The 57,061-nt window shown below is 71.4% G+C and carries 41 protein-coding genes and 1 pseudogene; 24 read left to right on the top strand and 18 right to left on the bottom strand.

All coding sequences use genetic code 11. The features are described from left to right. Positions 1 to 218 precede the first annotated feature (218 nt). The gene (locus IEY73_RS18300; RefSeq protein ID WP_189080454.1) at positions 219 to 5,177 is read right to left on the bottom strand and encodes an NAD-glutamate dehydrogenase; all 4,959 of its coding nucleotides are present in this window, start codon (positions 5,175 to 5,177) and stop codon (positions 219 to 221) included. A gap of 224 nt (positions 5,178 to 5,401) precedes the next feature. Here IEY73_RS18300 and IEY73_RS18295 point away from each other — a divergent pair, with 224 nt between their 5' ends. Continuing rightward, a complete protein-coding gene (locus IEY73_RS18295) occupies positions 5,402 to 7,303 on the top strand; it encodes a penicillin-binding transpeptidase domain-containing protein (RefSeq protein ID WP_189080453.1) in 1,902 nt (633 codons plus the stop codon). 1,285 nt (positions 7,304 to 8,588) lie between these two features. On the opposite strand, the pseudogene IEY73_RS33650 reads toward IEY73_RS18295, so the two are convergent. From IEY73_RS33650 to IEY73_RS18270, 5 genes and pseudogenes are all read right to left on the bottom strand, one after another. Then, positions 8,589 to 9,564, bottom strand: a pseudogene (locus IEY73_RS33650) (arginase family protein); the annotation flags it as partial. An 18-nt stretch (positions 9,565 to 9,582) separates the two neighbouring features. Continuing rightward, positions 9,583 to 10,497 (bottom strand): tetratricopeptide repeat protein, encoded by a 915-nt coding sequence (locus IEY73_RS18285; RefSeq protein ID WP_189080451.1) that lies wholly within the window; start codon positions 10,495 to 10,497, stop codon positions 9,583 to 9,585. Between the two features lie 78 nt (positions 10,498 to 10,575). Then, positions 10,576 to 12,246 (bottom strand): coenzyme B12-dependent isobutyryl-CoA mutase large subunit, encoded by a 1,671-nt coding sequence (gene icmA, locus IEY73_RS18280; protein WP_189080450.1) that lies wholly within the window; start codon positions 12,244 to 12,246, stop codon positions 10,576 to 10,578. Between the two features lie 289 nt (positions 12,247 to 12,535). Beyond that, positions 12,536 to 13,240: a TetR/AcrR family transcriptional regulator gene (locus IEY73_RS18275; protein WP_189080449.1), complete on the bottom strand. Its 705-nt coding sequence runs from the start codon at positions 13,238 to 13,240 to the stop codon at positions 12,536 to 12,538. 66 nt (positions 13,241 to 13,306) lie between these two features. Then, positions 13,307 to 14,773, bottom strand: a complete 1,467-nt coding sequence (locus tag IEY73_RS18270) for a glycoside hydrolase family 3 N-terminal domain-containing protein (RefSeq protein WP_189080448.1) — start codon at positions 14,771 to 14,773, stop codon at positions 13,307 to 13,309. A 172-nt stretch (positions 14,774 to 14,945) separates the two neighbouring features. On the opposite strand from IEY73_RS18270, the gene IEY73_RS18265 reads away from it, so the two are divergent. From IEY73_RS18265 to IEY73_RS18255, 3 genes are all read left to right on the top strand, one after another. Further along, positions 14,946 to 16,124, top strand: coding sequence for an ROK family transcriptional regulator (locus tag IEY73_RS18265; protein WP_189080447.1), 1,179 nt, complete (start codon positions 14,946 to 14,948; stop codon positions 16,122 to 16,124). 104 nt (positions 16,125 to 16,228) lie between these two features. Then, positions 16,229 to 17,023: an ABC transporter ATP-binding protein gene (locus tag IEY73_RS18260; RefSeq protein WP_189080518.1), complete on the top strand. Its 795-nt coding sequence runs from the start codon at positions 16,229 to 16,231 to the stop codon at positions 17,021 to 17,023. 6 nt (positions 17,024 to 17,029) lie between these two features. Continuing rightward, complete coding sequence (locus tag IEY73_RS18255; RefSeq protein WP_189080446.1) at positions 17,030 to 17,920, top strand: ribokinase; 891 nt, start codon at positions 17,030 to 17,032, stop codon at positions 17,918 to 17,920. A gap of 9 nt (positions 17,921 to 17,929) precedes the next feature. On the opposite strand, the gene IEY73_RS18250 is transcribed toward IEY73_RS18255, so the two are convergent. Genes IEY73_RS18250 through IEY73_RS18235 form a run of 4 tightly spaced genes read right to left on the bottom strand, consistent with a single transcriptional unit; the run spans position 17,930 to position 20,254 of the window. After that, a complete protein-coding gene (locus tag IEY73_RS18250) occupies positions 17,930 to 18,850 on the bottom strand; it encodes a methyl-accepting chemotaxis protein (RefSeq protein WP_189080445.1) in 921 nt (306 codons plus the stop codon). Then, entirely contained in the window at positions 18,847 to 19,389 is a 543-nt protein-coding gene (locus tag IEY73_RS18245; protein WP_189080444.1) for a PAS domain-containing protein, read from the bottom strand. Before IEY73_RS18245 ends, IEY73_RS18250 begins: the two co-directional genes overlap by 4 nt. A gap of 32 nt (positions 19,390 to 19,421) precedes the next feature. Next, a complete protein-coding gene (locus IEY73_RS18240) occupies positions 19,422 to 19,778 on the bottom strand; it encodes a DoxX family protein (protein ID WP_189080443.1) in 357 nt (118 codons plus the stop codon). Beyond that, a complete protein-coding gene (locus tag IEY73_RS18235; RefSeq protein ID WP_189080442.1) occupies positions 19,775 to 20,254 on the bottom strand; it encodes a DUF6232 family protein in 480 nt (159 codons plus the stop codon). Before IEY73_RS18235 ends, IEY73_RS18240 begins: the two co-directional genes overlap by 4 nt. A 92-nt stretch (positions 20,255 to 20,346) precedes the next feature. Between IEY73_RS18235 and IEY73_RS18230 the strand changes: the two genes are divergently transcribed. From IEY73_RS18230 to IEY73_RS18215, 4 genes are all read left to right on the top strand, one after another. After that, the gene (locus IEY73_RS18230) at positions 20,347 to 21,120 is read left to right on the top strand and encodes an enoyl-CoA hydratase/isomerase family protein (protein ID WP_189080441.1); all 774 of its coding nucleotides are present in this window, start codon (positions 20,347 to 20,349) and stop codon (positions 21,118 to 21,120) included. Between the two features lie 61 nt (positions 21,121 to 21,181). Next, positions 21,182 to 21,823 carry a hypothetical protein gene (locus tag IEY73_RS18225; protein WP_189080440.1) on the top strand — a complete coding sequence of 214 codons (642 nt, stop codon included), beginning with the start codon at positions 21,182 to 21,184 and terminating at the stop codon, positions 21,821 to 21,823. Between the two features lie 72 nt (positions 21,824 to 21,895). Next, positions 21,896 to 23,851 (top strand): Hsp70 family protein, encoded by a 1,956-nt coding sequence (locus tag IEY73_RS33645; RefSeq protein ID WP_229715935.1) that lies wholly within the window; start codon positions 21,896 to 21,898, stop codon positions 23,849 to 23,851. 124 nt (positions 23,852 to 23,975) lie between these two features. Continuing rightward, complete coding sequence (locus IEY73_RS18215) at positions 23,976 to 25,598, top strand: acetolactate synthase (RefSeq protein ID WP_189080439.1); 1,623 nt, start codon at positions 23,976 to 23,978, stop codon at positions 25,596 to 25,598. 17 nt (positions 25,599 to 25,615) lie between these two features. Here the strand turns inward: IEY73_RS18215 and IEY73_RS18210 are convergent, their stop codons facing one another. Genes IEY73_RS18210 through IEY73_RS18200 form a run of 3 tightly spaced genes read right to left on the bottom strand, consistent with a single transcriptional unit; the run spans position 25,616 to position 26,698 of the window. Further along, positions 25,616 to 25,948: a PLD nuclease N-terminal domain-containing protein gene (locus tag IEY73_RS18210; RefSeq protein WP_189080438.1), complete on the bottom strand. Its 333-nt coding sequence runs from the start codon at positions 25,946 to 25,948 to the stop codon at positions 25,616 to 25,618. Between the two features lie 38 nt (positions 25,949 to 25,986). Further along, the gene (locus tag IEY73_RS18205) at positions 25,987 to 26,328 is read right to left on the bottom strand and encodes a DUF202 domain-containing protein (protein ID WP_189080437.1); all 342 of its coding nucleotides are present in this window, start codon (positions 26,326 to 26,328) and stop codon (positions 25,987 to 25,989) included. Next, a complete protein-coding gene (locus tag IEY73_RS18200; protein ID WP_189080436.1) occupies positions 26,321 to 26,698 on the bottom strand; it encodes a YidH family protein in 378 nt (125 codons plus the stop codon). Before IEY73_RS18200 ends, IEY73_RS18205 begins: the two co-directional genes overlap by 8 nt. 214 nt (positions 26,699 to 26,912) lie before the next feature. Here IEY73_RS18200 and IEY73_RS18195 point away from each other — a divergent pair, with 214 nt between their 5' ends. The 10 genes from IEY73_RS18195 (at position 26,913) to gatB (ending at position 40,186) form a co-directional block, all read left to right on the top strand. Further along, a complete protein-coding gene (locus IEY73_RS18195; protein ID WP_189080435.1) occupies positions 26,913 to 27,692 on the top strand; it encodes an electron transfer flavoprotein subunit beta/FixA family protein in 780 nt (259 codons plus the stop codon). A gap of 20 nt (positions 27,693 to 27,712) precedes the next feature. Next, the gene (locus IEY73_RS18190; protein WP_189080434.1) at positions 27,713 to 28,672 is read left to right on the top strand and encodes an electron transfer flavoprotein subunit alpha/FixB family protein; all 960 of its coding nucleotides are present in this window, start codon (positions 27,713 to 27,715) and stop codon (positions 28,670 to 28,672) included. Positions 28,673 to 28,766: 94 nt separating this feature from the next. Then, positions 28,767 to 29,927, top strand: coding sequence for a cysteine desulfurase family protein (locus IEY73_RS18185; RefSeq protein ID WP_189080433.1), 1,161 nt, complete (start codon positions 28,767 to 28,769; stop codon positions 29,925 to 29,927). Between the two features lie 63 nt (positions 29,928 to 29,990). After that, complete coding sequence (mnmA, locus tag IEY73_RS18180) at positions 29,991 to 31,070, top strand: tRNA 2-thiouridine(34) synthase MnmA (protein ID WP_189080432.1); 1,080 nt, start codon at positions 29,991 to 29,993, stop codon at positions 31,068 to 31,070. After that, on the top strand, positions 31,063 to 32,049 hold the full coding sequence (locus IEY73_RS18175) for a uroporphyrinogen decarboxylase/cobalamine-independent methonine synthase family protein (protein ID WP_189080431.1): 987 nt from the start codon (positions 31,063 to 31,065) through the stop codon (positions 32,047 to 32,049). The genes mnmA and IEY73_RS18175 overlap by 8 nt, the downstream gene beginning before the upstream one ends. A gap of 270 nt (positions 32,050 to 32,319) precedes the next feature. Continuing rightward, the gene (gene ligA / locus IEY73_RS18170; protein ID WP_229715934.1) at positions 32,320 to 34,515 is read left to right on the top strand and encodes an NAD-dependent DNA ligase LigA; all 2,196 of its coding nucleotides are present in this window, start codon (positions 32,320 to 32,322) and stop codon (positions 34,513 to 34,515) included. A gap of 200 nt (positions 34,516 to 34,715) precedes the next feature. Then, positions 34,716 to 36,722: a putative bifunctional diguanylate cyclase/phosphodiesterase gene (locus tag IEY73_RS18165; protein ID WP_229715933.1), complete on the top strand. Its 2,007-nt coding sequence runs from the start codon at positions 34,716 to 34,718 to the stop codon at positions 36,720 to 36,722. A gap of 183 nt (positions 36,723 to 36,905) precedes the next feature. Then, a complete protein-coding gene (gene gatC, locus IEY73_RS18160; protein ID WP_189080429.1) occupies positions 36,906 to 37,205 on the top strand; it encodes an Asp-tRNA(Asn)/Glu-tRNA(Gln) amidotransferase subunit GatC in 300 nt (99 codons plus the stop codon). Positions 37,206 to 37,227: 22 nt separating this feature from the next. Continuing rightward, positions 37,228 to 38,673, top strand: a complete 1,446-nt coding sequence (gatA, locus tag IEY73_RS18155; RefSeq protein ID WP_373292819.1) for an Asp-tRNA(Asn)/Glu-tRNA(Gln) amidotransferase subunit GatA — start codon at positions 37,228 to 37,230, stop codon at positions 38,671 to 38,673. Between the two features lie 16 nt (positions 38,674 to 38,689). Continuing rightward, positions 38,690 to 40,186 carry an Asp-tRNA(Asn)/Glu-tRNA(Gln) amidotransferase subunit GatB gene (gene gatB / locus IEY73_RS18150; RefSeq protein WP_189080427.1) on the top strand — a complete coding sequence of 499 codons (1,497 nt, stop codon included), beginning with the start codon at positions 38,690 to 38,692 and terminating at the stop codon, positions 40,184 to 40,186. 40 nt (positions 40,187 to 40,226) lie between these two features. Here gatB and IEY73_RS18145 read toward each other — a convergent pair whose 3' ends face one another. After that, positions 40,227 to 41,846 carry a metallophosphoesterase family protein gene (locus IEY73_RS18145; RefSeq protein ID WP_189080426.1) on the bottom strand — a complete coding sequence of 540 codons (1,620 nt, stop codon included), beginning with the start codon at positions 41,844 to 41,846 and terminating at the stop codon, positions 40,227 to 40,229. Positions 41,847 to 41,891: 45 nt separating this feature from the next. Then, positions 41,892 to 43,076, bottom strand: coding sequence for a PQQ-dependent sugar dehydrogenase (locus IEY73_RS18140; protein WP_373292815.1), 1,185 nt, complete (start codon positions 43,074 to 43,076; stop codon positions 41,892 to 41,894). 201 nt (positions 43,077 to 43,277) lie between these two features. Here IEY73_RS18140 and IEY73_RS18135 point away from each other — a divergent pair, with 201 nt between their 5' ends. After that, the gene (locus tag IEY73_RS18135; protein ID WP_189080424.1) at positions 43,278 to 44,204 is read left to right on the top strand and encodes a 2-hydroxyacid dehydrogenase; all 927 of its coding nucleotides are present in this window, start codon (positions 43,278 to 43,280) and stop codon (positions 44,202 to 44,204) included. Positions 44,205 to 44,696: 492 nt separating this feature from the next. On the opposite strand, the gene IEY73_RS18130 is transcribed toward IEY73_RS18135, so the two are convergent. Further along, complete coding sequence (locus IEY73_RS18130) at positions 44,697 to 45,092, bottom strand: PH domain-containing protein (RefSeq protein ID WP_229715932.1); 396 nt, start codon at positions 45,090 to 45,092, stop codon at positions 44,697 to 44,699. Positions 45,093 to 45,288: 196 nt separating this feature from the next. On the opposite strand from IEY73_RS18130, the gene IEY73_RS18125 reads away from it, so the two are divergent. Next, complete coding sequence (locus IEY73_RS18125) at positions 45,289 to 47,988, top strand: putative bifunctional diguanylate cyclase/phosphodiesterase (protein WP_229715931.1); 2,700 nt, start codon at positions 45,289 to 45,291, stop codon at positions 47,986 to 47,988. Positions 47,989 to 48,019: 31 nt separating this feature from the next. On the opposite strand, the gene IEY73_RS18120 is transcribed toward IEY73_RS18125, so the two are convergent. Continuing rightward, a complete protein-coding gene (locus IEY73_RS18120; protein ID WP_189080422.1) occupies positions 48,020 to 49,039 on the bottom strand; it encodes a LacI family DNA-binding transcriptional regulator in 1,020 nt (339 codons plus the stop codon). A gap of 332 nt (positions 49,040 to 49,371) precedes the next feature. Here IEY73_RS18120 and IEY73_RS18115 point away from each other — a divergent pair, with 332 nt between their 5' ends. From IEY73_RS18115 to IEY73_RS18100, 4 genes are all read left to right on the top strand, one after another. After that, positions 49,372 to 50,655, top strand: a complete 1,284-nt coding sequence (locus tag IEY73_RS18115) for an ABC transporter substrate-binding protein (protein WP_189080421.1) — start codon at positions 49,372 to 49,374, stop codon at positions 50,653 to 50,655. A 79-nt stretch (positions 50,656 to 50,734) separates the two neighbouring features. Further along, positions 50,735 to 51,718, top strand: a complete 984-nt coding sequence (locus IEY73_RS18110) for a carbohydrate ABC transporter permease (protein WP_189080420.1) — start codon at positions 50,735 to 50,737, stop codon at positions 51,716 to 51,718. Further along, positions 51,715 to 52,569 (top strand): carbohydrate ABC transporter permease, encoded by an 855-nt coding sequence (locus IEY73_RS18105; RefSeq protein ID WP_189080419.1) that lies wholly within the window; start codon positions 51,715 to 51,717, stop codon positions 52,567 to 52,569. Before IEY73_RS18110 ends, IEY73_RS18105 begins: the two co-directional genes overlap by 4 nt. After that, the gene (locus tag IEY73_RS18100) at positions 52,569 to 54,986 is read left to right on the top strand and encodes a glycosyl hydrolase 2 galactose-binding domain-containing protein (protein ID WP_189080418.1); all 2,418 of its coding nucleotides are present in this window, start codon (positions 52,569 to 52,571) and stop codon (positions 54,984 to 54,986) included. The genes IEY73_RS18105 and IEY73_RS18100 overlap by 1 nt, the downstream gene beginning before the upstream one ends. Positions 54,987 to 55,044: 58 nt before the next feature. Here IEY73_RS18100 and ilvD read toward each other — a convergent pair whose 3' ends face one another. Then, on the bottom strand, positions 55,045 to 56,895 hold the full coding sequence (gene ilvD / locus IEY73_RS18095; RefSeq protein ID WP_189080417.1) for a dihydroxy-acid dehydratase: 1,851 nt from the start codon (positions 56,893 to 56,895) through the stop codon (positions 55,045 to 55,047). Positions 56,896 to 57,061 lie beyond the last annotated feature (166 nt).

Below are 57,061 nucleotides of genomic sequence, written 5' to 3'. Positions count from 1 at the left end.
CGCCGCGACGGCGGGACGCCGCGACGGCGGGACGGGACGGGGCGACGGGGCGCCACGCGACGCGACGGGACGCCGCCGCGACCGGGCGACCGGGCGGGACGGGACGGGGCGACGGGGCGGACGGGACCGGGCGACCGGGCGGGACGGGACGCGGCGACGCGAGGGGGCGGGACGCGACGGGGCGGGACGCGACGGGGCGGGGCCGGGTGGGGTGGCTGTCAGTCGGCTCCGGACGTCTTCACCAGGGTGCGGATCTGGCGCAGCAGCACCGACAATGCTGCCAAGTCCACCGGTGACTCTTCCACGTTGCCCATCGCGTTGCCCGCCCGAGCGATCGACGCCGCGTTCACCTGCTCCCACTCTGCCACCCGGTCCGCCGGCTCCGCCGTGGACGGTGTCGAGTGCAGGACCTGCGTGGTCAGACCGGACAGGGCCGAGTACAAGTCGTACCGCAACGCCATCCGCGCCAGTGTCTGCCACCTGTCGTTGCGCGGCAGCCGGGAGATGTGCGACAGCAGCACGTCGATCTGGAAACGCTCGGAGATCTCGAAGTAGATCCGGGCCACCTCCAGCGGCGGGAAGTCCCGGTTCTCCAGGATGTCCAGCAGCCCGAAGCCGTACACCAGGCGGCCCACGGTCGACGCCAGTTCCTTGGGTACCGACTCGTCCATCAGCGATGCCATGTTGGCTTCCATGGAGTCGCGTTCCGCGCCCACCAGCACGGACGACAACTGCGGCAGCAACTCTCGCACGCCCGGACCCAGGCGGTCGATCTCGGCCGCCACGTCGATCGGGGAACGCCGATTGCTCACCAGCCACCGGACCGCGCGGTCGAGCAACCGCCGGATCTCCAGGTAGACGGCCGTCTGCGCGGTCGTCGGCACCTCATTGTCCAGGCGCTCGGTGGCCTCCCACAGCTCGCGCAGGCCGTAGACCTCACGCACCACGACGTACGCCCGGATCACGTCCGCCGGCGACGCGCCGCTCTCCTCCATGGCGCGGAAGACGAACGTGGTGCCGCCCCGGTTGACCACCTCGTTGACCAGCGACGTGGTGATGATCTCGCGCCGCAGCCGGTGCCCGGCCATCCGGTCGGCGAAGCGGGTGCGCAGCGGCGTCGGGAAGTAGTTCTCCAGCACCTGCGTGGTCCATGGTTCGTCGACCAGTTGGTCGCGCAGGACCTCGCCCTCCAGCCAGATCTTCACGTACGCGAGGAGCACGCTGAACTCCGGCGCGGACAGCCCGCCGCCCTGTTCGCCCCGCACGGACAGTTCCTTGTCGGTGGGCAGCGCCTCCAGTTCCCGGTTGAGGTGGCCGGCCGTCTCCAGATGGGCGAGCAGGCGGCGGTGCACGGGCAGCAGGGAGCGCGCCTGCGTCACCGCGTTGCCCAGGGCCATCGCCTGCTCGTAGTTGTCCCGCAACACCAGGTCGGCCACTTCGGCGGTCATGGCGGCAAGCAACTCGTCGCGCTCGGGCGTGGTCATCTCGCCGTCGGCGACCGCGCCGCCCAGCAGGATCTTGATGTTGACCTCGTGGTCGGAGCAGTCCACGCCGGCCGCGTTGTCGATGAAGTCGGTGAAGATCCGGCCGCCCGTCGCGGTGCCGTCCGGGCCGGGGCGTCCGCCGCCTCGGGCGTACTCGATCCGGCCGCGCTGGGTCAGGCCCAGGTTGCCGCCTTCGCCGACGACTCGGGCCCGCACGTCGCGACCGTTCACCCGGATCGCGTCGTTGGACTTGTCGCCGACGTCGGCGTGGGTCTCGCCGGCCGCCTTCACATAGGTGCCGATGCCGCCGTTGAACAGCAGGTCGACCGGCGCGGTCAGGATGGCCCGCATGATCTCCGCGGGGCTCACCGCGGACGCGTCGCCCAGGTGCAGCGCGGCGCGCGCCTGCGGGGAGACCGGGATGGACTTCGCGGTACGCGGATAGACGCCGCCGCCCTCGCTGACCAGCGACGTGTCGTAGTCCGCCCAGGAGGAGCGCGGCAGGTCGAACAGGCGCCGCCGTTCGGCGTACGAAACGGCGGGGTCGGGGTCCGGGTCGATGAAGATGTGCCGGTGGTCGAAGGCCGCGATCAGCCTGATGTGCTCGGACAGCAGCATGCCGTTGCCGAACACGTCACCGGACATGTCACCCACGCCGACCACGGTGAAGTTCGCGGACTGGGTGTCCACGCCGATGTCCCGGAAGTGCTTCTTGACGCTCTCCCACGCGCCCCGTGCGGTGATGCCCATCCGCTTGTGGTCGTAGCCCGCGGAGCCGCCGGAGGCGAACGCGTCGGCCATCCAGAAGCCCTTGCTCACCGAGATCTCGTTGGCGATGTCGGAGAACGTGGCGGTGCCCTTGTCCGCCGCCACCACCAGGTAGGGGTCGTCGCCGTCGTGCCGGACCACGTCGGCGGGCGGCACGATGTCGCCGCCGACGATGTTGTCGGTGACGTCCAGCATCGCGGTGATGAACCGGCGGTAGCAGGCCACCGCCTCGTCCCGGTCGCCGGGCTTGCGCTTGAGCACGAAGCCGCCCTTCGCGCCCACCGGGACGATCACCGCGTTCTTCACCATCTGCGCCTTGACCAGGCCGAGGACCTCGGTGCGGAAGTCTTCCCGACGGTCCGACCAGCGCAGGCCGCCGCGGGCGACGGCGCCGAACCGCAGGTGTACGCCCTCGAACCGGGGCGAGTAGACGAAGATCTCGTATTTGGGCCGCGGTTGCGGCAGGTCCGGGATCGCCTGCGGATCCAGCTTGAACGCCACGTACGACTTGGGCCGCTGGTCCGGACCGCGCTGGAAGAAGCTGGTTCGCAGGGTGGCCTGGATCAGCGTCAGGTAGGAACGCAGAATGCGGTCCTGGTCGAGGCTGTCCACCCCGTCGAGCAGTGCGGTGATCCGCTCCACCAGCGCGCCGGAGCGCTGCTCGCGTTCCTGCGCGCGCAGTCGCAGGCGCGGCGAGAAGCGAGTCTCGAACAACGTCACCATCAGCCGGGCGATGTCCGGATAGGCGATGAAGGTGGACTGCACGTACCGCTGGGAGAACACGTTTCCGGCTTGCCGCAGGTATTTCGCGTACGCCCGGAGCACCACCACCTGACGCCACGTCAGCCCGGCCCGCAGCACCAGCTCGTTGAAGTTGTCCACCTCGGCCTCGCCCCGCCACGCGGCGGCGAAGGCGTTCTCCACCTGCGGTCGCACCTCGGCCAGTTCCCGGTGCACCTCGGGTGGCTGCAGGCCGAAGTCGTACAGGAACGCGGTGTCGTCGTCGCGGTGCACCTCGTGCGGGCGCTCGTCCACCACGCGCACGCCGAGCGAATGCAGCACCGGCAGCACGGCCGACAGCATCATCGGCTCACCCAGCCGGAACACCTTGAAACGCACATCCGCGTCGTCCGGTTCGGCGACGCCCGCCGCGGTGAGGCGACGCTTGCGATACAGGTGCATCTCCAACTGGCCCGGTTCCTCCAGCAGCTCCAGCTTGGCCAGATCCTGCACCGCCTCGTACGGCGTGTGCCCGTCCTTGTAGCTGTCCGGGAACGCGGAGGCGTACCGCTGGAAGAGGGTCTTGGCCTGCTCCTCGCCGAGCTTGCGTTCCAGCACCACGGAGAAGTCGTCGTCCCACATGCGGGTGGCGTCGGCGAGCATCTCGGCCAGCGCGTTCGGATCCACCGTGCCGGGCGGGTCGGCCGGGTCGGTGCGCACCACGAAGTGGACCCGGGCGAGCATCCGCTCGGTGACGCGGGTGGTGTGGTCCACCCCGATGCCGTTCAGCTCGCGCAGCAGGATCTGCTGCATGCACAGCCGGTTCGCGGTGGTGAACCGGTCCCGGGGCAGATAGATCAGGCAGGAGATGAACCGCCCGTACCCGTCACGCCGCAGGAACAGCCGCAACTGTCGGCGCCCGGCCATGCGCAGCACGCCGATCACGGCTTCGTACAGGTCGTCGGTCTTGATCTGGAAGAGCTCGTCGCGCGGATAGGTCTCCAGGACCTGCAGGAGGTCCTTGCCGGAGTGGCCGCGCGGCGACAGCCCGGAGCGGTCCAGCACCTCCATCACCTTGCGCCGCACCACCGGCAGCTCACGCACGCTCGTGCGGTACGCCGAGGAGCTGAACAGGCCGAGGAAACGGCGCTCGCCGACCACCTCGCCGTCGGCGTCGAACATCTTGACGCCGATGTAGTCCAGGTACGCCGAGCGGTGCACCGTGGCGCGGGAATTGGCCTTGGTGATCACCAGTAGCCGCTTCTGCATCGCCCGGTCGTACGCCTCGGGGGGCAGCGAGGACAGCGTGCGGGGCGTGCTGGCGCCGCGCAGGATGCCTAGCCCGCTGCCGTCGACGGCGGTCAGCACGCCGTCGGTGAGCACGTATTCGCGGTAGCCGAGGAACGTGAAGTGGTCGTGCGCGAGCCACTGGAGCAGCTCGATCGAGTCGGTGACGTCCTTGTCCGGCACCGGCAGGCGATGCTCGGAACCCCGCGCCGCGGCGAGCTCGTCGGCGATCACCAGGGCCCGCTGTCGCATCCGCGGCCAGTCCTCCACCGCGTCCCGTACGTCGGTGAGCACCCGCCGGATCTCGTTGTGCAGTTGTTCGCGGGCCTCCGCGTCGCGCACCGGGTCGATCTCGATCCGGATCCAGCTCTCCACCACGTCGCCGTCGATCGCGTCGTCCGGCTCCACGTCCGCTTCGACCTGCTGCAGCGCGCCCAGCGGTTCGCGCCGCACCACGATCAGCGGGTGCACCAGCAGGTGCACCTCCAGTTGGTGCGCGGCGAACAGCGCGGTGACCGAGTCCACCAGGAACGGCATGTCGTCGGTGATGATCGACACCACCGAGTGCGGCTCGTCGCGGTCCGGCGCGCTGATCGACAGTTGGAGCTGGCCGGGCAGCCGCTGCTGGGCCAGCTCGCGGTGCGCGAGCGCCGCGGCGTACATCTCCTCCGGGGTGTATCCGACCAGTTCCTCGTCCGGGGCGAAACGCCAGAAACGGTCCACCAGCGTCGCGGTGATGTGGTCCGGTCCGGCCAGCGCGACCGCGTCGGCCACCAGGCGCTCCGCGTTCGGCAGCGGCTCGTCCAGCTCGGCGTCGTCACCGGACGATCCCAGACGGCCGGTCAGCGCCAGCCCGGGCCCGGGAACGAAGTCGATCTCCGGATCAGATTCGGTCACACCCTGGTCGGTGCCTGCCATACCTGGCGCTCCTCTCGCCCACCACTCTGTGGGTTCGACGTGTCCGGACCAGCCTAGAACGAGCGCGGCCGGTCACCGGCAGCCACGTCCGATCCGGCCGTCGTTCGGCAACGACTTCGCTACATCTCACGCCGCCCGGGACCCCGGTCCGTGCGCGCTTCGCTTACCGTTCCTGTCAGCCCGCGTGGTTTCGTAGCGGATCATTTCCCAGCGAGGAGGACGACATGCGCCGTACGGCCGCATTGCTGTCTTCGGTCGTGGTGTTGCTCGGCGCGATGACCGGGTGCGGCAAGGACGGGCCCGCCGACGTGCTGGCCGACTTCCTCACCGGGTGGCGCAGCGGCAACTTGCAGAAGGTCGGCTTCGTCACCGCGGCCGGGTCGGGCATCTCCGCAGACCAGGTCGTCACGGAGATCCGCGGTCTCTCGGGCGACCTCGCCTCGGCGCCGCTGGTGCTCACTCGGCAGACCGAGCCGAAGATCACCGGGGACGTGGCCACCAGCCGGGTGAAGCTGGACTGGACGTTGCCGGGCGGCGAGCCGTGGTCCTATCAGAGCACCGTGCGGCTGACCGACCGGGACAGCGACGGCTGGCGGGTGATCTGGGAACCGGTCATCGTGCACAGTGAGCTGACCGGCGGTGACAAGCTGCAACTGCGCCGGGTCGCCGCCGAGCGGGCCGGCATCCTGGACCGGGACGGCAAGCCGATCGTGACGCCGCGTCCGGTGGTCACCATCGGCGTCACGCCGCAGAAGGTCACCGACCTGCCGAAGCTCGCCGCCGATCTCACCGCGGCGTTCCAGAAGGTCGGCGTCACGCTGGACCTTTCCGACCTGCGCAAGCGCGTCGACCAGGCGGACCCGGGCGCGTTCATCGACCTGATCACCCTGCGGCGGCCGGACTACGACAAGATCCGGGACGACGTGCGGCCGTTGGCCGGCACCGTCTTCCGCGAGGAGAACCGCGACCTCGCGCCCACCCGCGAGTTCGCCCGTGCTCTGCTCGGCACCGCCGACCCGGCCACCGCCGAGGACATGGACGCCAACCCGGACCGGTTCGTGCAGGGCGACATCGTCGGGCACGGCGGACTGCAGGGCCGGTACGACACGACGCTGCGCGGCACACCCGGCCAGTCCGTGGTGATCGCCCGCCGCACCCCCGACGACCAGGTGGAGGACGCCCAACTGTTCAGCGTGGATCCGGTGGCCGGCACCGGTGTGCGGACCACCCTGGATCAAAAGGTGCAGCAGGCGGCCGACGCGGCGCTCGGCTCGGAGAAGCGGCCCAGCTCGATGGTGGCGATCCGGATCAGCGACTCGTCGGTGCTCGCGGTGGCCAACGGCCCGGACGGCGGCACCGTGAACAACGCGCTGACCGCCAAGGTGCCGCCCGGCTCCACCTTCAAGATGGTGTCCGCGCTGGGACTGCTGCAGAAGAAGGCGGTCACCGCGGACACCGCGGTGAACTGTCCGAAGGAGGCCACCGTCTCCGGCCGGACGTTCACCAACGCGCACGACATGGAACTCGGCAAGGTGCCCTTCCACACCGACTTCGCCGAGTCGTGCAACACCGCCTTCGTCTCTCTCGCGCCCAAGCTGGGCGCCGACGGCATGGCGGCCGCGTCCACCGCCGTCGGCCTGGGCGGAAAATGGGACCTGGGCATCGAGGCGTTCAGCGGCACCGTGTCGACCGGCAACACCCCGGTCGAGCTGGCCGCGGCGAGCTTCGGGCAGGGCACCACGGTGGTCAGCCCGCTGGCCATGGCGGGCGCCACCGCGGCGGTCGCCCGCGGCCGGTTCGAACAGCCGAAGCTGGTGACCGCGCCCGCCCCGGCGAACCCGGCCGGCCCCGGCGCGCCCCTGAACGACGCGGCGGTGAAGCCGTTGCGCGACATGATGCGTGAGGTGGTCACCGACGGCACCGGCACCGCGCTCAAGCGCGTACCGGGAAAGCCGGTGTTCGGCAAGACCGGCACCGCCGAGTTCCAGACCGGCTCGACGGACACCCACGCGTGGTTCATCGGCTGGCAGGGCGATGTGGCGTTCGCGGTGATGGTGCAGCAGGGCGGCGCGGGAGCGGAGAGCGCGATCCCGATCGTGGCGAGGTTCCTCACCGCGCTCAACTGATCCGCGCGGCGCCCGTCCGGTCCGCACCGGGCCGGATTTCGCCCATCCGCGACGGTAGACAGGGGCTTTCGGCGGCCCGACCAGCCGGCGAGTCGGGGTCGGCTGGCGGGTCGGGGTCGGCTCGAGGTCGGGGTTGGCCGGAGGTCGGGGTCGGTCGGGGGTAGGGCCGACCGGGGTCGGGTGGGCCGACGCGAATGTCACCGCCGACTGGTTCAGCCGTAGCGGATGGATGTCACCGCCGGCCGGTTTAGCCGTAGCGGATGGCTGTCACCGCCTGTTCAGCCGTGACAGACGGCTGTCACGGCGGGCGCATGACGTACATGACGGACGGCCGATCGTGCGGTGACAGCCACCAGCGACGGCTGGCACTCGCCCCGGGCCCTCGGTGCGAGCAACATTCCCAGGTCTGCGAGTCCGGCGGGTGTATCGGGGTGGCGGCTTCGCCGATCGGCCGACCAGCACGCTTCGGCAAGCCCCGCGATGGACGCCGCACCCGGTCACGCGAGGTCGGCCGGTTCTTCGTCCGGGCCGATGTCGAACGCGGGCCGCTGAGCGGGCAGCGAGAAGCTGTCGGTGCTGCGCGGCCGCAGCATGCCGGGCCGGGTCGCGGGAAGCGGCTCGGAGTCGAGCGTCGGAGCCAGGCCGAGCGGCCGTGCGTGACGGTGCGTCTCGGTGCGGCCCGTTTCCGCCGCGACGGCCGGGTCGTCCCCGGAGCCGTCGCTCGTCGCGCCAACCTCGGCCACGACGAGGTCTGCGGCGACATCGTCGGCCGGGACATCGTCGGCCGGGACATCGTCGGTCGTGACGTCGATGTCGGCTGCCACGTCGTCGGTCGCCCCAGGCCCCTCGGCCGCGCTGTCGTCGGTGACCGTGCTGTCGTCGGTGGTGATCGGCTCGTGCGCGGCGATCTCGTCGTCTGCGGCCATCGGCTCGCGCGCGGAGATCTCGTCCGCCGCGTCACCGTGGTCCGGCGCTTCCTCAAGGCCCGCGGCTGGCTCGTTGGCTGCCGCGGCGCCGTCGTCCGCGGCGCCGTCGTCCGCGGCGCCGTCGTCCGCGGCGCCGTCGTCCGCGGCGCCGTCGTCCGCGGCTGCCTCATTGTCCGCGGTGATGTCGTCATTGTCCGCGGTGATGTCGTCGTCGTGCGCGACGACTCCGAGGGCGGGCGCCGCGGGCGCGGTGGTCTCGTCCGGCGTGCCGGGAGACTCGCTGCCGTCCGCGGGCATCGCGTCGGCGAGCATCGCATCCGCATCCGCGTCCGGGTCGGTGGCCTCCGGCGTCTCCGCCACCGCGGGTTGCGGGTCGGGCTCCGCCAGCTCCCGGCGGGCGGCCACCAGGTCGGGGCGGGCGTCGACGGTGCGTACCGGTGCCAGGCCGGCCACCACCGTCGAGGCGATCTCCTCCGCGTACCCGCCGTCCGGGTCGTAGTCCGGATCGAACACGGTGACCTCCACGCCCAGGCAATGCGGCGTGTCGACCAGCCCGGCGAGCAGAAGCTCCAGCTCGGGGAAGGCGATCCCGCCCGGATCCGGGGCGTCCACCGCCGGCATCACCGCGGGATCCAGCACGTCGACGTCGACATGCACCCAATAGCCGGCGCAGTCCGCGAGCTGGTCGCGTGCCCATTGGGCGCTACGCGCGGCGCCCTCCACGCGCAGCGTCGGCACCGGACGGGTGACGATGCCGGCCGCCTGCAGGTCGAGGCGGTACTCGTCCTGTGCACGGATGCCCAGCACCACCACGTCGATGTCGCGGAAATACGGGCGGCGGCCCTCGATCGCGGCCAGGTCCGACTGGCCACGCCCGGTGGCCAGGGCAAGATCCTCGCCGGCCGCGGCGCCCACGTACGACGCGTTGCCCGGATGCCGGAAATCGGAGTGACCGTCCACGAAGACCAGCCCGATCCGGCCGCCGATCTCATCACCCAGGCGGTTCATCGCCAGGCCGGAGCCCAGAAGGACGGAACAGTCGCCGCCGAGCACCACCGGGAACTCGCCGGCGTCGATGATCGCCGCGATCCGGCCGGCCAGCGCGCGCGAATACGCCGCGATCTCCGCCGCATGGCACACGCCGTCGCCGGGACGCCAGTCGCCGGGGTCGTACCGCGGCGGCGTCAGGCATCCCGCGTCCCGGGCCTGAAGCCGTTGCAGCAGCCCGTGATCGCGCAACGCTCCGGGCGCCTTGGCACACCCCGGCACCGACGTCGCGGTCGGCGGTCGCAGGCCGAGGTTGGTCGGTGCGTCCAGGATGGCGATGCGGCGCATGCGGTCGGTTACCCCTGCCTAGAAGAGCGCTCGGGCAAGTGCGCGGCGGGCATCGGCGACCGCGGGGTCGTCCGGCCCGGCCACCGTGAACAACGACAGCAGGTGCTTGCGGGCCTCGTCCCGGTCCTCGCCGGAGGAGCGGCGCACGGCGGCGACCAGGCGGGCGTACGCCTGCTCCGCCTGCCCGCTGACCACCTCGATGTCGGCGGCGAGACGCTGCGCGGCCAGATCGTCCGGGTCCGCTTCGGCCTTCGCCACCGCGGCCTGCGGGTCCGCGCCGGCAATCCGGCGGAAGAGCTCCACCTGGGCGAGCCCGGCCTCGGCGGCACGCTCGGCGGGTGACTCGGCCAGGATCTTGCGGTACGCCTCCTCGGCGGTGTCCAGGTCGCCACTCATCAGGGCGTCGTCGGCGGCACCGAGCCGCGGATCCTCGGTCGGCGCCACGGAAACCCCGCCGGCCTTGAGCACCGCATCCACGTACTGCCGGATCTGGTTCTCCGGGAGCACGCCGGTGAACCCCTCGACGAGCTGCCCGCCGACCACCGCGACCACCATCGGGATGCCCTGCACCCGCAGTGCCTGGGCGAGTCGTGGGTTGGCGTCCACATCGACCTTGCCGAGCAGCCAACTGCCGCCGCCCTCGGCGGCCAGCTTCTCCAGCACGGGGGAGAGCTGCTTGCACGGCTCACACCAGTCCGCCCAGAAATCCAGGATCACCGGGGTGGACATGGACCGTTCCAGCACCGACTGGAAGTTGGCCTCGGTGACGTCCAGAATCGTTTCCGGCGCGGCACCCGGAGTCGGCGACGGGGCGCCACCGGCGGCGGCCGGCGCCGCGTCCGGGGCCGGGCGGCTGGGCGTCGGTGCCTTCAGCGAGCTGAGGTCGACCGCGCCGCGGGTGAAGATCGACGGAGTGCTCCGTGGGTCGCTCATGGTTACCTAGTCTCGCACGCTCGATCGTCCGTACGTGGGGTCGCCGGGCGGGGGATATCGGAAGTCACAGCGCGGGCGTCAGAAGCGCGCGGGTTCGCGATAGGTGCCCCATTCCTCCTTGAGCGCACCGCAGATCTCGCCCAGCGTCGCCTCCGCGCGTGCCGCGTCCAGCATCGCCGGAATCATGTTCTGCTCCGTGCGGGCCGTCTCGGTCAGCCGGCCCAGCGCCGCCCGTACGTCCTCGGCGTTTCGTTGCTGCTTGCGCGCGCCCAGCTCGGCACGCTGCGTGCGTTCCACCTCATGCGAGACGCGGAGGATCTCCAGCTCGCGTGCCACCGTGCCGGTGTGCGCGTTCACCCCGACGATGGTCTTGTCGCCCTTCTCCACGGCCTGCTGATAGACGAAGGCCGCCTCCGCGATGTTGGCGGTGAACCAGCCGTCCTCGATGCCCCGCAGGATGCCCGCGGTCATGCTTGCGTCGTGTCCCAGATCGCGGATGCGGGCGAAGATCTCCTCGGCTTCCGCTTCGATGCGGTCGGTCAGCGCTTCCACGTACCACGAACCGCCCAGCGGGTCGGCCACGTTGACCACGCCGGTCTCCTCCATCAGCACCTGCTGGGTGCGCAGGGCGATCTCGGCTGATTCGTCGGTGGGCAGCGCCAGCGTCTCGTCCAGGGCGTTGGTGTGCAGGGAGTTGGTGCCGCCGAGCACCGCGGCGAGGGCTTCCACCGCCGTGCGCACCACGTTGTTGACCGGTTGCTGCGCGGTCAGGCTGACCCCCGCGGTCTGCGTGTGGAACCGCAGCCAGAGCGCCTTTTCGCTGGTCGCCCCGTAGTCGTCGCGCAGGTGCCGGGCCCAGATCCGGCGAGCGGCGCGGAACTTGGCGATCTCCTCGAAGAAGTCCACATGCGCGTCGAAGAAGAAGCTCAGTCCGGGCGCGAACCGGTTCACGTCGAGTCCGCGGGACAGCCCGAGTTCCACATACCCGAAACCGTCCGCGAGGGTGTAGGCGAGTTCCTGCGCGGCGGTCGAGCCGGCCTCGCGGATGTGATAGCCGGAGACGGACAGCGGCTTGTAGCGGGGGATGTGCCTGTCGCAGTACGCCATCAGGTCGCCGATCAACCGCAGGTGCGGTTCCGGAGCGAACAGCCACTCCTTCTGGGCGATGTACTCCTTGAAGATGTCGGTCTGCAGGGTGCCGTCGAGCTTGCCGAGATCGGCGCCCTGGCGCTCGGCGGCGACCAGGTACATGGTGAAGATCGGCACCGCCGGGCCGGAGATGGTCATGCTGGTGGTGACCTGTTGCAGGTCGATCCCGTCGAACAGCACGTCCATGTCGGCCGCGGAGTCGATGGCCACCCCGCAGTGGCCGACCTCGCCGACGGCCAGCGGCTCGTCCGAGTCGCGGCCCATCAGGGTCGGCATGTCGAACGCGACGGAGAGCCCGCCGCCGCCGGCCGCGAGGATCATCTTGTAGCGCTCGTTGGTCTGCCGGGCGTTGCCGAAGCCGGCGAACTGCCGGATGGTCCAGGCCCGTCCGCGGTATCCGGTGGGGTACAGGCCACGCGTGTACGGGTATTCGCCCGGCCAGCCGATGCGGTCGAACCCGGGGTAGTCGCCGGCCGGTGGCCCGTAGACGGGCTCGACCTCGGACCCGGACAGGGTGGTGAAGTCGGCGTCTCGTTTGCGTGCGGCGTCGTAACGCTTCTGCCAGCGTTCCCGGCCGGCGGCGATCTCGGCGGCGTCCATGCTCAGATCCTAGATGGTTGGCTGAACGATCGCTAAGGGGCGGCGGCCGACGGGGTGGGCCGCGTGAGCCGGGCGCGATGGCGGCTGCTCCCGAAACCGCCGGCGCCCGACCCACCCTCCGTCGGCGCGAGTTCGAACTGGTCCCGAACGAAGGCCGAACTCACGCCCCGGATTTACCCGGCGGTGATTACCGTACGTGTTACCCCACTTTGTCGGGAAGGGGCCGTTCGGGCAGCTCCGCCCGGCATGACGGCCACGCGCGGGCCGACCACTTCGTCACTGCAAGTGATCAGTCGTCCCGCCGAATGGTGTCCAGGAGGGCGAGGACCTGGCGCAGGGCGGGACGGAGCACCCGGAGACGGGACAATCCGACCAGCCGGTCCACGAGCGGAACCGCGCCGTCGATGAGCCGACGGGTGCGCCGCTGGCCGGGCGAGGAGTCGTGCACCCAGAACAGCACCACGCCCATCCAGCCGAGCCAGAGCAGCTCCGGCAGCTCGCGGCGCAGCTCCGGGTCGAGCTTGGCGGCGGAGCCCTCGACCACCTCGCGGAAGATGCCGATCGCGGCCTGGCGCGCCGGCGAGGATTCCGCGGAGAACGGGCTCAGCGGCGACGACGGCTCGGCCGCGGTCTTGAAGAAGGTGGCCGCGAACGAGTGGTACGGCTCGTTCACGTCGATGCCGGCATGCAGCACCCCGCGCAGGCGTGCCGCCAGGTCCCGTTCGGCGCTCAGGGTCGCCTCGGCGGCGGCCCGGTGTGCCGCCTGATTGCGGTCGTAGAACCCCTGGATCAGGTGTTCCTTGGAGTCGAAGTAGTAGTACGCGTTGCCGACCGCGACCCCGGCCTCCTTGGCGATCGCGCGCATGGTCGTCTCGGCGTATCCCCGCTCGCGGAACAGCCGCAGCGCGGTGTCCAGGATGAGCTGCCGCGTCTGCTCGCCCCGCCCGCTGCGCGGCCGTCCGGCCCCGGCGGGTGTCTCGGCGGCGCTCGTCACATCCGCCACCGTAGCCGTCGGCCGCCGCCGCGAGACGTACGGGCGAGCCGCGACGCGAGGGTGGATTCAGACCGCCAGGCCGAGCGCCTCCGCGGCGGCGTAGCCGTTGGCCCGGCTCGCCCCGTGCGTGGTGAGAAACGCCCGCACCCCGGCCGGACGCCATGCCGACGGCCAGCCCATCTCGACCACGACGACCGGGTGTGTCGCGGCCAGGGCGCCGACCAGTGCGCGAGCCCGTGGCGACCGGTGCAGGTGCCGGCCCACCACCACGATCGGCCGCGTCCCGGCGCGGACGAGGATGCTGTCGGGCGTCGGGTCCGCCGCCCCTCCCACGTCGAGCTGTTCGGTGCCGTTGAGGTGTGGCCGCAACCCCCACGGGACGCGGCCCTCGGCGATCGACGGGTCAGACGTCAGGCGTACCACCAGGGGGTCGGTGATGTCGTGCAGCGAGCCTTCCACCCGTACCGCGCGCCGGGCGGCCGGATAGCCGAGCCGTGCGGGGTCCCGCGTGCCGGAGCCGACCGGTCCGGCGGCGGGTGGCGCGCTCGCCGCCAGGGCAGCGGTGCGCTCGGCGGCGTCCTCCACCCGCGCGAGCGGCAAACGGCCGTCGCGGGTGGCCGCGGCGATCTCCGCCGCGACGCTCTCCACCAGCGTCCGGTCCACGCGGGCGCCGAGGCAGAGCAGGTCCGCGCCGGCGGCCAGCGCGTGGACGGCGGCCGGCCCGATGCCGCCGGCGGTGTCCGCGGCGCCCCGCATCTCCAGTGCGTCGGTGACGATCGCGCCGCCGAAGCCGCATTCGCGACGCAGCAGGCCGGTCAGCGTCGCCCGGCTGAACGTGGCGGGGTCCGCGCCGGTCAGCGCCGGAACCCGGATGTGCGCGGTCATGATCGCCTTGGTCCCGGCCGTCACCGCGGCGGCGAACGGCGGCAGGTCGCGTACGCGCAGGGTGGCGAGCGGAGCGTGCACGGTCGGCAGGCCGACGTGCGAGTCGGCGACCGTCGCCCCGTGCCCGGGGAAGTGTTTCGCGCAGGCGGCCACGCCGGTGGACTGCAGCCCGTCGACCGCGGCGGCCACGTGCCGGGCGACCAGGGCCGGATCGGCGCCGAACGAGCGGGTGCCGATGATCGGATTGTCGTCCGCGGTGTTCACGTCCACGGTCGGCGCCAGGTTCAGGTTGACGCCCGCCTCGACCAGGTCGGCGCCGATCGCGGCGTGCACCGTACGGGTGAGGTCGACGTCGTCCACCGCGCCCAGCGCGGCGTTGCCCGGATAGGGGCTGCCGGTGCGATGGGCCAGCCGGGTGACGTCCCCGCCCTCCTCGTCGATGGCGATCAGCGTGTCCGCGCGCGCCGCGCGCAACTCGGCGGTGAGCCGGGCCACTTGGGCGGGCTCGGCGACGTTCGACCCGAACAGGGTGTGCCCGGCCAGCCCGTCGTCGAGCAGGCGCAGCGCCCACGGCGGGGCGGCCGGGCCGTCGAAGGCCGCCAGCAGGGTGCGCAGCGCCAGGCGGCGCAGCCCGGTATCGATCGGCATGCTGTCCCTTTCGTGGCGACGCTGGAAATGGCGTCCGCGTACTGCCATGATCGTCCGACGTCGATTGGCCACACGCTGCAGTCGCACCGGAGGCTGACCGTTACGCTGCGGCTACCCAACCTGCATCGCAGACAATAATAGGAAACTAACTTAAGTACTAGGGGACGTCGTCATGGCCGCTGCCCGCCTCCCGGGAACGCCCCGGCTGTTGCGTGCGCTGAACGACCGCGCCGCGCTGGAACTCCTGCTCAACCGTGGCCCGCTCACCCGGGCGCAGCTCGGCGAGCTGACCGGCCTCAGCAAGGTCACCGCGTCCCAGCTCGTGGAGCGGCTGGAGGAACGCGGCCTGGTGCGGCGGGTCGGGGAGCAGGCCGGCGGCCGGGGACCGAACGCTCAGCTTTACGCCGTCACGCCCGGCAGCGCCCACGTCATCGGCGTTGACGTGGGCCCCGACCTGGTCGTGGCGGCCTGTGCGGACATCACCGGCGCGGTGATCGGGCGGGTCGAGCAGTCCACGAAGGACACCGACGACCCGGTCGGCGTGGTGCACAACGCGGTGGTCCAGGCCGCGAGCCGGGCGGGCACCGAGATGACGTCGGTACGCCGGGTCGTGCTGGGCACCCCCGGTCTGGTGGACCCCGCGAGCGGCGAGATCCAGTTCGCGTACGACCTGCCGCGCTGGCACCGCGGGCTGCTCGACGATCTGCGGCGCGACCTGAGCACCCCGGTGATGTTCGGTAACGACGTGAACCTGGCAGCGGTGGCCGAGGCGCACGGCGGCGCCGCCGCGGGCGTGGACGACTACGTGCTGATCTGGATCGGCCGTGGTGTCGGCTTGGCCACCGTCATCGACGGTCGCCTGCACCAGGGCCACTCCGGCGCGGCCGGCGAGATCGGCTGGCTTCCGGTGCCCGGCGCCGACATCCCGCGCAACGTGGCCCGCCGTGGCGTCAAGGGCGCCTTTCAGAGCCTGGCCGGTGGTGACGCGGCCAAGGCCATCGGCAAGGAGCACGGATTCCACGGCGCCGAGGCGGCCGACGTGGTGCGCGCCGCGGTGGCCGCCGGCGCGGCCGGCGAACCGGTGCTGGACGAGCTGGCCGGCCGGCTGGCGCTGGGCGTGGCGGCCACCTGCGTGGTGCTCGACCCGCCGCTGGTGGTGTTGGCCGGGGAGGTGGGACAGGCCGGCGGTCCGATCCTGGCCGACAAGGTGCAACGGGAGGTGGCCGCGATCACCCTGGTCGCCCCGAAGGTGGTGGTCAGCGAGGTGGCGGTGGAGCCGGTGCTGCACGGCGCGCTGCGGATGGCGCTGGACGCGGCCCGCGACGAGGTGTTCGGGTCCACCGTCGCGTGACGACGGTCCCCGGTGCGTGGCGCGGCCACGGCTGCGTGATCGGGTCCCCGGTGCGTGGTGGAGCGGTCGCTGCGTGATTGGATAAGGGCGTGCTCGAGTCGCCCATGCCGCCCGACGAGGACACCGTCATCTCGTTCGACCGTCTCAGCGTGATCCGCGGCGGAAATCATCTGCTCCGCGGTCTGAGCTGGCAGGTCGAGCTGGACGAGCGCTGGGTGGTGCTCGGGCCGAACGGCGCCGGCAAGACCACCGTGCTCAACCTCGCGGCGGCGCGGATGCACCCGTCCCGCGGTGTCGCCTGGGTGCTCGGCGAGCAGTTGGGCCGCACCGACGTCACCGAGCTGCGCACCCGGATCGGGCTCACCACCGGTCAGCTCGCCGAGCGCGTGCCGCCGAACGAGCGTGTGCTGGACGTGGTGGTGACCGCCGCGTGGTCGGTGGTCGGCCGCTGGCGGGAGAGCTACGACCCGCAGGACGAGGCCCGTGCCCGTGCCCTGCTGGGCCAGCTCGGCATGGGCGCGCTGATCGACCGCGAGTTCGGCACCCTGTCCGAGGGGGAGCGCAAGCGCACCCAGATCGCGCGCGCGTTGATGACCGATCCGGAACTGATGCTGCTCGACGAGCCGACCGCCGGGCTGGACCTGGGCGGCCGGGAGGATCTGCTGGTCCGTCTCACCGCGCTGGCCGAGGACCCGGAAGCGCCCGCCATGGTGCTGGTCACCCACCACGTGGAGGAGATCCCGCCCGGCTTCACCCACGCCATGCTGCTGCGCGAGGGCACGGTGGTCGCCGCCGGGCTGCTCGGCGAGACCCTGACCGGGGAGAATCTGTCCAAGACCTTCGGGCTGCCGCTGACCGTGCAGCGTTTCGGCGACCGGTACACGGCACGGGCGGCCTGATCCGTCGTGGCGCCCAGGATCGTCGTCGCGGGCAGCGCCAACATGGACCTGGTCGGCCTGGCCGACCGTCTGCCCCGACCGGGGGAGACGGTGCTCGGCGAGGACTTCGTGATGATGCCCGGCGGCAAGGGTGCCAATCAGGCCATCGCCGCGGCGCGTGCGGGTGGCGACTGCGTGATGCTCGGCGCCATCGGCTCCGACTCCTTCGGAGTGACCATCAGCGCCCGGCTCGCCGCCTCCGGGGTGGACACCGGCCACCTGCGGACCAGTTACGGCACGTCCGGCGTGGCGGTGATCATGGTGGACCGGACCGGGGAGAACTCGATCCTGGTCAGCCCCGGCGCCAACCGGACGTTCGTGGCGCTCACCGACGCGGAGGAAGCCGTGATCGGCGGCGGTGACGTGCTGCTCTGCCAGCAGGAGATCCCGTCCGAGACGGTGACCGCGGCGGCGATCGCGGCGAAACGCGGCGGGGCGCGGGTGGTGCTGAACGCGGCACCCGCCCGCGAGATGCCGTCCGACCTGCTGGACCACGTGGACCTGCTGGTGGTCAACCAGAGCGAGGCCGAGGCGATCGCCGGCACCGACGCCGACATGGCACGGCTGCTCGCCCTGGTCCCGCGCGTGGTGCTGACGCTGAGTGGCGAGGGTTCCTGGTACGCCGACCGGGACGGCCGGGACGAGCGGGTCCCGGCCTACCGGGTGGAGGTGGCCGACACCACCGCAGCCGGCGACGCCTTCACCGGGGCGTTGGCCGTCGCCTGGGGTGAGGGACGCGACCTGGTCGAGGCGGTCCGCTGGGCCAACGCGGCCGGCGCCGCCTGCGTGCGCAAGGTCGGCGCGTCCAGCGCCCTGCCCACGCGTGCCGAGATCGACGCCGTCCACCACGGCGGCTGACCGGCGCGCTCAGGCCTGGCGTGCCGACTCCACGAAGCGGTTCACCTCGTTGCGCAACACCTCGGCGAGCTGGGACAGCCCGGTCGTACCCGACTCGTGGCCGCCGTCGACCGCGCTGGCGATCCCGTTGACCAGGCCGCTCATCTCCCGGATGCTCGCGGTCACCGCCTCCAACACGCCGACCGCGTCGCCGGCCGCCTGCTGCACCGTGTTGACCTGTCCGAGGATCTCGTCGCTGGAACTGCTTGTCTCGTTGGCCAGCGTCTTCACCTCGTTGGCCACCACGCTGAACCCGCGCCCGGCGTCACCGGCCCGAGCCGCCTCGATGGTGGCGTTCAGGGCGAGCAGCCGGGTCTGCGAGGCCACCTGGTTGATCAGGTCCACCGCATGCCGGATCTGATCGGATGCGGTGCGCAGCGAGGTCACCGTCTCCAGGCCGCGCTCCGCGTCGCCGACCGCGTTGCGGGCGAAGTCGGCCAGCCCGTTGGCCGAGGCGCCCATCTCGGTGGCCGCCGTGGCCACCTGCTCGGACACCGTGAGCACGGCCGATTCGAGTTCGTCGGCGAGCGCCAGCCGGCCGCGCGCGGCCGCCTCGACCTGGTCCGCGGAATGGTGCATGGCCTCGCTGGACTGCGAGATCTGCAGCGCCGCGGTGCGGAAGGCGCCGTTCATCCCGCGGGTCAGGAACTGCCGGTGGAAGCGGCCCTCGGCGGCAGCGGCGGACGCGGCGCCGGCCTCCCGGACGAAGCCGTCGGCGCTGTCCAGCAGGCTGTTGATCGCGGTACGCGCGGCCACCGCCTGCTCCGAGCCGCCCAGCGGCGGCACCCGTGTCTCCATGTCCCCGGCGGCGGCCCGGCGGCACGTCTCGGCGATCAGACGCAGGGCGTCGACCTGCGCACCCGGCGGCGGCGTGGTGGTGGTTCGACTCATCGCCGGCTCCCGTTCGTCAGCTCCCACACGAACTGGTCATAGGTCTGTCCCCGCTCGGCGAGCACGTCCTGCAGCATCCGCCACGAGGCGTCCAGCGCTTCCGGGGCGCGCGAATGCCGGCGCTCCTCGGCGCGCAGCTTGCCGTACAGCTCGCTGGCCGCGGACACCGCCTGCGCATCCGGCTTGCGCCGGTTGGAGTGGTACCCCACGACCTGCCCGCCGGGATCCAGCGACGGCGTGACATGGGCCAGCACCCAGTAGTGCGCCCCGTCGGCGGCCAGATTCACCACGTACGCGAAGATCTCCTGGCGCTGCTTGATGGTCTCCCAGAGCAGCTTGAAGATGGCGCGCGGCATGTCCGGGTGCCGGATCAGGCTGTGCGGCTTGCCGACGGCCTCCTCCTCGGCCAGGGCCGAGATGCGCAGGAAGACGTCGTTGGCGTACGTGATGATGCCGCGGGTGTCCGTCTTGGTGACGATGATCTCGTTCTCGCCGAATGTCCGGTCGATGCCGGTCGGGCGGACCTGAGTGGCCTTCATAGTGCTTTGATTCTGGTCGTTCCGGGCCTCGTTCAGCGGGCGTTTCGAGAAACCCGCAGCGCCCAGATCACCAACGGCACCTGCAGTGGCAACCGGCCATAGGCGATCGCCCGCCGGCCGGGAGACGCATCGCGCCAGTCCACGGCCATCTGCACGTTCGCCGGGAAGACCGCGGCGAACAGGCCGGCCGCGGCCAGGGCACCGGCCCGGCGGCTGCGCGGATGTGCCACCGCGGCCGCCACCACCAGCTCGGCGGCCCCGCTGACCAGCGTCCACGCCCGCGGCGACCCGGGCAGCGCCCGGGGCACGATGCCGTCGAACGGGCCGGGCGTGACGAAATGCAGGATGCCGGTCGTGGTCAGCAAGCCGGCCAGGGCGCGCGCGCTCACCGGCGTGCCCGGGCATCGCGGTGCGCCTCGCGCTCGGTGGCGCGTTGCACCGCGCGGTAGATCTGACCGAACCGCCGCCGGTCGCGCGTGCGCACCAGCAACACGTCCCGGCCGCGCCGCCGGCCCCAGATCTCCAGGGTGCGGCTGCCCCGGTCGTACGACCGGTCGACGAGTTCCAGGATCACGTCCGCCAGAGGCATCGCGGCGAGCCCGGCCAGCACTCCGCCCACGATCAACGCGACGGTGACCGCGGCCGAGGCGTGCAAGCTGAGCGCGATCGCGATGCCGACCCCACCGACCAGCACCGGGACGAGGATGATCATGCCGAGCGCACCCCGCCCGGCGACCCGCCGCCAGGAGCGCCGGCCACGGGCGTGCCAGACCTGGTCCAGCTCGCTCAGCCGGTAGTCACCGCCGTCGGTGCGGATCCGCTCCGACGTGACGAGCACATCGCCGTCCCGGTAGTACGTGGTCATCTCGCCTCCCGTCCGGACCCTACCGATACCCGTCGTAGGCTGAACCGAATCGAATTTCAGAATTGCGTCGGGTCAGGAGAAGGGTGCGGACAGTGGGCGAATTCGTCAATCTGGAGACCGACAGCGGCATCGGCACCATCCGGCTCGAACGGCCTCCGATGAACGCCCTGAACCGCCAGGTGCAGGAGGAACTGCGGGCCGCGGCGGCGGCCGCCGCGCAGGATCCGGCCATCCGCGGGGTGATCGTGTACGGCGGGGCGAAGGTGTTCGCCGCGGGCGCCGACATCAAGGAGTTCACCACCGCGACGTACCAGGACATGAGCCTCCGGGCGACGGCGCTGTCCGGCGCGTTCGACGCGGTCGCGCGGATTCCCAAGCCGACCGTGGCGGCGGTGACCGGCTATGCCCTGGGCGGCGGATGCGAACTGGCGCTGGCCTGTGACTGGCGCGTGGTCGCCACCGACGCGAAGCTCGGCCAGCCGGAGATCAGGCTGGGGCTCATCCCGGGCGCCGGCGGCACCCAGCGGTTGCCCCGGCTGATCGGGCCGGCCCGCGCCAAGGACCTGATCTTCTCCGGGCGGATGGTGGAAGCCGAGGAGGCGCTGCGGATCGGGCTCGCCGACCGGGTTGCCGCCCCGGACGAGGTGTACGCGACCGCGCAGGAGATGCTCCGGCCGTACCTGGACGGACCGGCGATGGCTTTGCGCGCCGCGAAGCTCGCCATCGACGACGGCCTGGACCGCGACATGCAGGGCGCGCTGGCATGGGAGAGCCAGTTGTTCGCCGGGCTGTTCGCCACCGACGACCGGGTGGAGGGGACCGACGCCTTCGTGGCCAAGCGCAAGCCGTCGTTCACCGGTCACTGAGCGACCGCTACCGCATTGAGGGACTCGCGCAGGTCGATGCGGGTGCCCTAGGGTTCCGGACGTGGCGGAACCGGTTGCGCGCGTCATCGCCGCGCGCCGAACGGTACGTGTGGCCGCGGCCCTGCTGATCGGCCAGTTCGTGCTGTGCGTCGTCATCGGCTGGCTCACCCTCGGCGCCGCGCGCTCCGGACCCGGCGGTCGGCCGCCCGGCACGGATGCGCTGGCCGGTCCCCCGGTCGCGGCGCCGTCCACGGGTGCCGGGCACGCCCCGGCGCCGTCGTCGACGACGAGCCCCGCGACGACGTCTCGCACCGCGCCCGCGAGCGGGCCCTCCCGCGAGGCACGGCAGGCGCCGGCCGCAGCATCCGATGCCGGTCGTCGACCACCGGCCTCGGCCACGCCGCTGCTGGCCGGCGAACCGCCGGTCGACTCGGTGGCACCCCGGTCCCCGGCCCCGCCGGCGCCGGACGCCGGGCCGTCGACGCTGGACCCGACGGCCCGGTCCGGAATCGCCGCTCCGCCGCCCGCATCGGTCCCCGTCCCCGCGTCGCCGAGCGCCGGTCCGTCCGCGCCGGTCACCGACGGCCCGGTGCGTCCCGGTGGGCGCTGCGGCGTCGAGGGCGCGGATGCCGAGACCGACGACGGCGTGGCCGTCCGCTGCCTGCCCGCCGGGGACGGCACACTGCGCTGGCGGATCGTCTGACGCCTGCCGCCGAGGACGGCGCGGCGCGCTGGTCGGATCATGCGACGAGAGGCACCGCCTACACTCCACGGCATGTCTTCCGGAGGCCCGCCGAACCGCCATGCGCTGGGTGTGGACTTCGGCACGTCGAACACGGTCGCGGTGGCTCGCTGGCCGAACGGTCGCGCGCGGCCGATCCTCATCGACGGGTCGCCGTTGCTGCCGTCCGCGGTCTACGCCGAGCCGGACGGCTCACTGGCCGTCGGACGTGACGCAGTGCACAGCGCGCGCATCGACCCGGGCCGTTTCGAGCCGAACCCGAAACGGCGCATCGACGACGGCCTGGTGCTGCTCGGCGACGACGAGCTGCCGGTGGCGGAGCTGATCGCCGCGGTGCTGGCCCGGATCGTCGAGGAATGGCGGCGTGCGGCCGGCCCGGTGCCCACCGATGTGACCCTGACATGCCCGGCCACCTGGGGTGCGGCCCGGCGCGGGCTGCTCGCCGAGGCGGCGGCGCGGGCCGGCCTGGACGGCGCCCGGCTGGTCGCCGAACCGGTCGCCGCGGCCACCTACTTCGCCGAGGTGCTCGGGCGGGACGTGCCGATCGGGTCGGTGGTGATGGTGCACGACTTCGGCGCCGGCACCTTCGACACGAGCGTGGTGGCGCGGACCGCGGAAGGTTTCGAAGTGCTGGCCGTGGACGGCCGGGACGACCTCGGCGGCTTGGACATCGATGCGGCGATCGTCGCGCATCTGTCCGAGACCTCGGGAGATCCGGCCTGGCAGCGGCTGATCGAACCGGCCACCCTGGAGGAACGCCGGGCCCAGCGGCAACTGTGGGACGAGGCGCGGATCGCCAAGGAACGGCTGTCCCGGGCCCAGTCCACGGACCTGGTCGTGCCGCTGGTGGGAGAGCCGGCGCACGTGACCCGGGACGAGCTGGAAGAGTTGGCCAGGCCGGTGCTGGATCAGACCGTGCAGGTGACGCAAGACTTGCTGCGCTGGGCGAACCTCCCGGCTGGCCGGCTGGCCGGTGTGTTCCTGGTCGGCGGGGCGAGCCGGATCCCGTTGATGGCCACCTTGCTGCACCGGGCGCTGGGCGAGGCACCGGTGGTGATCGAGCAGCCCGAACTGGTGGTGGCCGAGGGCAGCATCCTGGCCGACGCCGCGCTGCTGGCCTCCGAACCGGCGGCGCCGGGCCCGACGGCGGAGCTGCGGTTGGTCTCGACGCGTCGGCGCGGGGGCGGGCAGTCCCCGGCCGCCGGGTCGTCGTCCGGCGGCGACGCTGCGGCCGGTGGCGAGTCGGGTGCCGGTGGCGAGTCGGGTGCCGGTGGCGAGTCGGGTGCCGGTGGCGCGGCGGGGGCTGTGGGGGACTCGGCGGGCGGCGGCGATTCGTGGGTCGGCCGCGACGAGGCGACGGTGCGTAACTCGGCATCGCTCGGCTCGATGCCGCCGGCTGTCGACCCGTGGCCGGACGCGCCGCCGCCGGAATGGCACCCCGATCCGGACGCCACCATCCTGTCCGACCCGCCGTTGCCCCGGCAGGGCGTCTCCCCGGAAACCGGTCAGGGATCGGCCGCGCACCGGCACTCACCCCGTGAACCCGCGCCTCAGGGACGCGCGCCGGTCTCGCCCCCGCCGTTGTCGGTCTCGCCGTCGCCGGTCTCGCCCTCGTGGGGAACGCCGTCGCCGGCTGCGGGTCCGTCGGCCTCCGGTCCGCCGGCGTCGAAGCCACCTCGGCGACAACCGGCCACGGCATCCCGGCGGTCCGCGCCCGCGCAACCCGGGCCTCCGCGACCGGCGCCGCGCCAGCCCGCGGCCCGGCCCTCGGGGCCGTCGGCCCCGCGCCCGGCGTCGCAACGGCAGCGAAGGCGGCGCGTGGGGGGCTTTGTCCGCTTGCTCCAGGTTCTACTCAGCGCCGCGGTGCTGGTCCTGGTGCCGCTCGGTGCCATGATCATCACCTTCGGGTACGGCAACGGCCGGCCGATGGAGGAAGACGCCTACCAGGTGTTCGAGGAGATCGGCCGCTTGCTGGGACGGTGGCTCTGAAACGTGCGCCCCGGTACCCGTCGCGGTCCCGTGCGGCCGGCAGCCGTCCGGCCGGTGAATGATATTCATCTTTTTCTGGGGACCCGGTAGCGTGCGAACGAGAAGTCGAGCGGCGGGAGCGGGAATGGCGGAGACCATCGAAGGGCACGGCGGCGACCTGGCGCTTGCCGCGTTGCGGGCGTACGGGGTGACCGAGATGTTCACGCTGTCCGGCGGGCATGTGTTTCCGCTCTACGATGCCGCGCATCGCGCCGGCTTCGGCATTTTCGACGTGCGGCACGAGCAGTCGGCCGTGTTCGCCGCCGAGGCGGTCGCCAAGTTGCAGCGTCGCCCCGGCCTCGCCGTGCTCACCGCCGGTCCCGGCGTCACCAACGGAGTCTCGGCCCTGACCAGTGCCCATTTCAACGGTTCGCCGATGCTGGTCCTCGGTGGCCGGGCGCCGGCCTTCCGCTGGGGGGCGGGCAGCCTGCAGGAGATCGACCATGTTCCGCTCGTCGCGCCGGTGACCAAGCATGCGGCAACGGTGGCGGACACCGCCGCCGTGCCCGCCGAGGTGGCCGCCGCGCTGACCGCCGCCCTGACGCCGCATCGGGGGCCCGCGTTCCTCGATCTGCCGCTGGAGGTGCTGTTCTCCAGCGTTGACGCGAGCGTGCCGGACGCCGCACCGGTGCCGCGCATCGAGGCGGATCCGGACGAGGTGTCCCGGGCCGCCGCCCTGATCGCGCAGGCGCAACGACCGGTGATGATCGCCGGGTCGGACGTGTGGGCGGGCGACGCCGTGGAGGCGTTGCGGGCCGCCGCGGAGGCGTTGCAGGTTCCGGTCTTCACCAACGGCATGGGCCGCGGCGCGCTGCCGCCCGGGCATCCGCTCGCCTTCGCCCGGGCGCGCCGGGCCGCGTTCGACGAGGCCGACGTGGTGGTCGTGGTGGGTACGCCACTGGACTTCCGCCTGGGGTTCGGCGAGTTCGGTGCGGCGCAGGTGGTGCACATCGTGGATGCACCGGGTCAGCGGGCCACGCACGTGGCGGCGGCCGTGTCGCCGGCCGGTGATCCGCGCGCGATCCTCACCGCGCTGGCCGGCCACACCGGACCGGCCGCGGACCACGGTGACTGGATCGCCGGCCTGCGGTCGGCCGAGGACGCCGCCAAGGCCCGTGACCGGGAGGCGATGGCGGCCGACACCGACCCCATCAAGCCCGCACGGGTGTACGGCGAGCTGCGCCGGATCCTCGCCCCGGACGCGGTCACCATCGGCGACGGCGGCGACTTCGTGTCGTACGCGGGGCGCTATCTGGAACCGGCGCAACCGGGCACGTGGCTGGACCCCGGCCCGTACGGCTGCCTCGGCACCGGCATGGGTTACGCGATGGGCGCCCGGGTCACCTACCCGGACCGGCAGATCTGTGTGCTGATGGGCGACGGAGCCGCCGGGTTCTCGCTGATGGATGTGGAATCGCTGGTCCGGCAGAAGCTGCCGGTGGTGATCGTGGTCGGCAACAACGGCATCTGGGGCTTGGAGAAGCACCCGATGCGTGCCATGTACGGCTATGACGTGGCGGCCGATCTGCAGCCGGGGTTGCGTTACGACGACGTGGTCCGCGCCCTGGGCGGGGCCGGGGAGACCGTCGAGAAGGCCGCGGATCTCGGCCCCGCGCTGGCGCGGGGCTTCGACGCCGGCGCGCCGTACCTGGTCAACGTGCTGACCGACCCGACCGACGCGTACCCGAGGTCGTCCAACCTGGCCTGAGCGACCGCGCACGCCCCTCACTGGTCCTCGTTCAGCTCGCGTTCCCACTGCGCGAGCTGCTCGCGCTCGCGGCGGATCTGATCGGTGTTCATGCCTCGCAGGAAGTCCGGATCGTCGTCGGGGCTGCTGGGGCGCGGCTGCGCGCGGCGCACCGGACCCTCCCGCGGGGCCGGCAGCGGGCGGCCGAAAAGGAAGTAGCAGATCGGACCGATCAGCGGGACGACCAGGATGACCAGCACCCAGAGTGCCCGCGGCATCGCCCGCACCCGATCAGCCGACAGGCTGCTGATCAGGGCGAGCACCAGAAGCACTAGCTGCGCCGCAGCGAGAAAGACGAACATCCGGACCATGCAGTAATGATGCCGCGCCACGCGAGCAACGGCATGGGTCAGTGGGTGACAACCAGACCGTCAATGACGACGAAGCCGCCGACGATCGCGAGGAGGACGGTGACCACCGCGTACGCGATGATCGTCCGTTGGTCGGCGAGCGGCGGCCGGGTGGTCAGACCGCGGTGGCGCCGGTACGTGAGTGCCACCAGCGTCACCCAGATGATCATCGCGGCCGCGGCGGCCAGCACCGCGCTGGTACGGGCGTGCGGGGTGAACGCCGGGCGGGCCAGGAGCAGTCCCACCGCGGCGGCGCTCAGGCTGGTGCGCCGCCACGACAGGCGCGTCCGTTCGGCGGCCGCGCCCGGGTCACGCGGCGGATCCCCGCCGGGCTCAGTCATGGAAGGCGCGGATCAGCACCGCCGCGGTCAGCAGCAGCGCGCCCAGCGCCACCACGATCGCCAGCATTGCGGGAAAGTGGGAGGCCGGCAGGTCGCGTCCGAGGCGCATGGCCCGTTCGGTACGTGCCCAGTGGTCCACGGCCCGCAGCGCCACCACCGCCCCGAGCACCAGCAGCGCGATCGCGATGATCTCCCGTAGGTACACGATCGGCAGCGGCGGGAGGAACTGGGCGCAGGCCAGGCCGCCCGCGATCAGCGCCAGCCCGGTGCGTATCCAGGCCAGGAAGGTGCGCTCGTTGGCCAGCGAGAACCGGTAGTCCGGGGTTTCGCCGACCCGCGAGGTCTTGTGCGGTTGGAACCAGCCGAGCACGCCACGATTATCGGTCCTGTGACGGGTATGGAGATCACGGACCCCGGAACTGCGGGCGACAGTGCCCGCCGGGTCAGGGAAGATGAGCGGAGGCGGCGTCGGTGAGGTGTGTCACTCACAGTGGCGAAGCCGGGAAAACTACTGGCGGGTAACATCGGAGCGATGCAGTCCGGCCGCAACGGTGGGTTCACTACAGGAGGGTCGTCGAAGCGCGATGAACATCGTCGTACTGGTGAAGCAAGTGCCCGACTCCGGGGCCGAGCGCGCCCTGAATTCGAGTGACAACACCGTCGAGCGCGGCTCGGCGAACAACGTCATCAACGAGATGGACGAGTACGCCATCGAGGAAGCGCTGAAGATCAAGGAAGCGCACGGTGGCGAGGTGACCATCCTGACGATGGGCCCCGAGCGTGCCTCCGAGTCCATTCGCAAGGCCCTGTCGATGGGTCCGGACAAGGCCGTGCACGTGCAGGATGAGGCGCTGCACGGCTCCTGCGCGGTGGCCACCTCCAAGGTGCTCGCCGCCGCACTCGGCACCCTGAACGCCGACCTGATCATCTGCGGCGCGGAGTCCACCGACGGGCGGGTGCAGGTCATGCCGCACATGCTCGCCGAGCGGCTCGGTGTGGCGGCGCTCACCGGCGCCCGCAAGCTCACCGTGGACGGCGACACGCTCACCGCCGAACGGCAGACCGACGAGGGGTACGAGGTGGTCACCGCGGCTACCCCGGCCATCGTCAGTGTCTGGGACACCATCAACGAGCCGCGGTACCCCTCGTTCAAGGGCATCATGGCGGCCAAGAAGAAGCCGGTGCAGGGCCTCGCCCTGGCCGACCTGGGCGTAGCCGCCGATGAGGTGGGGTCCGCGGGCGCGACAAGCGCCGTGGTGGAGTTCGCCAAGCGGCCGCCGCGGTCGGCCGGCACCAAGGTCGTCGACGAGGGCGAGGGCGGCACGCAACTGGTCGCGTTCCTGGCCACCGAGAAATTCGTCTGAGCCGTCGGAGGGAGACACGCATGGCTGAGGTATTGGTCGTCGTCGAGGCTTCGAAGGCCGCCGGCGTCAAGAAGGTCACGCTGGAGATGCTGACCCTGGCACGCGGGCTCGGCTCGGTGAGCGCCGTCGTGCTGGGCGGTCCGGGCGCCGCGGCGGAACTGACGGACAAACTCGGCGAGTACGGCGCGGAGAAGGTCTACGCGGCGGAGAGCGACGACATCGACGGCTATCTGGTGGCGCCCAAGGCCACCGTGGTGGCCGAACTGGTCCGCCGGGTGCAGCCCGCGGCCGTCCTGCTGCCTTCCAGTCAGGAAGGCAAGGAGATCGCCGGGCGGCTCGCCGTCAAGCTGGACAACGGTCTGCTCATCGACGCGGTCGAACTGGCCGGCGACGGCACCGCCACGCAGGTGGTGTTCGCCGGTTCGACGATCGTGAAATCGAAGGTGACCAAGGGCCTGCCGATCGTCACCATCCGGCCGAACTCGGTGACCCCGGAACCCTCCGCGTCGTCCCCGGCGGTCGAGCAGCTCGACGTCACGGTGGGCGACGCCGACAAGCTGACCAAGGTGGTCGACCGGGTCGCCGAGCAGAAGGGGTCGCGGCCGGAACTGTCCGAGGCGTCGATCGTCGTGTCCGGTGGCCGTGGCGTCGGCAACGCGGACAACTTCAAGCTGGTCGAGGAGATGGCGGACCTGCTGGGCGCCGCGGTGGGCGCTTCGCGCGCCGCGGTGGACTCGGGTTACTACCCGCACCAGTTCCAGGTGGGCCAGACGGGCAAGACGGTTTCCCCGCAGCTCTACGTCGCCCTGGGCATTTCGGGCGCCATCCAGCACCGCGCGGGCATGCAGACCAGTAAGACGATCGTGGCGGTGAACAAGGACGCCGAGGCGCCGATCTTCGAACTGGCGGACTTCGGCGTGGTGGGCGACCTCTTCAAGGTGGTGCCGCAGGCCGACGAGGAGATTCGCAAGCGCAAGTGACGCCTCGCGGGGCGGCCGGGCCGCCCCGCGAGCGTTGCGATGCGTCAATGCCAGCGGTGGGACTTCGGTTCGCAGAGCTTAAGCTTTGGAGTTGATGGCATACCTGGATCACGCGGCGACTACGCCCATGCTCGCCGAGGCGCTCGACGCATACGTCGATACCGCGCGCAAGGTGGGCAACCCCTCCTCGTTGCACGCGGCCGGACGCGACGCCCGCCGGCTGGTCGAGGAGTCCCGGGAACGCATCGCCGCGGTGCTCGGCGCGCGCCCCTCCGAGGTGATCTTCACCAGTGGCGGGACGGAGAGTGACAACCTCGCCGTCAAGGGCATCTTCTGGGCGCGCGAGCGTCCCCGGCTGATCGCCTCGGCCGTCGAGCACCACGCGGTGATGGATTCGGTCGCCTGGCTGGCGGCTCACCAGCGCGCAACGGTGCACTGGCTCGGCGTCGATCATCGCGGCCGGGTCGACCCGGACGCGCTGGCGGAGATCGTCGACGAGCACGGCGACGAGATCGCGATGATCAGCGTGCAGTGGGCGAACAACGAGGTCGGCACGCTCCAGCCGGTGCCCGAGTTGTCCGCCCTCGCGGCCCGCGCCGGCATTCCGCTGCACACCGACGCGGTGCAGGCCGCCGGGGCGGTGCCGGTCGACTTCGCCGCCAGCGGCGCGGCCGCGCTGACCATCAGCGGGCACAAGCTCGGCGGTCCGGTGGGCGTCGGCGCGTTGCTACTCGGCCGGGACGTGCCGTGCACGCCGGTGCTGCACGGCGGCGGGCAGGAGCGCGACGTACGGTCCGGCACGCTTGACGCTCCCGGGATGGTCGCCTTCGCGGTGGCGGTGGAGGTCGCGGTGAAGAACCAGCAGGAGAGCGCGACCCGCCTCGCCGTACTCCGCGACGACCTGATCGCGCGGGTGCTCGACGCGGTGCCCGGCGCGGTCCTCAACGGCGATCCGGCCGACCGGCTGCCCGGCAACGCGCACTTCTCCTTTCCCGGATGCGAGGGCGACGCGCTGCTGATGCTGCTGGACGCGCAGGATGTCGCCTGCTCGACCGGTTCGGCGTGCTCGGCGGGGGTGGCCGAGCCGTCGCACGTGTTGCTGGCGATGGGCGCGGACGACGACAACGCGCGTTCCTCGCTGCGGTTCACGCTCGGGCACGACTCCACCGACACCGACGTGGAAGCGCTGCTGGCGGCGCTGCCCGGCGCGGTGGAACGGGCACGCCGGGCGGCGGCGTGGAAGACCCCGCGCTGAGAGCACCGGCCGGGCCCTACCGATGCGGCTGAGCCGGGCCGGTGAGCGGATAGGCTGAACGGCATGCGGATACTGGCGGCGATGTCGGGCGGAGTCGACTCCGCGGTGGCGGCTGCGCGGGCGGCGCAGGACGGACATGACGTCACCGGAGTGCACCTGGCGCTGGCGCGCAACCCGCAGACCTACCGTTCGGGGGCGCGTGGTTGTTGCACGCTGGAGGACGCGCGGGACGCCCGCCGTGCCGCCGACGTGATCGGCATCCCGTTCTACGTGTGGGACATGGCCGAGGAGTTCCACGCCAGCGTGGTGGACGACTTCGTCGCCGAGTACGCCGCGGGCCGCACCCCGAATCCCTGCCTGCGCTGCAACGAGAAGATCAAGTTCGCCGCGGTCCTGGACCGGGCGGTGGCGCTGGGCTTCGACGCGGTGGTCACCGGACATCACGCCCGGCTCGGCGCGGACGGCCTGCTGCGGCGCAGCGTCGATGCGGCGAAGGATCAGTCGTACGTGCTGGCCGTGCTCACCCGCGAGCAGTTGGACCGCTCGATGTTCCCGCTCGGCGACTCGACCAAGGCGCAGGTGCGCGCGGAGGCGGCGGCCCGGGGACTGGCGGTGGCCGAGAAGCCGGACTCGCACGACATCTGCTTCATCGCCGACGGCGACACCCGGGGATTCCTGGCGGCGCGGCTGGGGGAGGCGCCGGGCGACATCGTGGACGCGCACACCGGCGACACCCTCGGCACGCATCGCGGCGCGTACGCGTACACGGTGGGGCAGCGCAAGGGTCTCGACCTGCGCACGCCCGCAGAGGACGGCCGGCCCCGCTACGTGCTCTCCATCACCCCCAAGACCAACACCGTGACGGTCGGGTCACGCGAGGACCTGGCCGTGCACCGGGTCACCGGGGAACGGGCCGTGTGGCACGGCGAGCGCACCCCGGTCGAGTGCGAGGTGCAGTTGCGGGCGCACGGCGAGGTGGTGCCCGCGGTGGTCACTGTGGACGGTGCCGGGCTGACCGCGGAGTTGCGCGTGCCGGCTCGCGGGGTGGCTGCCGGGCAGGCCGTGGTGGCGTACCGCAGCGATGCCGCCGGCGATGTGGTGCTCGGGTCGGCCACCATCACCACGGACCGGGCGGATGACTGAGTTCCCCTGGCCGGCCGGCTCGGCCACCGGAGTCGGGTCGCTGCCCGGCACGGACGTCGCCGAGGCGCAACGGTTGATCTTCGGTGAACTGCCCGACCTGCCGCACCTGGCCGAGCTGCCCGACCGCGGTCCGGGCGCCGACCTCATCGGGCGCGGTGCCGGGTTCCTGGTCGACATGCCGGTCCAGCTCTACGCCGGACGCTGGCAGGTGGCGCCCCGGCCGGGCCGCGACCTGCGCCGCACGGCCGACCTGCTGGAGCGTGACCTGGATCAGGCGACCGAGCGGGGCGACGGGTTCGCCGGCACCTTCAAGATCCAAGCGGCCGGGCCATGGACCCTCGCCGCCTCGCTGGACCTGCCGATCGGTGGCCGCCTGCTGCGCGACCCGGGCGCGGTGCGTGACGTGACCGACTCGCTGGCCGAGGGGCTGCGCCGGCACGTGGCCGAGGTGCGCAAGCGGCTGCCCCGCGCGACGGTGCTGCTGCAAATGGACGAGCCCATGCTGCCCTCGGTGGTGGAGGGGCGGGTGCCGACCGAGAGCGGCCTCGGCACCTACCGTCCGGTGGTCGCCGCCGACGCCGCTGCCGCGCTGCGGACCGTGGTGCAGGCCGTGGGCGTCCCGGTGGTGCTGCACAGTTGTGCGCCGCGCGTCCCGCTGAGCGTGGTCCGGGACGCGACGGCCACCGCGGTGGCTCTGGACCTGGCGCTGCTGACCGAGCTGGACCCGCTGGGCGAGGCGATCGACGCGGGGCTCGGCCTGTTCGCGGGCGCCGCACCGGCGACCGGCACGACGGCGTCGTCGGCGGAGGTCGCGACCACGGTCCGTACGTTGTGGCGACGACTGGGTTTCTCGGATGCCCGGCTCGCCGCGCAGGTCGTGGTCACCCCGGCGTGTGGCATGGCGGGCGCGACGATGCCGCACGTCCGGTCCGCGCTCGGCGCGTGCCGCGACGCGGGTCGGCGGCTGTCCGAGCACTGACCGCCCGCCGGGCGGTGCGCTACGCGCCCGGATCGCCTCGTCCGGCATGCCCGCCACCAGAGTCACCCGGTCGTGGCCCGCGCCGCCACGCCGAGACCAGCCGCAGCCACATGCGCGCCAACGTCACCCGCGGCGTCGCCGGAAACTGTCGGGGGCGGCGACTAACGTGCTGGTGAGAAACGACAGGCGCGGCTGGGTGCCGAGGCTGGTCCGGCCGCTGCACCGCCCCGGGCCGGCCGCCGAGGCTCAGCCGGACACGGAGGTTCAGCAGTGCCCGATCATGAGGATGCGGAGATCCCCGCCACCGCGCCGACCGCGGCGCAGGAGGCAGCGGCCGGCGCCGAGCCGACGCCGCAGGCGCGCACCCGGCACGCCGAGCTCAGCGAGGAGATCAGCGGCCACCAATACCGCTATTACGTGCTTGACGCGCCGACCGTGCCGGACGCCGAGTTCGACGAGCTTTTCCGCGAGCTGCAGTCGATCGAGGAGCAGTTCCCCGCGCTGCGCACGCCGCAGTCCCCGACGCAGAATGTCGGCGGCACCTTCTCCACGCAGTTCACGCCGGTGGAGCACGCCGAGCGGATGATGTCGCTGGACAACGTGTTCGACGTCGACGAGTTGCAGGCGTGGTCGGAGCGCACCGTGCGGGATGCCGGGGGGCCGGTGCGTTTCCTCTGTGAGCTCAAGGTGGACGGCCTGGCCATCAACCTGACTTACGACAAGGGCCGGCTGGTCCGCGGCGCGACACGCGGCGACGGCCGCACCGGCGAGGACGTCACCGCGAACGTGCGCACCATTCGCGAGATTCCGGAGCGCCTGACCGGTGGCGATGTGCCGGATCTGCTGGAGGTGCGCGGCGAGATCTACTTTCCCGAGGAAGCCTTCGCCGACCTCAACGCGACGCTCGTCGAGCAGGGCAAGGCGCCGTTCGCCAATCCGCGCAACGCCGCCGCGGGCAGCCTGCGGCAGAAGGATCCGCGGATCACCGCGTCCCGCAAACTGCGCATGGTGGTGCACGGTTTCGGGGCGCGCGTCGGCTTCACTCCCGACTCGCAGTCACACGCCTACGCGGCACTGAAATCGTGGGGGCTGCCGACCAGTGAGCGGTGGCGGGTGGTGGACGGCATGGCCGGCGTGCGGGACTACCTGGACTACTACGCCGAGCATCGGCACGACGTCGAGCACGAGATCGACGGTGTGGTGATCAAGGTTGACGCGGTGGCGATCCAAGGCCGGCTCGGCTCCACCAGCCGGGCGCCCCGCTGGGCCATCGCCTTCAAATACCCGCCCGAGGAGGTCACCACCACGCTCCTGGACGTCGACGTCAACGTGGGGCGGACCGGCCGGGTCACGCCGTTCGCGGTGCTGCAGCCGGTGAAGGTGGCGGGCTCCACGGTGGCTCTGGCGACCCTGCACAACGCCCGCGAGGTGGAGCGTAAGGGCGTGTGGATCGGCGACACCGTGGTGCTGCGCAAGGCCGGCGACGTCATTCCCGAAGTGCTCGGCCCGGTGATGGACCTTCGGCCGGAGGACGCCCGCCCGTTCGTGATGCCGACCCACTGTCCGGCCTGTGGCACCGCGCTCGCTCCCGCCAAGGAGAGCGACGTGGACATCCGGTGCCCGAACACGCGGTCCTGCCCGGCTCAGTTGCGCGAGCGGGTGTTCCATCTGGCCGGCCGGGGCGCGCTGGACATCGAGGTGCTCGGCTACAAGGCGGCCGAGGCACTGCTCGACTCGGGGATCATCGCCGACGAGGGTGACCTCTTCACGCTCACCGACGACCAGTTGCGACAGTCGCCGTTCTTCGTCAACAAGGACGGCAGCCTGGGCAGCAACGCGGTCAAGCTGGTGGAGAACCTCGACGAGGTCAAGTCGCGCCCGTTGTGGCGTGTCCTGGTGGCGTTGTCCATCCGGCACGTCGGCCCGACCGCCGCGCAGGCATTGGCGCGGCAGTTCGGCTCGATGGAGGCGATCGAGGCCGCGGCCGGGTCGGACGACGTGGAGGTGTTGTCCGCCGTCGACGGCGTCGGCCCGACGATCGCGGTCAGCCTGCGGGAGTGGTTCACGGTGGACTGGCACCGGGAGATCGTCCGCAAGTGGCGCGCGGCGGGGGTGCGGATGGCCGACGAACGGACGGACACCGGCCCCCGCCCCCTGGAGGGACTGACCGTGGTGGTCACCGGGACCCTTGCCACGCATTCTCGCGACCGGGCGACCGAGGAGATCACCTCGCGGGGCGGCAAGGTCAGCGGTTCGGTGTCCAAGAAGACCGCGTTTGTCGTGGTCGGCGACAACCCGGGCAGCAAATACGACAAGGCGCTCTCGCTGCGGGTGCCGGTGCTGGACGAGAACGGATTCGCGACGTTGCTGTCCGACGGTCCGGAGGCCGCGCGCGCGGTCGCGGAGGTGGCACCGGAAAAGGAAACGCCGAAGAAGGCGCCAACGAAGAAAGTCACGAAGGAGTGAATCCGGGCTGCTTGTCAGTTCGCGGGCTTATGCCGATTTGATAACGGCCAGTTCGTTTAGAACCTTTTGCCCGATGCAGATTTATCGTGATGGGTGCCGCGGAACAAGGTCATCGCATGACGGTCCATGGCGTTCCGCGATGTTCGGTCGGTCGACGGCAGCTTGGAGGTCGCATGGACGGCGTACAGTCACGGCCCTCCGTGCCCGCCGTCGCTCCGGCCGTCATCCCCGCCGCCGGCGCGATCGCGCTGGACCTTCTGCTCTGGCTGAGTGCGCCGGGCTCCTTCACCGGCCTGCCCGCCTCGTTCTGGGTGATGGCGCTGCTGGCCGTCGCGGTGGACGCCCGGCCCTACGTCGTGCCCAACCGTCGTGCCAGCTCGGTCATCCTTCCGTCGCTCTGCTTCACCTTCGCCATCGTGCTGGCCTGGGGTCTGTTGCCGGCCATCGCCGTGCAGGTGCTGTCGGTCGCGGTGGCCGGTCTGCGGATGCGCCGGCCGGCCCGCACCGTGGTGCACCTGGGCGTGCAACTGGTCGCCGGGCTGGCCGCGGCCGCCACGGTCACCGCCCTCGCCGGCATGCACGCCGGATCCGCGCTCGGCTGGGGCGACGCGGCCGTCACCGTTGTCGCGGCGGCCGCGTGGACGGCAGCCCGGCACGCCGTCGCGGCGGCCACCGGCCGGTGGCATGCGGCACCCTCCCTCGGGCACCGGCCCGCGCCGCGCGGTGCGGAACTGCTGGCCACCGCGGCGCTGTTGTTGCTCGGCCCGGTGGTGCTCGCCGCGGCGTCGGCCGACCTCACGTTGGTGCCGCTGGTGCTGCTCGCCCTGCACGCCGTGCACCGGATGGTGCGCACCGCCGGTGAGCAGGAACGGGCGGTGCGGGTCGACGCGCTGACCGGGCTGCCGAACCGGCGGGCGCTGCACGCCACGGTCGCCGACTGCGCCTCCCGCTCCGGCGCGCGGTCCGCTCCCCGGCAGGTGGCGCTGCTGGTGCTCGACCTCGACCGCTTCCGCAATGTCAACGACGCGCTCGGGCACGGTGTCGGCGACCGCCTGCTGACTGCGGTGGCGCGCCGGCTGACCGCGGTGGTCCCGCCGCACGACCTCGTGGTCCGTCTCGGCGGTGACGAGTTCGCCGTGCTGGCCACCCGGGTGGACGGCCCGGCGGCGGCCCGGCGCATCGCCGCGCACCTGGTCGAGACGCTGAGCCGGCCGTTCGCGCTGGACGGCGTGCCGGTGGGGCTGAGCGCCTCGGTCGGCATCGCGCTGCGGTCCGCCCGCGGCGTTGACGGGGCCGCCCTGCTGCGCCAGGCCGAGGCGGCGATGTACGACGCCAAACAGCGCGGCGACCAGATCGCGGTCTACCGGCCGGAGGCCGCGCATCACCCTCCGGCACGGCTGACGCTGCTCGCGGACCTGCTCACCGCGCTGCGCGACGCCGGCCCGGACGACGGCATCGTGCTCTTCTACCAGCCGCAGGTGGAGGTGGCGACCGGCGATGTGGTCGGGGTGGAGGCGTTGTTGCGCTGGCATCACCCGTCCCGGGGCATGATCCGCCCGGAGGAGCTGATCAAGGCGGCCGAGGCCACCCCGGCGATGCACATGCTGACCGACCGGGTGCTGCACAAGGTGGTCGCGCAGGTGGCGGCCTGGCGGGAGGCCGGGCTGCCGATGCGCGCCGCGGTCAACGTCAGCGTCCGCGACCTGCACGACGACGACATCGCGGAGCGGATCGGGGGTCTGCTGTCCCGGTACGCCGTGCCGAGCGACCTGCTGCAACTGGAGATCACCGAGAGCGCGCTCATGGTGGATCCGCACCGGGTGGTCACCACCATCAACCGGCTGGACCGGATGGGCGTCGCGATCTCGCTCGACGACTTCGGCACCGGGTACTCGTCCCTGCAACATCTGCGTCGCCTGCCGCTGTCCGAAGTGAAGATCGACCGGTCGTTCGTGCTCGGCATGACCGCCGACTCCGGCGACGCGGCGATCGTACGGTCGGTGATCGAACTGGCGGAGGCGTTGCACCTGCGGGTGGTCGCCGAGGGGGTGGAGGACGAGCGGACGTGGCGTGCGCTGGCGGCGGTGGGTTGCCACGCGGCGCAGGGCTGGTTCCACGGCCGGCCGATGCCCGCCGCCGACCTGGCGACCTGGCTGTCGCGCTACCGCCCGGTGAGCCCCGGCGCCCTGCCCGCCTCGACCCGCTAGCGCCTCCGGCCCGGCCGGCAGATGGGCCCGGCCGGCAGACAGGTCCGGCCGGCAGACAGGTCTGGCCGGCAGATGGGCCCGGCCCGCAGGTCGGCGCGAAACCCGGCGGACGGCCCGCCAGCCGCGCGAATAGACTCGTCGGCGTCGCACGAACAGACAATCCATCGAGACACAGGGGGCAGCATGTCCGCCATCTCCCGCGAGGAGGTCGCGCATCTGGCGCGCCTGTCGCGGCTCGCCGTGACCGAGGAGGAGCTCGACCGGTTCGCGGGCCAGCTCGACGTCATCCTGCAGTCGGTCGCCCGGGTCGGTGAGGTGACGGCCGAGGACATCCCGCCCACCTCACATTCGGTGCCGTTGACGAACGTCTACCGCGACGACGTCGTGCAGCCCTGTCTGACCCCCGACGAGGTGCTCGCCGGCGCGCCCGACCAAGCCGAGGGCCGGTTCCGCGTGCCCCGCATCCTGGACGAGGAGGAGTGAGGTCGTGAGCGACGTCACCAGGATGACCGCATCCGAGATCGCGGGCCTGATCAAGAACGGCGAAGTCTCGGCGGTGGAGGTCACCACCGCGCACCTGGACCGCATCGCGACGGTCGACGAGCGGGTGCACGCCTTCCTGCACGTGGACCGCGAGGGCGCGTTGCGCGCCGCGGAGGCCGTCGACCGGGGCGAGAAGTCGGGTCCGCTGGCCGGTGTGCCGATCGCCGTCAAGGACGTGATGGCCACCAAGGGCGTGCCCACCACCGCAGCCTCCAAGATCCTGGAGGGCTGGCGCCCGCCCTACGACGCCACCATCGTCGAGCGGCTGCGCGACGCCGGCACGGTCATGCTCGGCAAGACCAACATGGACGAGTTCGCGATGGGCTCGTCCACCGAATACTCCGCGTACGGTCCGACAAGCAACCCGTGGGACCTGGGCCGCATCCCGGGCGGATCCGGCGGGGGCAGCGCCGCGGCGCTTGCCGCGTACGAAGCGCCGCTGGCCATCGGCACGGACACCGGCGGCTCGATCCGGCAGCCGGGCGCGGTCACCGGCACCGTGGGCGCCAAGCCCACCTACGGCGGCACGTCCCGGTACGGGCTGATCGCCTTCTCGTCCTCCCTGGACACGCCCGGACCGTGCGCCCGTACGGTGGCCGACGCCGCGCTGCTGCACGCCGCGATCGGCGGTCACGACGTGCGTGACTCCACCTCCATCCCGCAGCCGGTCCCGGATGTGGTGGCCGCCGCCCGGCTCGGCGCGGACGGCGACCTGAGCGGCGTCAAGCTCGGCCTGGTCAAGGAGTTCGCCGGGGACGGGACCGAGCCGGGTGTGCGCGCCGCGTTCCAGGAGTCCGTGGAGGCCCTGGTCAAGCTCGGTGCCGAGGTGGTCGAGGTGTCGTGCCCCCACTTCACCTACGCGCTGCCGGCGTACTACCTGATCGCGCCCAGCGAGTGCTCGTCCAACCTGGCCCGGTTCGACGGCGTGCGATACGGCCTGCGTGCCGGCGACGACGGCGCGCGTTCGCTGGAAGAGGTCATGTCGCTGACCCGCGAGGCCGGCTTCGGCCCGGAGGTCAAGCGGCGCATCATCATCGGGGCGTACGCGTTGTCCAGCGGCTACTACGACGCCTACTACGGACAGGCGCAGAAGGTCCGCACCCTGATCACCCGCGACTTCCAGGCGGCCTTCGAGCGGGTCGACGCGCTGATCTCGCCGACCACGCCGTTCGTGGCGTTCCCGTTCGGGTCGCGCACCGCCGACCCGTACCAGATGTATCTCGCGGACCTGTTCACCATCCCGACCAACCTGTACGGCGGGCCGGCCATCTCGGTGCCCTGCGGCACCAGCGAGGGTCTGCCGGTGGGCTTCCAGGTGATGGCCCCGACCATGGGCGACGACCGGATGTACCGCGTGGCCGCCGCGCTGGAGTCCGCCGTCGGCACGCTGACGCCGCCGGAACTGTAAGAGGAGCCGCACGCCAATGACCACCATCGCGCTGCCGTCCTACGACGACGCCATCGGCCGCTACGAGCCGGTGATCGGGCTTGAGACGCATGTCGAGCTGGGCACGAACACCAAGATGTTCTGCGGCTGCCCGACCGGTTTCGGGGCCGAGCCCAACACCCAGGTGTGCCCGGTCTGCCTCGGCCTGCCCGGCTCGCTGCCGGTGGCCAACCGGGCCGGCATCGAAGCGACCATCCGCATCGGACTGGCGCTGAACTGCGACATCGCCTCCTGGTGCCGGATGGCCCGGAAGAACTACTTCTATCCGGACATGCCGAAGAACTTCCAGACCTCGCAGTACGACGAACCGCTGTGCACCGACGGCTATGTCGACGTCGACGTGGACGGCGAGACGGTACGGGTCGGCATCGAACGGGTGCACCTGGAGGAGGACACCGGCAAGACGCTGCACGTGGGCGGCGCCACCGGGCGCATCCACGGGGCGACCGAGTCGCTGGTGGACTACAACCGGGCCGGCATCCCGCTGGTGGAGATCGTCACCAAGCCGGTCACCGGCACCGGCGCGCGGGCACCCGAGGTGGCCCGCGCGTACGTCACCGAGCTGCGGGACATCATCCGCTCGCTGGGCGTCTCCGACGTGCGCATGGAACAGGGTTCGCTGCGCTGCGACGTGAACACCTCCCTCAACCTGCCGGGCGCCGAATGGGGCACGCGCACCGAGACCAAGAACGTCAACTCGCTGCGGTCGGTCGAGCGGGCCGTACGGTCGGAGATCATCCGCCAGGCCGCGCTGCTCGACGGTGGCGGCTCGATCCTTCAGGAGACGCGGCACTTCCAGGAGGACACCGGCGACACCCGGTCCGGCCGGTCGAAGGAGACCGCGACCGACTACCGCTACTTCCCCGAGCCCGACCTGGTGCCGATCGCGCCGGACCCGGAATGGGTCGCGCGGCTGCGCGCGGAGCTCCCGGAAAAGCCCAGCGTCCGGTACGCGCGTCTGCGCGAGGCATGGGGGATCGGTGAACTGGACATGCAGTCGGTGGTGAACGCCGGCGCGGTGGAGCTGATCGAGCGAACCATCGCGGCGGGTGCGTCACCGGCCGGCGCGCGCAAGTGGTGGATGGGTGAACTGGCCCGCCGGGCCAACGAGACCGGCACCGACCTCGCCGACGTGGGCGCGACCCCGGCACAGGTGGCGGAGCTGCAGCACCTGGTGGACACCGGCAAGCTGAACGACAAGCTGGCGCGCGCCGTCCTGGAGGGCGTGGTGGCCGGCGAGGGCGACCCGACGGCCGTGATGGACGCCCGCGGGCTGGGCGTGGTCTCGGACTCCGGCGCGCTCACCGCCGCGGTGGACGAGGCCATCGCGGCGAACCCGGACATCGCGGCCAAGATCCGGGACGGCAAGGTGGCCGCGGCCGGGGCACTGGTGGGCTCGGTGATGAAGGCGACCCGCGGACAGGCGGACGCCAAGGCCGTCCGGGAACTGATCCTGGAGCGCCTCAGCGGCTGATCAGCTCCGCGCCGGGCCGGTCAGCCGGGCGCCGGGCCGGTCAGCTACCGCTCGGCGTCCCGCTGGCCGGCACGGAAACCGTGGTGTCCGGCTCGTCGTCCTCGTCGTGTCCGACGACCTTGCGTTCCAGCGTCACCTGCGACTGGCCGGTGCCGCCGAGGTGGATGTCGTCGTACGCCTTCAGCACGTGCTGTTCGTCGAAGTAGAGCACGGACAGCGCCAGCGGGGTCGGCTCCTCGTGTTCCAGCCCGCGCAGGCCCGCGCCGCCGGTGGAGCCCTCCACCATGAGCCGGGTCTGCACCGGCGGATTCGGCGTCTGCGCCGAGGGCGCCGGTTCCGGGTTCGGCACCCCGGCCGGCTCCGGCGAGGCGTCGGCGGACGGTACGGGCTCGGCCGGTTGCGGGCTCAGCACGCTCACCACACGGTGGTGCAGGTGCCCGGCGAGCACCAGCGGCACCACCCCAGCCAGCGGCGGCGCCATCGCCGGGTCGTGCACCAGGGCCACATCCACCGGCTTGGACGAGTTGCGGATGGTGTTCGCCAGCTCCATGCCGCTGCGCAGCAACGGCGACGAGCTGGGATCGGCCGGGTCGGCATCGGGTAGCGAGCTTTTGTCCGGCGTGAACTGCGGATCGGCGATGCCGGCGATGGTCAGGCCGTTGATCTGAGTGATCGTGTCGTTCAGCACCCGGGCGTTGCTCTGCTGGGCCACCGCGGCCTCGGTCGCCACCGAGTCGTGGTTGCCGCGCACATAGATGTACGGCACCCCGACGCTGCTGATCTCCGACACGTACGACTTCTCCGGGCCGCTGCCCCAGTCCACGATGTCGCCGGTGTCGATGACCGCGTCGACGTCGAACTGCTGCACCACGGTCCGGATCAGACCCCAGGACGACGGGTTCAGGTGCAGGTCGGAGACGTGCAGGATGCGAGTGGTGTCGCCGGCCGGTTCGTAGACCGGGAGCGTGGACACGGCGGAGTACACCCGGCTCACGTTGGTGAGGATCTGTTGCAACTGCGCGGCGTACTTGCCGTAGTTGTCCGCGATCCGCTGCGCGTCACCCACCACCGCGGGCGCGTTCACCAACAGACCCTCGTACCGCGGCTCGCTGATCGAGTCCGGCCGGATGGTCGCGGCGGCCAGACCCAGACTGCCCGCGGTCACCGTCAGGGCGACGCCCCCGGCCCATGCCATCCGTCGCACGCTGCGGAAGACCAGGCCGGCCAGCACCAGCGCACACGCCACCGAAGCGCCCAGCGCGCGGATGCCCAGGCGGAGCACGCCGCTGCGGACCTCCTCCAGCGCGGTCTGGCCGGCCGAGGTGAGCGACCTCGGGTCGCCGATCAGCGCCTCGGTCCGCTTCTGGTCCAGCGATCCGAGGTCCACGCTGAGATGCGTGGGGCCGTCATGGCTGTTGAGGTGCAACGATCCGAGCGGCGGGATGTCGATCTCGGTGCTGCCGCTCCACGACGGGGTGACCGACATCTCGGCCCGGAACGGGCCGACGTTGATCTCCGTGTGGGCGAAGAGCAGGGTGCCCACCACGACGCCGGTCAGGCTGACGGCCAGCACCGCCGCCACGATCCGCACCCGCCGAAACCACCGGTTGCGCAGCCCGCGCCGGGTCACCGCGACCGCTCGCTTCCACTGTCGCCTCATCGTCGGCTCACCTCCCCCCGGGTGATCGTGTCGAAACCCGCATGGTCAACTTCGGCCCGCGCCGCCGCCGGCGAAGACCAGGCGCAGAATGCGGTCGTCGTCCGGGCCGGGCTCGCCGCCGTCCTCCTGGTTCGAGGTGGTCACCCACAGGGAGCCGTCCGGCGCCTGTGCCAACGCGCGCAGACGTCCGTACTCGCCGATGAGCACCGCCTGAGGGCTACCCAGCACCGTGCCGTTACGGGTAGTTGACACCAGCCAGACGCGTTGCCCGAGAAGGCACGCCGTGGCGACGAGCCGTTCCAGCACCGCCACGCCGGAACAGGACGAGTCCGCGATCGGCCAGGTGACCAGTGGATTGGTGAAATCGCCGTCGGCGCTGTCGCCCTCGACCGAGGGCCAGCCGTAGTTCTTGCCCTTGGCGATCACGTTGAGCTCGCCGAGCCGCTTCTGCCCGGACTCGGTGGCGTACATCGTGTCGTCGTCGTTCCAGGCGATGCCCTGCACGTTGCGGTGCCCGGACGACCAGACCGGCGAGTCCTTGACGGGGTTGCCGGGTGCCGGCTTGCCGTCCGTGGTGATGCGTAGGATCTTGCCGCCGAGGCTCTTCGGGTCCTGCGCCTGAGTGCCCTTCTCGGTGCCGTCGCCCGTGGTCACGTACAGGTAATGGTCGGGGCCGAAGGCCAACTGTCCGCCGTCGGCGTCGCGCGACTTCGGAATGCCGGTCAGGATCGGCTCCGGATCGCCGCCGTCGAGGGTGAGCTTGGCCACGCGATTGTCCTCGGCCGTCGTGTAAAACACGAATACCGTCTGATCGGTCTCGTAGTCGGGGGAGACCGCGATGCCGAGCAGTCCGCCGTCGCCGCCCGGCTCCGGCTCGCTGAGCCGTCGCTCCTGCGTCACCTTCAGGCTGTCGTTCTCTATCTCCGGACCGACCCGCAGTATCCGCCCGGTGTCGCGCTCGGTGACCAGGGCTGAGCCGTCCGGCAGGAAGGCCATGCCCCACGGCACGTCCAGACCCTTGGCCAGCACCGTCACCACGACCTCCTGGCCGCTCTGGTCCTGGCCACCGGGCGCCGCGCCGCCCTCCTCAGCCGCCGACGGCGTAGGCAGGTTCGGTGGTTTGCCGGCCACGTCCGGATCCGGCGGGCCGAAGGTGCAGGCCGACCCGGCAGCCAGTACGGCGCTCAGCACCACCGCTGCCGCCCCGGTCCGCCGGCTGCGCTCGATCACACGACCTCCTCGGGCCCGCGCTGTTCGGTGGTCCTGCTGTCCTGGGCCCAGCGTAGCCGTGTCGGCTGAGGTTCCCGGCGCTCCGGTGACGGCCCGGGTGCACAAAGATCGGCACAGGTGGGATCCGCAAGGATCGGCAAAGGTGGGATCCGCAAGGATCGGCACAGGTGGGATCCGCAAGGATCGGCATAGGTTGGGTGGGTGAAGGTTTGGATCGCTCATGAGGAAGGCCGGAACCTGCTCGGCGGGCTGCCGGACGATGTTCAGCTCGAGGTCTGCACCGACGCGATCTCGTTGCCGTCCGACCCCGCGGACGTCGGTTTCTGGGTGCCACCCTTCGTCTCCCGGGTCAGCGGGACGGATCTGCTGCCCAAGATGACGGCTCTGCGAGCGATTCAGTTGCTGACCGCGGGGGCGGACGCGTGGACCGGGCACGTCCCGGCGGACGTGACGCTCTGCGACGCCCGCGGCGTCCACGACGCCTCCACCTCCGAGTGGGTGATGACGGCCGTGCTGGCCGCGCTGCGTCGCTTCGCCTTCTTCGTGCGCGCCCAGGACCGGGAACAATGGTCGCCGAGAGCGGTCACGCCGACACCGGAACTGACCGGCGGGCGCGTGCTGCTGATCGGCGCCGGATCGATCGGGCGAGCCATCGAGGACCGGATGGCGCCGTTCGAGGTCACCATGACCCGGGTAGCTCGCACGGCGCGCCCGGACGAGGGCGTGCACGGCGTCGACGATCTGCCGTCGCTGCTGCCGGACGCCGACGTGGTAGTTCTGGTGGTGCCGCTGACCGAGCAGACGCGGGGCATGGTGGACGGCGGGTTCCTGGCGGCGCTCCCGGACGGCGCGCTGCTGGTGAACGCCTCGCGCGGACCGGTGGTGGACACCGCGGCGCTGCTGACCGAGCTGGCGTCGGGCCGGATCTCGGCGGCCCTGGACGTCACCGACCCGGAGCCGTTGCCGCCCGGTCACCCGTTGTGGCACCTGCCGAATGTGCTGATCACTCCGCACGTCGGCGGCAACGTGCAGGGCCTGCTGCGGCGCGGGTACGCGTTGGTGGGTGACCAGCTACGCCGCTTCACGGCGGGCGACCCCTTGATCAACAAAGTCGCGAACGGATACTGACTCGTCGCCCGCGTCGCCCGCGTCGCCCGCGTCGCCCGCGTCGCCCGCGTCGCCCGCGTCGCCCGCGTCGCCCGCGTCGCCCGCTCGCGTCGCCCCCTGCGACCGCGTCGATCTTGAACTTTACGGTCGGGCTTATCGCCTCTTATCAACCCGAAGCGGGCACACAATCCTCAAGATCGGCAACCGGCCGGCGCCGCTCCCCGGCGATCTTGAAGTTGGTGGGGGGAATAAGCGGCGGTTATCACCACTTTTCGGGCCACAATATCCAAGATCGTCGAGCGGCTGCGGGGTCGGCCGTGGCGGCTGCGGGATCGTCGAGCGGTTGCGGGGGTCGGCCGTGGCGGCTGCGGGGTCCGCTGGGGCGGCTGCGGGGGTCGGTCGGGGCGGCGGGGTCGCCGGGCGATGGCAGGGTCACCTGGGTGGGCGTTGTCAGGTGGGCGACCGGCCGGGGAGGGCCGTCGCCGAACTTGTGAACCGGGGTTGTGGACGTGCCTAGGGGCTGGGGCTGGTCGTCTCGTCGTCCTGCGACACCTGTTGACCGCCGGCCGCCAGGACCGCCGGCAGGTTCTGTCGAGTGACACCCGTGAGGTGGATCATATGACCGTTGTCGAGTAGTGCCGAGACCCGGCCGCGTTCGTCCGGCGCCAAGGCGCGCACCCGGGACCAGGGCACCTCGGTGGTGCCGAACAACGCCCGCACTCGCAGCGACGTCGCGTCCACGTCGGTGCCCGAGCGCAGCACCCAGAAGCCGAAGAGCAGCGGAATCAGCAACAGCGGGGTCAGTTGCCAGCGCGCTCCGGCAAGGGGCACCGTCCCGACGACGGCGATCAGCGCGACGACCAGTAACGCCCCGGTCTTCCGCAGGCGCAGCACGGGCTTGTTGCTCACCCGCCCATCCTCGCATTCGGCGGGGAGCACCCCGGACGGGGTAATGCCCGTTTTCGTGTTTGCGTGTCGACGGTCCATACCCGACGATCCGAGTATGCGGAGGATTTGCGACCACACGTAACCTGATCGAGGGAAGTTCGTTGCCCGGTGTGGGTCTCACTCCCTTCCCCTCGCACGTGCAGGAGATCTCGCTGACGTGGCACCGCCGTTTCACGAGCACATCCGCACCCGGACCGCCGTCCGGGCGGCGCATTTCGTCGTGCCCGCCGCCGCCGTTCTGGTCCTGCTGGCCGGCCTGGGCGGCCTGATCGCGCCGCGGGTCGCGGTTGCCGTGGGCGTCGGAATGTCTGCTCTGTGGGCGGCCGCGATGCTGGGGCTGCCCGCCGTGACGCACCACGACGGACGTGGTCCTGTCCCTGCCGGCGTGCATGATCGCCGCGCCGTCGGACTGCTGACGGCAGCCGCCTTGTCCGCCGGGGTGTGGGCCGTGCTGCCCCTGGTCGCACCGTCGACATCGCTGCCCGTCACGGCCGTCCTGGCCCTCGCGGGAGTGCTCGGCGTCGCCGGGGCGATGGTGCTGCCCGGCGGGGCCGCCACCTGGCCGGTCCGGTTTCGCCGCGTGTTCGACGGGGTCGGCCTCGGCATCAGCCTGGGGTTCGCGGCGTGGCTGGTCCGGCCGGTGAGCGCCGCCGAGATGGTCGCGCTGCCGCCGACGCTCGTCGGCGCCACGGCCGTGTCGATCATGATCGTCGTGCTGCTCGGCGTGCGGCCGCACGACGGCCCGGCAGCGCGATGCGGGTGGGGTGTCGTGGTGACGCTTGCCGCGCTCACCGTCGCGACCAACCTGGTCGTCCTGGGGCATGCGGGCGCGGCGCTGGTGACGCTGGGGGTGCCGGCGGTCGTCGGGTTGGCGGTGACGGCGGCCGGGGGCGCGCATCGCACCGTCGGCCAGGCCCGGCCGAGTGCCGAGCCGCCGGGGGAGACGCCGGGCGCGATCCCGTCGGCGCCGTGGCGCGACGTGCGCGCGACCGAGCCGAATCCGGCCGGCTATCCGCTGCTCACCATTCCGGCCGGGCTCGGATTGCTGGCCGCGGTCTACCACTGGATCGTGGTCGGCAGTTTCGACACCACCGCCGTCGCCCTGGGCTTCGCCATGGTCGGCACGCTGGTGATGCGGGAGCTGCTCGCGGTCAGCGACATCCGCCGGTACGCCGGTCGGCTGCGCACCAACGAGGCGCATTTCCGGTCGCTGGTGGCCGGCGCCACCGATCTCACGCTGGTGCTCGACGAGCGTCTCACCATCGACTGGCAGTCGCCCGCGTCGGCGCGGCTGTTCGGGCTCGCCGACGCGCAGGTGCTGGGCCGCAACTTTCGGGACCTGCTGCACCCCGACGACGCGGCCAACGCGCAGGCGGTGATCGAGGCGGTGCTCTCCGGCGACCACGCCGACGGCCCGCCCGCGCTGATCAACGCCCGCATCCGGGACGGTAACGGGGTGTGGCGGGACACCGAGTCCACGGTTTCCGATCAGCGCGGCGTGCCCGAAGTCGCCGCCCTGGTGGTGCACGTCCGGGATGTGGGGGAACGCCGCCAGCTTGAACGTGCGCTGCACATGCTCCACTGCACCGATCAGCTGACCGGCTTGGCGAACCACCGCGCGCTGATGCGTGACCTGCTCGCGTACCGGCGGCGCGCCGGTCAGCAGGGCTCGCTGCTGGTGATCGGGCTGCACGGCCTCGCGGACATCAACAAGGCGCACGGCCGGGACGTCGGCGACACGGTGCTGATCGAGGTGGGCAGCCGGATCCGCAGCCTGCTGGGCGCCGAGGACGTCCCGGCGCGGCTGGGCGGTGACGAGTTCGCGGTGCTCACCGCCGACGGCGCGGTGCTGGCGTACGCGCTGGCCACCCGGCTGGTGACGCTGCTGATGGAGCCGTACCACCTGCCCGGCGTGATCGTCGAGCTGCACACCAGCGTCGGGCTCGCGGAGCTCAGCGGGGGCTCCGACTCGGACGAGGTGATGCGGCATGCCGACCTGGCGCGCAGCCGTGCGCGCCAGTTGGGCCGGGACCGGGTCGAGTGGTACGACACGGACGTCGAGATCAAGCTGCATCGCCGCATGGATCTGGAACACCAGTTGCTGAACGCCGCCGACAACCGTGAGCTGGATCTGGTGTTCCAGCCGGTGGTCAACCTGCGCGACAAGACGCCGGTGGGCATCGAGGCGCTGGTGCGCTGGCGGCATCCGACGCTCGGCACCATCCTGCCCGGCGAGATGCTGCCCATCGCCCGCGCCGTCGGGATCGCCGGCGAGCTGGACGAGTGGGTTCTGGACGCGGCCTGCCGGCGCCTAGCCGACTGGTCCACCGGGGACGACGGTTTCTGGTTGTCGGTCAACGTGGCGCCGCGCGAGCTGCTCGCCACGGGCTTCCCGGACCGGGTCGCCGCCGTCCTGGCGCGGCACGGCCTCGCCCCGGAGCGGCTGGTCGTCGAGGTGGCCGAGCCGTGGGTGGCCGAGGACGTGCCGGCCGTGGTCGCCGCCCTCGCCGCGCTGCGCAAGCTGGGCATCCGCGCCGCGCTCGACGACTTCGGCGCCGGGCAGGCATCGCTGTCCCATCTGCGCCGGCTGCCGGTCGACATGTTGAAGCTGGACCGGACACTGATGAACGCCCCGACCGAGCCCATCGTCGGCCCGGCGGTGGTCGAGGTGGTGGTCAGCCTCGGCCGCCGGCTGGGCCTGGAGATCGTCGCCAAGGGTCTGGAGACCGAGGAGGAGATCGATCGGGCCCGCGCGGCCGGTTGCCTGTACGGGCAGGGCTTCGCGCTGGCCCGTCCCGCCCCGGCCGAGCGCATCGAGGCCTATCTGGACACGCACCGGTCCGAGCGCTCGCACTGACGCCAGGGCGCGGCGGAGCGGCGGTGCCGGCTCACCGGGTACGCGGCGGTGCGGTGCTGCCGCGTGGTGTCAGATGGGCGGTGCCCGCTTCGACGCTTGTCACCTGTTCGCCGTCCACGGCCGCCAGGAGTTGCCGGGCGGCTTGCGCGCCGTACTCGGAGATGTCCCGGCTGAGCGCCGTCAGCGACGGGTGCACCAGGGAGCAGAGCGGGGAGTCGTCCCAGGCCACGATGGACAGATCGGCCGGCACCCGGATGCCCATCTCCTGGGCCACGGCCAGCCCGGCGACTGCCATCACGTCGTTGTCGTAGATGATCGCGGTGGGCCGCTCCGCGCCGATGAGCAGCCGCCGGGTCGCCCGTCCGCCTTCCTCGCCGGTGTAGTCGGACGGCACCGTGACCGCGGTCTCCAGGCCCAGCGCCATGCACACGTCGGTGAAGGCGCGGGTGCGGCTCTGCGTGTGCAACAGGTCGGGCAGCCCGCCGACGCGGGCGATGCGCCGGTGGCCCAGCGCCACCAGATAGCGCACGGCCTCCGCGACGGCGCCGGCGTCGTCGGACCAGACCTGGGTGATCGATCCGGTGTCGCCGGGACCGCCGATCACCACCGCCGGCAGTCGCAGCGTCTGCAGCACCGGGATGCGTACGTCGTCGTCGCGCAGGTCGGACACGAAGACACCGTCCACCCGGCGCTCGCCCCACCACCGCCGGTAGACCTCGACCTCGTTCTCCGGGGTGGCCACCACCTGCAGCGTGAGGGCGTACGACCGGGCCGCGAGTTCGGCCTCGAAGCCGCTGATGAGTCCCATGAAGAACGGTTCGATGGACAGGATCCGGGCGGGTCGGCACAGGGTGAGCCCGACGGCCTTGGCGGTGGCGCCGGAGAGCGCACGGGCGGCGCTGTTGGGGTTGAACCCGATCTCCTGGGCGATGGCGACGATGCGCTTGCGCGTCGCCTCGGAGACGCCGGGCTGACCGTTCAGCGCATAGGACACCGCGCCCTTGGACACTCCTGCCCGCTGCGCGATGTCGGCGATCGTGGGCCGCTTCACTCGGACTCCCTCTTTACTGCCGAACGATACCGGCGTGCCCCCGCGCACATGACCGGTTCGGCGACATGGTGAACCCGGTAAGTGCGCCCGTAGAGCGCTCTCACGCTACCGCGCGCCTGGTAAGGCCGTACGAGCGCCATGACTTGATCGGTTAAGTGTTACAGCACACAGGGCTATTAGTCACTATCTCTCCGCACGATGTCGCAAATTTCCGTATTGCCAGCGGACAGACACAAAATCGAAACATGGTATTGACACCGATGAGAGGGCGTCATACGGTCACGGCACTTATCCGGTTCAGTAAATTCACTACCCCTCGGGTGGAGGAACACATGGAACGGTTCGGCAGGCGGGGCATGGCGGTCGTGGCCGTCGGCGTCGCGGCGACCATGGTCGCCGCCGGATGCAGCGGCGAAAGTCTCCAGGGCGGCAACAACGACGCGTCGGGTGACCAGGTCACGCTCAAGGTGAACTTCTGGGGCGACATGGGGCTCGACAAGCTCAAGGCCGACTACGAGGCGGCCCACCCCAACGTCAAGATCATCCTCAACTCGGGTGAATACAACGCCCAGCACGAGGATCTGCAGAAGAAGCTGGTGGCCGGCAACGGCGCGCCGGACATCTCGGCCATCGACGAGGGCTTCATCGTTCAGTTCCGCAGCCAGGCGGACAAGTTCGTGAACCTGCTGGACAAGGGCGCCGGCAGCTACGAGTCGAAGTATCTGCCGTGGAAGTGGCAGCAGTCCATGTCGACCGACGGCCAGCAGATCGGCCTCGGCACCGACGTCGGCGGCCTGGCCATGTGCTACCGCACCGACCTGTTCGAAAAGGCCGGCCTGCCCACCGACCGGGACGCGGTGTCCAAGCTCTGGCCCACCTGGGACGACTTCATCAACGTCGGCAAGCAGTACGTCTCCAAGACCGGCAAGAAGTTCGTCGACTCCGGCACCAACATGTTCAACCCGGTGCTCGCCCAGCAGCCCGTCGGCTTCTACAACGAGCAGGAGCAACTGCAGATGGACGGCGGCCCCAAGGTGGCCTTCGACGTCAGCATGAAGGCGATCGAGGCCGGGCTCTCCGCCGACCTGGCGAGCTTCCAGCCCAACTGGGACCAGGGCTTCAAGAAGGACCAGTTCGCCGTGCTGGCCTGCCCGGCGTGGATGCTCGGGCACATCCAGGACACCGCGCCCGACCAGAAGGGCAAGTGGGACATCGCCGCCATCCCCGGTGGCGGCGGCAACTGGGGCGGCTCCTGGTGGACCATCCCCAAGCAGGGCAAGAACACCGATGAGGCGTACAAGTTCGTCGAGTGGATGATCCAGCCGGAACAGCAGATCGAGGTCTTCAAGACCGTCGGCAACCTGCCTTCGCAGCCCGCGCTGTACAAGGACCCTGCGGTGCTGAACTACAAGAAGGAATTCATGAACAACGCGCCCACCGGCCAGATCTTCGCGGCCACCGCGGAGAACCTGAAGCCGCAATATCTGGGCAAGAAGAACGGCCCCACCCGGGTCGAGGTGGAGAACGTCATCACCCAGGTGCAGGAGGGCAAGCTCAAGCCCGAAACGGCCTGGCCCGCAGCGGTGAAGGCAGCCGAGAAGGCCGCCAACTCCTGACCCACCGCATCCCACACGGCGGGGTGGCCACGGGGCTGCCCCGCCGCGTGGGGCGAGCCGCACGAGCAAAGGAGTGGCCTTGTCCCTCACCGCGCCGCCGCGCCCGCCGGCGGTCCGCCGGCGCCCGCCGGACAAACCGCAACGGCACTGGCTCTACCGCTTCGACGTCAAGGGCACGCCGTACCTTCTGATCGCCCCGTTCTTTCTGCTGTTCGCGGTGTTCGGGGTTTTTCCGCTGGTCTTCAACGCGATCGTGGCGCTGCGCAACTGGCGGCTGGACGACCCGGATGCGAACGGCTGGTCCGGGTTCGACAACTTCTCCCGGCTGTTCACCGACGAGGACTTCTGGAACGCGCTGTTCAACACGTTCGGCATCTTCCTGCTCTCCACCGTGCCGCAGTTGCTGCTGGCACTGATGATCGCCAATCTGCTCAACCGCAGACTGCGCGCGACCACCTGGTGGCGGGTCGGCGTGCTGCTGCCGTACGTCACGCCGGTGGCCGCCTCCACGCTGGTCTTCGCGGTGTTCTTCACCCGCGACGGCGGCATGGCCAACTGGGTGCTGTCGCTGTTCGGGATCGGCACCGACAACCCGATCAACTGGCGTGCCGACAAGTGGAGCTCGTGGATCGCCATCGCGATGATGGTCAACTGGAAGTGGATCGGTTACAACGCCCTGCTCTACCTGTCCGCGATGCAATCCATTCCCAAGGACGTCTATGAGGCCGCGGCCGTGGACGGCGCCGGACCGTGGCGGCAACTGTGGCGGATCACCGTGCCGATGATCCAGCCCGTCGTGGTGTTCACCGTGGTGCTGTCCACCATCGGCGGCCTGCAACTGTTCAACGAGCCGATGCTGTTCGACGAGAACCCGGCGGCGGCCAGCGGCGGATCCGCGCATCAATACCAAACCATCGCGCAGTTGATCTACAAGGTCGGCTGGAAGGACCTCAACCTCGGGTACGCGGCGGCGATGTCCTGGGCGCTGTTCCTGATCATCCTCGTCGTCGCCGGTCTGAACGCGCTGGCCACGAACCGGCTCAGCGGAGGAGGCCGCAAATGAGGACCCCGATCGCGCGGGCGCCCCAGGACACCCGCGGCACCTGGAAGACCTACCTCGCCCTGGTCGCCGTGCTGGCCGTGTCGGCGTTCCCGCTCTACTGGATGTTCGTGGTGGCCACCAGCACGGACGCGGCGGTCAACTCGATCCCGCCCACCGTCACGCCCGGCGACCAGCTCTTCGTCAACCTGCATGAAGTCTTCTCCATGCAGAACGTCTATTTCACCGCTTCGCTGATCAACAGCGTCATCGTGGCCGGCGTGGTCACCGCCACCACGCTGTTCTTCTGCTCGCTGGCCGGATTCGCCTTCGCCAAGCTGCGGTTCCCGGCCCGCAACGCGCTGATGTTCGTGGTGATCCTGACCCTGACCGTGCCCACCCAGCTCGGCGTCGTCGCGCTGTACATCCTGATGGGCAAGCTCGGCTGGAACGGCACCCTGCTGGCGGTGATCGCGCCGTTCATGGTGAGCGCCTTCGGCGTCTTCTACATGCGGCAGTTCGTCGCGCACGCGGTGCCCGACGAGCTCATCGAGTCGGCCCGGCTGGACGGCGCGCTGACCCTGCGGGTCTATTGGAGCGTGGTGGTGCCGGCCATCCGTCCGGCCCTGGCGGTCCTCGGACTGCTCACGTTCGTGGCCACCTGGAACGAGTTCCAGTGGCCGCTGATCACGCTGAACGGCACCGAATACCCGACCTCCATGGTCGCCCTGTCCGACCTGGCGAGCGGCAACTACGTCATCTACCGGCGGGTGCTCGCGGGCGCGCTGGCGGCGACCGTGCCGCTGATCGTGCTCCTGCTCATCGGCGGACGCCAGATCGTTCGGGGAATCATGGAAGGCGCCGTCAAATCCTGATGAGGAGTTCCGTGACCGCGTACCGACCCCTGCACGAAGGCTGGACGCTCGCCGGAGCGGACCTGTCCGACATCCCGGCGACGGTGCCCGGTTGCGTGCACACCGACCTGCTCGCGGCCGGCGCGATCGCCGATCCGTACCTCGACGAGAACGAGCTCGAAACGGCCTGGATCGGACGTACGACGTGGGTCTACACCACCTCGTTCGACTTCGCCGCCGAGACGTCCCGGACGGACCTGGTCTGCGCCGGCCTGGACACCGTGGCCACCGTGACGCTGAACGGCGTCGAGCTGGGCCGCACCGCGAACATGCACCGCGGTTACCGGTTCGACGCCCGGGACGCCCTGGTCGACGGCCGCAACACCCTGCAGGTCACCTTCGACTCCGCGTACGGGTACGCGCAAGGGTGGCGTGACCGGCTCGGTGACCGGCCGAACGCGTACCCGGAACCGTTCAACTTCATCCGCAAGACCGCCTGCAACTTCGGCTGGGACTGGGGTCCGACGCTTGTCACCGCCGGCATCTGGCAGCCGATCGGGCTGCACGGCTGGACCGGCGGCCGGCTCGCCGAGGTGCGCCCGCAGGTCACCGTGCACGACGGGACGGGCCGGGTGGAGGTGCGTGTGCGGCTGGAACGGGAGACCGCCGAGCCGCTCACCGTGTCCGCGTCGGTCGGCGGCCGGCGCAGCCGGGCGACCCTGGCCGACGGTGAGGCGCTGCTCATCCTCACCGTCGACGAGCCGCAACTGTGGTGGCCCCGCGGATACGGCGAGCAGCATCTGCACGACCTGGACGTGCGGTTGCACGCCGCGGACGGCACCCTGCTGGACGAATGGTCCCGGCGGATCGGGTTCCGCTCGGTGCGGTTGGACACCACCCCGGACGCGGACGGCACGCCGTTCACGGTGATCGTCAACGAGACGCCGATCTTCGTCCGGGGCGTCAACTGGATCCCCGACGATGTGTTCGCCGACCGGGTCACCCGCGACCGGCTGGCGGAACGGTTCCAGCAGGCCGCCGACGCCAACGTCAACTATCTGCGGGTGTGGGGCGGCGGCCGGTACGAGTCGGAGGACTTCTACGACCTGGCCGACGAACTTGGTTTCCTGGTCGGTCAGGACTTCCTGTTCGCCTGCGCGGCGTACCCGGAGGAGGAGCCGTTCGCGAGCGAGGTGGCGGCCGAGGCGCACGAGAACGTGGTGCGGCTCAGCTCACATCCCAGCCTGGTGATGTGGACCGGGAACAACGAGAACATCTGGGGTCACGAGGACTGGGACTGGAAGCCCGCGTTGGGTGACCGCACCTGGGGCGCGGGCTACTACTTCGACATGCTGCCGGCGATCGTCGCGTCGCTGGATCCGACCCGTCCGTACTGGCCGGGAAGTCCGTGGAGCGGCGACGCCGGGCGGCACCCCAACGACCCGGCGCACGGCACCATGCACATCTGGGACGTGTGGAACACCGACGACTACACGAAATACCGGAGCTACCGGCCGCGTTTCGTCGCCGAGTTCGGGTTCCAGGCGCCACCGGCGTACGCGACGCTGCGCCGGGCGCTGTCCGACGATCCGCTCGCCCCCGACTCGCCCGGCATGGCGCACCACCAGAAGGCCATCGGCGGCGACGCCAAACTGACCCGCGGACTGGACAACCACCTTCCCGCGCCGCGCGACTTCGACGACTGGCACTACCTCACGCAGCTCAATCAGGCGCGGGCGGTGGCGTACGGGATCGAGCATTTCCGGTCGCTGCGCCCGCTGTGCATGGGCACCATCATGTGGCAGCTCAACGACTGCTGGCCGGTCACCTCGTGGGCGGCCGTGGACGGCGACGGGCGGCGCAAGCCGTTGTGGTACGCCCTGCGCCGCGCGTACGCGGACCGCCTGCTCACCCTGCAACCGCGGGACGGCGTCCCGGCGGCGGTGCTGGTGAACGACTCCGGCACGCCGTGGTCCGCGACGGTGACGGTGACCCGCCGGACGCTGCTCGGCAACATCCTGGCCGCGGTGACCGTGGGCGCCACCGTGCCGCCCGGCGACGCCGTGACTCTGGCCTTGCCGACCGACGTGACGCAGCCCGGCGACCCGGCGGCGGAACTGGTCCTGGCGGAGGCCGGCGACACGCGTTCCTGGTGGTTCTTCGCCGCGGACAAGGACGTGTCGTGGCCGTCGGCGAAGTTCGACGCGTCGGCCGCGGAACGCGGAGACGTCACGCGGGTGACGGTGACCGCACACAGCATCCTGCGCGACCTGACGCTGTATCCGGACCGCGTGCACCCGGACGCGACCGCGTCGGAGGTGTCGGTGACCCTGTTGCCGGGGGAGTCGTTCACCTTCGACGTCACCGGCGCGACGGGCCTGGACCCCGTGGCGTTGACGGCCCGGCCGGTGCTGCGATGCGTGAACGACGTGGGCTAGCAGCGCGACGTGGGCCGGCAGCGACGTGGGCCGGCGGCGACGTGGGCCGGCAGGCGCTTCACGCCTCCGGCACGCGGCGGTAGGCGCCGTCGCTCGCGCTTGTCGCCATCGACGCGTACGCGCGCAGCGCCGCCGACACCGGTCGCTCCCGCTCCGCCGGGGAGTACGGCTTGGCCCGCTCGTCCTGCTCGGCGCGCCGACGGGCGAGTTCCTCGTCGCTCAGGTTCAGCGTGATGCTGCGGCCGGGGATGTCGATCACGATCTCGTCACCGGTACGGACCAGCGCGATCAGCCCGCCGGCGGCGGCCTCCGGAGAGACGTGGCCGATGGACAGCCCGCTGGTGCCGCCGGAGAAGCGGCCGTCGGTGATCAGGGCGCACGCCTTGCCCAGCCCGCGTCCCTTGAGGAACGAGGTGGGGTACAGCATCTCCTGCATGCCCGGCCCGCCGCGCGGGCCCTCGTAGCGGATCACCACCACGTCGCCCTCGACCACCTGCTTGCCGAGGATGCCGTCGACGGCCTGATCCTGGGATTCGAAGACGCGCGCCGGACCGGTGAACTTCCACAGATCTTCCGAGACACCGGCGGTCTTCACCACGCAGCCGTCCGGGGCGAGGTTGCCGAACAGGATCGCCAGCCCGCCGTCCGTGGTGTAGGCGTGCTCGACCGACCGGATGCAGCCCTCCACCGCGTCGGTGTCCAGCGTGGACCACCGGTTGGTGGTGGAGAACGGCTCGGTGGTGCGCACGCCGCCGGGCGCCGCGTGGAACAACTCCAGCGCCTCCGGCGTGGCCTTGCCGCCACGGATGTCCCAGGCGTCCAGCCACGTGGCCAGGTCCGGCGAGTGCACCGCGCGCACGCCGGTCCGCAGCGCGCCGCCGCGGTTCAGCTCGCCCAGCAGCGCCGGGATGCCGCCGGCCCGATGCACGTCCTCCATGTGGTACTTGGTGCTGTTCGGCGCCACCTTCGACAGGCACGGCACCCGGCGCGAGACCGCGTCGATGTCGGCCACGTGGAAGTCCAGCTCCGCCTCCCGGGCCGCGGCCAGCAGGTGCAGCACCGTGTTGGTCGAGCCGCCCATCGCCACGTCCAGGGCAACCGCGTTCTCGAACGCGTCGCGCGAGGCGATGGCGCGGGGCAGCACCGAGGCGTCATCGCCCTCGTAGTACTGCCGGGCCAGATCCACGATCAACGCGCCGGCCCGCTCGAACAGTGCCTTGCGGGCCGCGTGCGTGGCCAGCGTCGACCCGTTGCCGGGCAGCGCCAAGCCGATCGCCTCGGTGAGACAGTTCATCGAGTTGGCCGTGAACATGCCCGAGCACGAACCGCAGGTCGGGCAGGCGGACCGCTCGATGGTGCCGAGCTGTTCCTCGGTCACGTTCTCGTTGGCACTGGCCGACATGGCGTCGATAAGGTCGAGCTTCTCGTGCACCACGCCCTCGATGGCGACCGTCTTGCCGGCCTCCATCGGTCCGCCGCTGACGAACACCGTCGGGATGTTCAGCCGCAACGCGGCGAGCAGCATGCCGGGGGTAATCTTGTCGCAGTTGGAGATGCACACCAGGGCGTCCGCGCAGTGCGCGTTCACCATGTATTCCACCGCGTCGGCGATCAGCTCCCGGCTCGGCAGCGAGTAGAGCATCCCGCCGTGTCCCATGGCGATGCCGTCGTCCACCGCGATCGTGTTGAACTCGCGCCCCACCCCGCCGGCCTCGGCGACCGCGCCGGCAACCAGACCACCGAGATCCTTCAGGTGCACATGTCCCGGCACGAACTGGGTGTAGCTGTTGGCGATGGCCACGATGGGCTTGCCGAAGTCGTCATCGGTCATGCCGGTGGCGCGCCACAGGGCACGCGCGCCGGCCATCGTCCTGCCATGGGTCGAGGTCCGGGAGCGCAGTTCAGGCATCCCATCATTTTGCCACGCGCACCGCAGATGTTCCGCCCGCACCAGCCCTTCCCCACTCGCGTCCTCGCCCGCCCCGCCCCGACTCCCGCCCGCCCCGCCCCGACTCCCGCCCGCGCCGCCCCCGCGCCGGCCGGGCGCCCCGCCCCGTCCGTGCCCGCCCGTGCCC

It is taken from the genome of Mangrovihabitans endophyticus, from assembly GCF_014646155.1.
In the GTDB taxonomy this organism is placed as follows: Bacteria; Actinomycetota; Actinomycetes; order Mycobacteriales; family Micromonosporaceae; genus Actinoplanes; species Actinoplanes endophyticus.
Note: the sequence above shows the minus strand (reverse complement) of the source record. Positions and strands in the feature narration are given on the sequence as shown.

What these genes read in the sequence shown, in the direction of transcription:
- IEY73_RS18190 (WP_189080434.1), top strand. Translation starts at nt 27,713, where the DNA reads ATGGCTGAGGTATTGGTCGTCGTCGAGGCTTCGAAGGCCGCCGGCGTC.
- IEY73_RS18105 (WP_189080419.1), top strand. Translation starts at nt 51,715, where the DNA reads ATGAGGACCCCGATCGCGCGGGCGCCCCAGGACACCCGCGGCACCTGG.
- gatA (WP_373292819.1), top strand. Translation starts at nt 37,228, where the DNA reads ATGACCGCATCCGAGATCGCGGGCCTGATCAAGAACGGCGAAGTCTCG.
- icmA (WP_189080450.1), bottom strand. Translation starts at nt 12,246, where the DNA reads ATGGACGCCGCCGAGATCGCCGCCGGCCGGGAACGCTGGCAGAAGCGT.
- IEY73_RS18250 (WP_189080445.1), bottom strand. Translation starts at nt 18,850, where the DNA reads ATGAGTCGAACCACCACCACGCCGCCGCCGGGTGCGCAGGTCGACGCC.
- IEY73_RS18100 (WP_189080418.1), top strand. Translation starts at nt 52,569, where the DNA reads ATGAGGAGTTCCGTGACCGCGTACCGACCCCTGCACGAAGGCTGGACG.
- gatC (WP_189080429.1), top strand. Translation starts at nt 36,906, where the DNA reads ATGTCCGCCATCTCCCGCGAGGAGGTCGCGCATCTGGCGCGCCTGTCG.
- IEY73_RS18205 (WP_189080437.1), bottom strand. Translation starts at nt 26,328, where the DNA reads ATGACTGAGCCCGGCGGGGATCCGCCGCGTGACCCGGGCGCGGCCGCC.
- IEY73_RS18300 (WP_189080454.1), bottom strand. Translation starts at nt 5,177, where the DNA reads ATGGCAGGCACCGACCAGGGTGTGACCGAATCTGATCCGGAGATCGAC.
- IEY73_RS18295 (WP_189080453.1), top strand. Translation starts at nt 5,402, where the DNA reads ATGCGCCGTACGGCCGCATTGCTGTCTTCGGTCGTGGTGTTGCTCGGC.
- IEY73_RS18235 (WP_189080442.1), bottom strand. Translation starts at nt 20,254, where the DNA reads ATGACCACGTACTACCGGGACGGCGATGTGCTCGTCACGTCGGAGCGG.
- mnmA (WP_189080432.1), top strand. Translation starts at nt 29,991, where the DNA reads ATGCGGATACTGGCGGCGATGTCGGGCGGAGTCGACTCCGCGGTGGCG.
- IEY73_RS18265 (WP_189080447.1), top strand. Translation starts at nt 14,946, where the DNA reads ATGGCCGCTGCCCGCCTCCCGGGAACGCCCCGGCTGTTGCGTGCGCTG.
- IEY73_RS18145 (WP_189080426.1), bottom strand. Translation starts at nt 41,846, where the DNA reads ATGAGGCGACAGTGGAAGCGAGCGGTCGCGGTGACCCGGCGCGGGCTG.
- gatB (WP_189080427.1), top strand. Translation starts at nt 38,690, where the DNA reads ATGACCACCATCGCGCTGCCGTCCTACGACGACGCCATCGGCCGCTAC.
- IEY73_RS18215 (WP_189080439.1), top strand. Translation starts at nt 23,976, where the DNA reads ATGGCGGAGACCATCGAAGGGCACGGCGGCGACCTGGCGCTTGCCGCG.
- IEY73_RS18195 (WP_189080435.1), top strand. Translation starts at nt 26,913, where the DNA reads ATGAACATCGTCGTACTGGTGAAGCAAGTGCCCGACTCCGGGGCCGAG.
- IEY73_RS18285 (WP_189080451.1), bottom strand. Translation starts at nt 10,497, where the DNA reads ATGAGCGACCCACGGAGCACTCCGTCGATCTTCACCCGCGGCGCGGTC.
- IEY73_RS18185 (WP_189080433.1), top strand. Translation starts at nt 28,767, where the DNA reads ATGGCATACCTGGATCACGCGGCGACTACGCCCATGCTCGCCGAGGCG.
- IEY73_RS33645 (WP_229715935.1), top strand. Translation starts at nt 21,896, where the DNA reads ATGTCTTCCGGAGGCCCGCCGAACCGCCATGCGCTGGGTGTGGACTTC.
- IEY73_RS18210 (WP_189080438.1), bottom strand. Translation starts at nt 25,948, where the DNA reads ATGGTCCGGATGTTCGTCTTTCTCGCTGCGGCGCAGCTAGTGCTTCTG.
- IEY73_RS18115 (WP_189080421.1), top strand. Translation starts at nt 49,372, where the DNA reads ATGGAACGGTTCGGCAGGCGGGGCATGGCGGTCGTGGCCGTCGGCGTC.
- IEY73_RS18175 (WP_189080431.1), top strand. Translation starts at nt 31,063, where the DNA reads ATGACTGAGTTCCCCTGGCCGGCCGGCTCGGCCACCGGAGTCGGGTCG.
- IEY73_RS18270 (WP_189080448.1), bottom strand. Translation starts at nt 14,773, where the DNA reads ATGCCGATCGATACCGGGCTGCGCCGCCTGGCGCTGCGCACCCTGCTG.
- IEY73_RS18260 (WP_189080518.1), top strand. Translation starts at nt 16,229, where the DNA reads ATGCCGCCCGACGAGGACACCGTCATCTCGTTCGACCGTCTCAGCGTG.
- IEY73_RS18245 (WP_189080444.1), bottom strand. Translation starts at nt 19,389, where the DNA reads ATGAAGGCCACTCAGGTCCGCCCGACCGGCATCGACCGGACATTCGGC.
- ilvD (WP_189080417.1), bottom strand. Translation starts at nt 56,895, where the DNA reads ATGCCTGAACTGCGCTCCCGGACCTCGACCCATGGCAGGACGATGGCC.